The sequence below is a fragment of the Stenotrophomonas sp. genome (assembly GCF_032061965.1).
Lineage (GTDB): Bacteria > Pseudomonadota > Gammaproteobacteria > Xanthomonadales > Xanthomonadaceae > Stenotrophomonas.
Genome location: NZ_DAMBEF010000002.1, coordinates 101,609 through 159,279, shown reverse-complemented (window position 1 = coordinate 159,279; position 57,671 = coordinate 101,609). Strand labels below are relative to the sequence as shown.

General features: G+C 64.0%; 47 protein-coding genes (1 of these 47 cut by a window edge). 16 read left to right on the top strand and 31 right to left on the bottom strand.

Features of this window, described 5'->3' with window-relative positions:
* A protein-coding gene (rho, locus tag RT460_RS01910; RefSeq protein WP_313316817.1) for a transcription termination factor Rho crosses the window boundary here: on the top strand, positions 1-167 show its final stretch. It extends 1,585 nt beyond the left edge of the window; 167 of the gene's 1,752 nt are visible here — the last part of the coding sequence; its start codon lies beyond the left edge, outside the window; its stop codon occupies positions 165-167.
* Between the two features lie 105 nt (positions 168-272).
* Here rho and RT460_RS01905 read toward each other — a convergent pair whose 3' ends face one another.
* From RT460_RS01905 to RT460_RS01855, 11 genes are all read right to left on the bottom strand, one after another.
* Positions 273-1,169: an energy transducer TonB gene (locus RT460_RS01905; RefSeq protein WP_313316816.1), complete on the bottom strand. Its 897-nt coding sequence runs from the start codon at positions 1,167-1,169 to the stop codon at positions 273-275.
* Between the two features lie 60 nt (positions 1,170-1,229).
* The gene (aceK, locus tag RT460_RS01900) at positions 1,230-2,939 is read right to left on the bottom strand and encodes a bifunctional isocitrate dehydrogenase kinase/phosphatase (protein WP_313316815.1); all 1,710 of its coding nucleotides are present in this window, start codon (positions 2,937-2,939) and stop codon (positions 1,230-1,232) included.
* A gap of 138 nt (positions 2,940-3,077) precedes the next feature.
* Complete coding sequence (locus tag RT460_RS01895; protein ID WP_313316814.1) at positions 3,078-3,455, bottom strand: roadblock/LC7 domain-containing protein; 378 nt, start codon at positions 3,453-3,455, stop codon at positions 3,078-3,080.
* A 34-nt stretch (positions 3,456-3,489) separates the two neighbouring features.
* Positions 3,490-4,038, bottom strand: a complete 549-nt coding sequence (locus tag RT460_RS01890; protein WP_313316813.1) for a GTP-binding protein — start codon at positions 4,036-4,038, stop codon at positions 3,490-3,492.
* Positions 4,035-5,009: a hypothetical protein gene (locus RT460_RS01885; protein WP_313316812.1), complete on the bottom strand. Its 975-nt coding sequence runs from the start codon at positions 5,007-5,009 to the stop codon at positions 4,035-4,037. The genes RT460_RS01890 and RT460_RS01885 overlap by 4 nt, the downstream gene beginning before the upstream one ends.
* A gap of 325 nt (positions 5,010-5,334) precedes the next feature.
* A complete protein-coding gene (locus RT460_RS01880; RefSeq protein WP_313316811.1) occupies positions 5,335-7,566 on the bottom strand; it encodes an NADP-dependent isocitrate dehydrogenase in 2,232 nt (743 codons plus the stop codon).
* Positions 7,567-8,264: 698 nt separating this feature from the next.
* Entirely contained in the window at positions 8,265-8,744 is a 480-nt protein-coding gene (locus RT460_RS01875) for a hypothetical protein (RefSeq protein ID WP_313316810.1), read from the bottom strand.
* Between the two features lie 52 nt (positions 8,745-8,796).
* Positions 8,797-9,099, bottom strand: coding sequence for a LysM peptidoglycan-binding domain-containing protein (locus RT460_RS01870; protein WP_313316809.1), 303 nt, complete (start codon positions 9,097-9,099; stop codon positions 8,797-8,799).
* Positions 9,100-9,194: 95 nt separating this feature from the next.
* Positions 9,195-10,004: an NADPH-dependent 7-cyano-7-deazaguanine reductase QueF gene (gene queF / locus RT460_RS01865; protein WP_313316808.1), complete on the bottom strand. Its 810-nt coding sequence runs from the start codon at positions 10,002-10,004 to the stop codon at positions 9,195-9,197.
* Positions 10,005-10,085: 81 nt separating this feature from the next.
* Positions 10,086-10,949 (bottom strand): DUF4261 domain-containing protein, encoded by an 864-nt coding sequence (locus RT460_RS01860; RefSeq protein ID WP_313316807.1) that lies wholly within the window; start codon positions 10,947-10,949, stop codon positions 10,086-10,088.
* Between the two features lie 46 nt (positions 10,950-10,995).
* Positions 10,996-12,312, bottom strand: a complete 1,317-nt coding sequence (locus tag RT460_RS01855) for an amidohydrolase (RefSeq protein WP_313316806.1) — start codon at positions 12,310-12,312, stop codon at positions 10,996-10,998.
* A gap of 381 nt (positions 12,313-12,693) precedes the next feature.
* Between RT460_RS01855 and RT460_RS01850 the strand changes: the two genes are divergently transcribed.
* The 3 genes from RT460_RS01850 to RT460_RS01840 are packed head-to-tail and all read left to right on the top strand — an operon-like array spanning position 12,694 to position 20,330.
* Positions 12,694-13,935, top strand: coding sequence for an efflux RND transporter periplasmic adaptor subunit (locus RT460_RS01850; RefSeq protein ID WP_313316805.1), 1,242 nt, complete (start codon positions 12,694-12,696; stop codon positions 13,933-13,935).
* 44 nt (positions 13,936-13,979) lie between these two features.
* Entirely contained in the window at positions 13,980-17,204 is a 3,225-nt protein-coding gene (locus tag RT460_RS01845; RefSeq protein WP_313316804.1) for an efflux RND transporter permease subunit, read from the top strand.
* Between the two features lie 6 nt (positions 17,205-17,210).
* A complete protein-coding gene (locus tag RT460_RS01840) occupies positions 17,211-20,330 on the top strand; it encodes an efflux RND transporter permease subunit (protein WP_313316803.1) in 3,120 nt (1,039 codons plus the stop codon).
* A 491-nt stretch (positions 20,331-20,821) separates the two neighbouring features.
* On the opposite strand, the gene RT460_RS01835 is transcribed toward RT460_RS01840, so the two are convergent.
* The 10 genes from RT460_RS01835 to RT460_RS01790 form a co-directional block, all read right to left on the bottom strand.
* Positions 20,822-22,465, bottom strand: a complete 1,644-nt coding sequence (locus RT460_RS01835) for a VWA domain-containing protein (protein WP_313316802.1) — start codon at positions 22,463-22,465, stop codon at positions 20,822-20,824.
* A 69-nt stretch (positions 22,466-22,534) separates the two neighbouring features.
* On the bottom strand, positions 22,535-23,893 hold the full coding sequence (locus RT460_RS01830) for a VOC family protein (RefSeq protein ID WP_313316801.1): 1,359 nt from the start codon (positions 23,891-23,893) through the stop codon (positions 22,535-22,537).
* A gap of 92 nt (positions 23,894-23,985) precedes the next feature.
* On the bottom strand, positions 23,986-24,549 hold the full coding sequence (locus RT460_RS01825; RefSeq protein WP_313316800.1) for a hypothetical protein: 564 nt from the start codon (positions 24,547-24,549) through the stop codon (positions 23,986-23,988).
* 7 nt (positions 24,550-24,556) lie between these two features.
* On the bottom strand, positions 24,557-25,303 hold the full coding sequence (locus RT460_RS01820; protein WP_313316799.1) for an HAD family hydrolase: 747 nt from the start codon (positions 25,301-25,303) through the stop codon (positions 24,557-24,559).
* Between the two features lie 328 nt (positions 25,304-25,631).
* A complete protein-coding gene (locus RT460_RS01815; RefSeq protein WP_313316798.1) occupies positions 25,632-26,021 on the bottom strand; it encodes an EF-hand domain-containing protein in 390 nt (129 codons plus the stop codon).
* Between the two features lie 223 nt (positions 26,022-26,244).
* Positions 26,245-26,625, bottom strand: a complete 381-nt coding sequence (locus RT460_RS01810; protein WP_313316797.1) for a hypothetical protein — start codon at positions 26,623-26,625, stop codon at positions 26,245-26,247.
* A 55-nt stretch (positions 26,626-26,680) separates the two neighbouring features.
* Complete coding sequence (locus tag RT460_RS01805) at positions 26,681-27,427, bottom strand: M15 family metallopeptidase (protein WP_313316796.1); 747 nt, start codon at positions 27,425-27,427, stop codon at positions 26,681-26,683.
* Positions 27,381-28,934, bottom strand: coding sequence for a serine hydrolase domain-containing protein (locus RT460_RS01800; RefSeq protein WP_313316795.1), 1,554 nt, complete (start codon positions 28,932-28,934; stop codon positions 27,381-27,383). Before RT460_RS01800 ends, RT460_RS01805 begins: the two co-directional genes overlap by 47 nt.
* 61 nt (positions 28,935-28,995) lie before the next feature.
* A complete protein-coding gene (locus RT460_RS01795; protein WP_313316794.1) occupies positions 28,996-31,989 on the bottom strand; it encodes a TonB-dependent receptor in 2,994 nt (997 codons plus the stop codon).
* 48 nt (positions 31,990-32,037) lie between these two features.
* Positions 32,038-33,471 carry a transglutaminase domain-containing protein gene (locus RT460_RS01790; RefSeq protein ID WP_313316887.1) on the bottom strand — a complete coding sequence of 478 codons (1,434 nt, stop codon included), beginning with the start codon at positions 33,469-33,471 and terminating at the stop codon, positions 32,038-32,040.
* 193 nt (positions 33,472-33,664) lie between these two features.
* Here RT460_RS01790 and RT460_RS01785 point away from each other — a divergent pair, with 193 nt between their 5' ends.
* The 5 genes from RT460_RS01785 to RT460_RS01765 all read left to right on the top strand — a co-directional run bounded on the left by RT460_RS01785 (position 33,665) and on the right by RT460_RS01765 (position 40,334).
* Positions 33,665-35,116, top strand: coding sequence for an SH3 domain-containing protein (locus tag RT460_RS01785; RefSeq protein WP_313316793.1), 1,452 nt, complete (start codon positions 33,665-33,667; stop codon positions 35,114-35,116).
* The gene (locus tag RT460_RS01780) at positions 35,113-36,210 is read left to right on the top strand and encodes a dipeptide epimerase (RefSeq protein WP_313316791.1); all 1,098 of its coding nucleotides are present in this window, start codon (positions 35,113-35,115) and stop codon (positions 36,208-36,210) included. The genes RT460_RS01785 and RT460_RS01780 overlap by 4 nt, the downstream gene beginning before the upstream one ends.
* 1,133 nt (positions 36,211-37,343) lie before the next feature.
* A complete protein-coding gene (locus tag RT460_RS01775) occupies positions 37,344-38,192 on the top strand; it encodes a MurR/RpiR family transcriptional regulator (protein ID WP_313316790.1) in 849 nt (282 codons plus the stop codon).
* Between the two features lie 16 nt (positions 38,193-38,208).
* Positions 38,209-38,988 carry a hypothetical protein gene (locus RT460_RS01770; RefSeq protein WP_313316789.1) on the top strand — a complete coding sequence of 260 codons (780 nt, stop codon included), beginning with the start codon at positions 38,209-38,211 and terminating at the stop codon, positions 38,986-38,988.
* A 53-nt stretch (positions 38,989-39,041) separates the two neighbouring features.
* On the top strand, positions 39,042-40,334 hold the full coding sequence (locus RT460_RS01765; RefSeq protein WP_313316788.1) for a cation:dicarboxylase symporter family transporter: 1,293 nt from the start codon (positions 39,042-39,044) through the stop codon (positions 40,332-40,334).
* 42 nt (positions 40,335-40,376) lie between these two features.
* Here the strand turns inward: RT460_RS01765 and yiaA are convergent, their stop codons facing one another.
* Positions 40,377-40,811, bottom strand: a complete 435-nt coding sequence (gene yiaA, locus RT460_RS01760) for an inner membrane protein YiaA (RefSeq protein WP_313316787.1) — start codon at positions 40,809-40,811, stop codon at positions 40,377-40,379.
* Positions 40,812-40,956: 145 nt separating this feature from the next.
* On the opposite strand from yiaA, the gene RT460_RS01755 reads away from it, so the two are divergent.
* Positions 40,957-42,111, top strand: a complete 1,155-nt coding sequence (locus tag RT460_RS01755) for a PQQ-dependent sugar dehydrogenase (protein ID WP_313316786.1) — start codon at positions 40,957-40,959, stop codon at positions 42,109-42,111.
* Between the two features lie 124 nt (positions 42,112-42,235).
* Here the strand turns inward: RT460_RS01755 and RT460_RS01750 are convergent, their stop codons facing one another.
* The 5 genes from RT460_RS01750 to tsaD all read right to left on the bottom strand — a co-directional run bounded on the left by RT460_RS01750 (position 42,236) and on the right by tsaD (position 48,108).
* Positions 42,236-42,721, bottom strand: coding sequence for a hypothetical protein (locus tag RT460_RS01750; protein WP_313316785.1), 486 nt, complete (start codon positions 42,719-42,721; stop codon positions 42,236-42,238).
* A 146-nt stretch (positions 42,722-42,867) separates the two neighbouring features.
* Entirely contained in the window at positions 42,868-45,042 is a 2,175-nt protein-coding gene (locus RT460_RS01745; protein ID WP_313316784.1) for a glycoside hydrolase family 3 N-terminal domain-containing protein, read from the bottom strand.
* A 217-nt stretch (positions 45,043-45,259) separates the two neighbouring features.
* Entirely contained in the window at positions 45,260-46,513 is a 1,254-nt protein-coding gene (locus tag RT460_RS01740) for a mechanosensitive ion channel domain-containing protein (RefSeq protein ID WP_313316783.1), read from the bottom strand.
* A 121-nt stretch (positions 46,514-46,634) separates the two neighbouring features.
* Positions 46,635-46,994, bottom strand: coding sequence for a dihydroneopterin aldolase (gene folB, locus RT460_RS01735; protein ID WP_313316782.1), 360 nt, complete (start codon positions 46,992-46,994; stop codon positions 46,635-46,637).
* 82 nt (positions 46,995-47,076) lie between these two features.
* Entirely contained in the window at positions 47,077-48,108 is a 1,032-nt protein-coding gene (tsaD, locus tag RT460_RS01730; RefSeq protein ID WP_313316781.1) for a tRNA (adenosine(37)-N6)-threonylcarbamoyltransferase complex transferase subunit TsaD, read from the bottom strand.
* A 127-nt stretch (positions 48,109-48,235) separates the two neighbouring features.
* Here tsaD and rpsU point away from each other — a divergent pair, with 127 nt between their 5' ends.
* The 6 genes from rpsU to RT460_RS01700 all read left to right on the top strand — a co-directional run bounded on the left by rpsU (position 48,236) and on the right by RT460_RS01700 (position 53,792).
* Positions 48,236-48,451 carry a 30S ribosomal protein S21 gene (gene rpsU / locus RT460_RS01725; RefSeq protein ID WP_002808376.1) on the top strand — a complete coding sequence of 72 codons (216 nt, stop codon included), beginning with the start codon at positions 48,236-48,238 and terminating at the stop codon, positions 48,449-48,451.
* A 142-nt stretch (positions 48,452-48,593) separates the two neighbouring features.
* Complete coding sequence (locus tag RT460_RS01720; RefSeq protein WP_313316780.1) at positions 48,594-49,040, top strand: GatB/YqeY domain-containing protein; 447 nt, start codon at positions 48,594-48,596, stop codon at positions 49,038-49,040.
* Positions 49,041-49,430: 390 nt separating this feature from the next.
* Positions 49,431-50,333 (top strand): YihY/virulence factor BrkB family protein, encoded by a 903-nt coding sequence (locus tag RT460_RS01715; RefSeq protein WP_313316779.1) that lies wholly within the window; start codon positions 49,431-49,433, stop codon positions 50,331-50,333.
* Positions 50,334-50,537: 204 nt separating this feature from the next.
* Complete coding sequence (gene dnaG, locus RT460_RS01710; protein WP_313316778.1) at positions 50,538-52,274, top strand: DNA primase; 1,737 nt, start codon at positions 50,538-50,540, stop codon at positions 52,272-52,274.
* A 21-nt stretch (positions 52,275-52,295) separates the two neighbouring features.
* Positions 52,296-52,787: a sulfur transferase domain-containing protein gene (locus RT460_RS01705; RefSeq protein WP_313316777.1), complete on the top strand. Its 492-nt coding sequence runs from the start codon at positions 52,296-52,298 to the stop codon at positions 52,785-52,787.
* 18 nt (positions 52,788-52,805) lie between these two features.
* Positions 52,806-53,792: a bile acid:sodium symporter family protein gene (locus RT460_RS01700; RefSeq protein ID WP_313316776.1), complete on the top strand. Its 987-nt coding sequence runs from the start codon at positions 52,806-52,808 to the stop codon at positions 53,790-53,792.
* A 144-nt stretch (positions 53,793-53,936) separates the two neighbouring features.
* On the opposite strand, the gene RT460_RS01695 is transcribed toward RT460_RS01700, so the two are convergent.
* From RT460_RS01695 to RT460_RS01680, 4 genes are all read right to left on the bottom strand, one after another.
* The gene (locus RT460_RS01695; RefSeq protein ID WP_313316775.1) at positions 53,937-54,845 is read right to left on the bottom strand and encodes a calcium-binding protein; all 909 of its coding nucleotides are present in this window, start codon (positions 54,843-54,845) and stop codon (positions 53,937-53,939) included.
* Between the two features lie 114 nt (positions 54,846-54,959).
* Positions 54,960-55,853: a heme o synthase gene (cyoE, locus tag RT460_RS01690; protein WP_313316774.1), complete on the bottom strand. Its 894-nt coding sequence runs from the start codon at positions 55,851-55,853 to the stop codon at positions 54,960-54,962.
* A gap of 3 nt (positions 55,854-55,856) precedes the next feature.
* Positions 55,857-57,020 (bottom strand): COX15/CtaA family protein, encoded by a 1,164-nt coding sequence (locus RT460_RS01685; RefSeq protein ID WP_313316773.1) that lies wholly within the window; start codon positions 57,018-57,020, stop codon positions 55,857-55,859.
* Between the two features lie 10 nt (positions 57,021-57,030).
* On the bottom strand, positions 57,031-57,606 hold the full coding sequence (locus RT460_RS01680; RefSeq protein WP_313316772.1) for a hypothetical protein: 576 nt from the start codon (positions 57,604-57,606) through the stop codon (positions 57,031-57,033).
* Positions 57,607-57,671 lie beyond the last annotated feature (65 nt).

Genomic DNA, 57,671 nt, shown 5'->3' with positions numbered 1-57,671 from the left:
GCACCCGCCGCGAAGACCTGCTGATCGAGCCGGAACTGCTGCAGAAGATCTGGATCCTGCGCAAGCTGCTGCATCCGATGGATGAAATGGCCGCGATGGAATTCCTGCTCGACAAGATGAAGAACACCAAGTCCAACGACGAGTTCTTCGGTTCGATGAAGCGCTGATTCCTGCCGGAATCACCTTCACGCAAAAGCCCCGCTCACGCGGGGCTTTTGTTTTCGGGATAAGCCCGCTGCATGTTGGAGAAGCTCCTGCGGCGGCTGCCCCGATCAACCTCCCTGCAACGGCGTAAGCAGGTGCGGGCCGCGGTTGTCGACCAGATTGACACTGCCATCTACCAGCGCATCCGGCGAGAAGCCGATCTGTTCGGCATCATCACGCCAAGGCGCTCGCTCACGGGGCCCAGGGACATAACTCACCCACCGCCCTGCATCCTGGCCTTCGGCGGCGCCCCTATCCAGCGCATAGCTGACGGGAACCCGCACAACCCAAAACGGCTGCGCCGCATTGGGGCCCTGCGTGGGGACCCGGAACGTCCACCGCCTCGAAGCTGCCAATGCACTCTTGGCCAGCAGGTCGCGGGCCCACCGCTGCTCACTTTCCCTGCTCAGGACGGTCAGGTTGACCTGCTCGGCAAAGGTATCTGCAACCTTGCCATCGCGGTCCACCTTCAGCAGCAGATAGACGCTGCCACTCACCCCGGCACGGAATGCCTGTTCGGGATAGCGCGGTGGTTTCATCTCGATGCGCGCGATGTTCTCCGCGTCATCCTCATCATCGAGCCGGGCGAAGTTGATACCGCGCAGGCTGATCTCATAGCGGTCGCCGTCGATCTTGCGGGCCACGACGCGCAGACTCATTGGCGCCAGCGCGCGTACCGCAGTTCCTTCGCGCAGAATCGGTTCGAACCGCCATTTCATGGCGGCATCGCGCACCATGCTTACCACGCCAACCGGCAAGGCTTCTTCCTTGTCCAGCTGCAGGGCCGATACCGAACCATCGGTTTCGATGCTGAGATTGCCTCGGACCACCATGCTGCTCTCGACCCGCTCACGCACCGAGCGGATGCCCCCACCGCTTGCGGCACTGTCATCGGCCACGGCGAACTGGGGCATCCCCACCATCAGCGCCGTTCCGACCAGCGCGGCTGTCATCAGCTGTCGCATCTCACATCTCCCTGTGCATGGACCCCGATTAGAACGCAGGGGGGCGGCTCGCCACAAGCATTACGCCAGCCGCAGCGACCTTGGATAGGGCGGCGTGTCGCTGTAGCGCCCAGCCCTGAAACCCGCCTGCAGGTCTTGCCACCAAAGCGGATCAAACAACTCGGCATGCCGTTCCTGAACCAGCTCCAGCAGCGGCCGTGGCAGCCCCATGAACAAGGCAAAACGCTCAGGGAAAACATCGTTCGCGGCAACGTGGAACCACGGCTCACTTGCCAGCGCCTCCTCCTCGCTGCGCGGCTGCGGCCAGATGCGGAAGTTGCAGTCGGTGACCAGGCAGAGCTCGTCGTAGTCGTAGAACACCGCGCGGCCGTGGCGCGATACGCCGAAGTTCTTCAGCAGCATGTCACCGGGAAAGATGTTGTTGCACGCCATGTCGCGGATCGCCTGCGCGTAGTCCAGCGCCGCCGCGCGCGCGGCGTCGGCGCCCTGCTCGCGCAGATACAGGTTCAGCGGGCGGAAACGCCGCTGCACATAACAAAGCGAAATGACCAGATCATCACCATCGATACCCACGCTGTTGCCACACTGCTGCACCAGCTCCTCCAGCAACGCCGGCGCGAAACGCGCCACCGGAAAACGCAGGTGGCGATAAGGTTGCGCATCCAGCAGCCGGCCAATGCGGTCCAGGTTGAACACCAGCGCGTACTTGTCCTCCACGTCCTGCCGGCTCATGGTCTTGGGCCATGCAAACCGGTCGCGGATCAATTTGAACACCAAGGGATAGCTGGGCAGGGTGAATACCGCCATCACCATGCCCGGGGTGCCCTCCGCATGCACCAGCTGCTCGCTGGCGTGCTGCTGGAAGTGACTGAAGAAGGTCCGATAGCGTTCGGTCTTGCCCTGCTTGGCGCGGCCCAGCACGGTGTAGATCTCATCCACCGGCTTGCCCGGCAGGATGCTGCGCAGGAACACCACCGCATCGGCCACGGTCGGCAGATCGGCCTGGAAGTAACTGCGTGAGACGCCGAACAGATGTGCCACGTCACGGCGGCGGCTGAGCACGGCCTCGACGCGGATGCCCTGTTCGTCATTGACCAGGGCAATCACGCAGGGGGAAAAACGATGTTCCCCAAATACCCGCCCCACCAGGTAGGCACGACGTTCGCGATAGAACACCGTCTGCAGCAGTTCGATGGCGCGCACCGGATACGGCCCCCAGTGCGCCAGGTCATCCTGCAGGCGCACGGCGATCGCCGCGGCACACCGCAGCTGGTGCTGGAACGGCACATCGAAGGCGAAATCCGCCAGCAACCGCGAGAACGCGTCGGCGGGGCGCGCCTCGGACACGGCATAGACGTGGCGCGCCACCGGGTGGGTGATGGCATCGGAGGGCTCGATATCCAGCGCCATGAACTCGATGCCATCGTCGACGCCGTGGGTGGCGAACAAGCGCCGCGTCAAGGTGTTGTAGAAGGTCTTGTAGAGCTCACCATCCAGTCGCGAGGCGATCAGGTCGGCGAAATCATGCTTCACGTCCCGCCACAACGCATGTGACGGCACAACCTCGCCCAGCACCTGTTGCAGCTGTGCACGGCAATGCGCCACACACTGGTCGTACAACTCGATGCGCTGGACCGCATCATCGCGCGCTGCTGCCCAATCACGGTCCTGGAAGCGCTCACGCGCACGCTGTGAGATGCGGGCAAAAGCCTGGTGATACGCCTCGAAACCCTGCGCGATGCAGGAGGCAATGGCAACGGGCAACGGCATGCAGGCGAACCCTGGGGAGGTACGCAGACCATACCCCAGCCACGCCAGGAGCGGCGCAAGCCGCTTTGTCCGCCAGGTTTCCGCAACCGCCAGGGTGAGCGCTGGGCTCAGGCCGTACCCGCCAAGCCTGGAGGAACGCTATGCCGTCACGCTCAGGTCGGCCTGGATCTTCCGCCCGCATTCACGGGCGCTCCACAGGACATGGCCGATGACGCTGCGCTGGCCACAGGCCGCCATCAGCAACAGCGAACCACGCGACAACGGGATGGACTGCATCAGCACCTTGCCTTCACTGGCCTCCAGCATCAGCACCTCCATCGTGCCCAGCGTGAGCTCACGGCCGACCGCAGTGGCCAACGCCAGCATTGCGCTGGTCATCGCGGCCAGGCGTTCGCCACTGGATTGATCGGTGGCCGAGTGCGCCAGCGCAAATCCGTCCACGCTGGCAACCACCGCCGCACGCACCCCGTCCACCGAGCCGGTGAACTCCTGCAACCGTTGGTCTACCACGGTCACTTCCCAATCTTCGAGCACAGCGATCCCCCTTGTTTCAGGCATGGTCCTGCACCAATGCAGCGGCTTCCACTTCGCCCATCAACACATCCATCAACAGCATCACTTCCACTTCCGAGCGCGCATCGATGGGGACCAGTGGCAGCGGCCTGCCGATGCTTTGCTGGACCATGTCCATGCAGCTGTCCAGATCAAGCTCCGGCGCCAGATCCACCTTCGACACACCTACCACCGCCGCCACACCGGGAGCGTGTTCGCGCAGCGCTGTCAGGTAGCAGTCCAGCTCCTGGCTGACATCGGGGCTGGAACCATCGGCCAGGATCACCACGCCGCGCGCACCCTGCAGCAAAACCGGCCAGATGAAGGAAAAGCGCTGCTGCCCCGGAGTGCCGTAAAGACGCAGGCGATCGCCATTGGGAAGGTGGACGTCGGCATAGTCCATGGCCACCGTGGTGGCCAGCTTGGAGGAGCCGGGATCGGTGTTGAGCACGTCCGTATCCACCACCGACCCACCGGCCACGGCACGCACCAGCGTGGATTTGCCTGCGCCCATGGCGCCCAGGATCACTACCTTGTGTTCGATCATGCGTCACTGCCCTTGCGTTGGCGCACACTGCGCCACATCCGTGCCAGCAAGGTGCTGGCGTTGCTTCTGGCGGCCGCTGTCGGCCGCTCTGGCGCATGCTCGACCACCCGCACCTCGGCATAGCCGCACAAGTAGGCCGACCGCATGAAGCCTCGCGTAGCATCGATATCCAGTTCCAGCAGGCGTGTACATTCCTGCAGTGAACAGGCCTTCTTCAGCAGCAGCGAACATAACCGGAAGCCGTCATGCTGGTGGGCAAGCACGCGGAAGTCGGGCCAGCGCAAAAGGCTGACAACGGCGTGCTGCTGCAGGCGTCGATCAAAATCGGTCCAGTTGTCACCATGTTGTGCCATCTGCCACAGCAAGGGACGCAAGGGCTGCCGCGGCAGGGTTTCAGCCAGTGCCTGGAAGCGGGCAATGGACAACTCCTGCAAGGCGAGCAGTTCGAATACCTCACCCAACTGCTGGGCCAAGCCCGGTCCCTGATGCGGATGCAGATACAGCGGCACGGCCTGGTCGTGTTCGAAGTCGATCAGCATCTGCGGCTGGCCTTGCAGCGTCAGCAAGGCGCGACCCTTTTTTTCCTGCAGGCGCTGGCGCAGTAGACGGGTGACCTGCTTGGCACCACTGGCGAGGAACAATCCATCCGTCGTGAGTGCTTCGGCCGGCGCTGCCGGCGCCAACGCGCGCTGGATCTGCGCGTCATCCAGGTACAGCGGCGCAGCCGCACGCCCGTCCTGCACCACCCCTGCATCGTCGTGCATCCACAGGCGCATCCCCGGCCGCTTGCTGGCCATGTGCTGCGCAGCGCTGCGCAAGGCCGGAGTGTCCCGCACCAGCAACAGGTCACATTGATCAAGATCCACACAACGTTGCAACGCTTCCGGTGGCAAACCCGCAACTTGTCGCAGCCGCCCCAACAGAACCTGTTCTTCACGCGTGTCCGAGCCTACTACCAGCACTCTGGTCATGCCGTTTTCCCCTTTCGACGCGCTTGCGTCATGCAATTCCATGCGTGTCGAATCAGGCTATGCCAGATGCCGCATGTGAAAGGGTGATTGCTCCCACACTTCGATTTGCCGTCTTTTTTTTTAACACCCTACCTTGGTCTTACGTTTGAAAAGAACGCGGCGCAGCGCTCGTAAGAGCCAAAGGGTCAAGCGATGTAATGAGAAGTTTCATTACATCGTGCCCGGGCATGGATGCACATAAAAAAAACCTGCACCCGGAAACCGGATGCAGGTTCGCAATTGCGATGGCGGCTGCCATCCCGGCAAGCCGCCATGCGCGCCTTACTCAGCCTTTCAGGCTGGCAATGGCGGCATTGAGCGTGGCACTCGGACGCATCGCCGGGCCGGCCTTGGCCAGGTCCGGACGGTAGTAACCGCCGATGTCCACGGCCTTGCCCTGCACGGCGGCCAGCTCGTCGACAATCTTCTGCTCGTTGCTGGTCAGCGTTTCGGCCAGCGGGGCGAACCTGGCCTTCAGCCCGGCATCGTCGTTCTGCTCGGCCAGCGCCTGCGCCCAGTACATGGCCAGGTAGAAGTGGCTGCCGCGGTTGTCGATGCCGCCGAGCTTGCGCGAGGGCGACTTGTCGTTGTCCAGGAACTTGCCATTGGCGGCGTCCAGGGCATTGGCCAGCACGGCCGCGCCCTTGTTGTCGTAACGCTGGCCCAGGTGTTCCAGTGACGCGGCCAGGGCCAGGAACTCACCCAGCGAATCCCAACGCAGGTAGTCCTCTTCGACAAACTGCTGCACGTGCTTGGGCGCCGAACCACCGGCGCCGGTCTCGAACAGGCCACCACCGGCCATCAACGGCACGATCGACAGCATCTTGGCGCTGGTGCCCAGCTCCAGGATCGGGAACAGGTCGGTGAGGTAATCACGCAGCACGTTGCCGGTCACCGAGATGGTGTCCTGGCCCTTGCGGATGCGCTCCAGCGACACGGCAGTGGCTTCTTCCGGCGACAGGATGCGGATGTCCAGGCCGTTGGTGTCGTGGTCCTTCAGGTACTTTTCGACCTTGGCGATCACCTGCGCATCGTGGGCGCGCTTGGCGTCCAGCCAGAACAGCGCCGGGGTGTTGCTCAGGCGCGCACGGCTGACGGCCAACTTCACCCAATCCTGGATTGGCGCGTCCTTGGTCTGGCACATGCGCCAGATGTCACCGGCTTCCACCGCGTGCTCGAACACCACGTTGCCGGCGTCGTCAGTGACCTTGACCACGCCATCGGCGGCAATCTGGAAGGTCTTGTCATGCGAGCCGTATTCCTCGGCCTTCTGCGCCATCAGGCCGACGTTCGGCACCGAGCCCATGGTGGCCGGGTCGAACGCGCCGTGTGCCTTGCAGTCGTCGATGACGGCCTGGTACACGCCAGCGTAGCAACGGTCCGGAATGACGGCCTTGGTGTCCTGCAGCTTGCCTTCGGCGTTCCACATCTTGCCGGAGTCGCGGATCATCGCCGGCATCGAGGCGTCGACGATCACGTCCGACGGCACATGCAGGTTGGTGATGCCCTTGTCCGAGTTGACCATCGCCACGGCCGGGCGCTTGGCGTATTCGGCGGCGATGTCGGCCTTGATCGCCTCCTGCTCGGCTTCGGGCAGCTGCGGCAGGCGCGCGTACAGGTCACCGATGCCGTTGTTGGCATCAAAGCCGATCTGCTTGAGGCTGGCGGCATGCTTGGCCAGTACGTCCTTGTAGAACTCATCGACGACGACGCCGAACATGATCGGGTCGGAGACCTTCATCATGGTCGCCTTCAGGTGCAGCGAGAACAGCACGCCCTGCGCCTTGGCATCGGCAATCTGCGCGTCAACGAAGGCGGCCAGCGCCTTGCGGTTCATCACCGAGGCGTCGACGATCTCGCCAGCCTTGACCGCGGTCTTTTCCTTCAGCACGACGACGCTGCCGTCTTTCTGGACCAGCTCGATCTTCAGGCTGCCGGCATTGGCCAGCGTGGCCGACTTTTCGCTGCCATAGAAATCACCGCCGTCCATGTGCGCGACGTGCGACTTGGAGTCGGCCGACCAGGCACCCATGCGGTGCGGGTGCTGGCGTGCGTAGTTCTTCACCGACAGCGGTGCGCGGCGATCGGAATTGCCTTCGCGCAGCACCGGGTTGACCGCGCTGCCCTTGATCTTGTCGTAGCGCGCCTTGATGTCGCGCGACACGTCATCGGTCGGCGCGTCCGGGTAGTTCGGCAGCACGTAGCCCTGGTCCTGCAGTTCCTTGATCGCGGCCTTGAGCTGCGGCACCGAGGCCGAAATGTTGGGCAGCTTGATGATGTTGGCTTCCGGCTTGGTCGCCAGCTCGCCCAGCTCGGCCAGGTCATCGCTGATCTTCTGGCCGTCCTTCAGGAAGTCCGGGAACTGCGACAGGATGCGGCCGGACAGGGAGATATCGCGGGTTTCGACGGCAATGCCGGCGGTCGCGGTAAAGGCATCGACGATCGGCAGCAGCGACTGGGTGGCCAGGAACGGAGCTTCGTCGGTGAGCGTGTAGATGATCTTCGGCGTATTCGACATGGGGGCAAAAACTCTCTTGCTGACGGATGCGGGACGGATGGCAGCGGCGTTGAAGCAGGCAGTCGGCCATCCAGTGGGCCAGCGCACTCATCCCTACCCGGCTGCCGAGTGGGAAACCTCTTCATTGTCGCGTTTTCAGCCGGTACGGGCAAAAAAAACCATACGCGCGAGTAGGGTTCGCTGGGCATTCCGCCACGGCAATTGCGCGCAGGCCTTGTGCTGTCTTGGATCGCGCCTTGGCGCGGTGCGCTGGTGACAGCTGCAACGGTTGCCACTGTCACCAAACTGCATTGGACAGTGCGCAAATCCGGCGTAACGCCGACAACCGGCCGCCGCTGGGATTGATGAAATGCGTGCGGCTCATCGGCTATGGACGTAGCCCGGGTGAGCGCAGCGCACCCGGGGCAGTTGGCATGCAATCAACGACATCATCAGTTGCCTGCTTCCCGGGTGCGCTTCGCTTACCCGGGCTATGTTCAATTCCCATCCTTCGGCCTCCCGGGTGCGCTTTCGCTTACCCGGGCTACGGTGACTTTCCGATCCCCTGCTTCCGGCCCGAGCTACGGCGCGCGGTTACCGGAGATGGGAGGGGCATCGCACCCGGCGGCGGGAAGACAAGCATAAAAAAAGGCGCAGCCTTGCGGCTGCGCCCATGCGTATCACCGGCGGGAGAGAGGTGCGCCGGTGGACGCCCTACCTCACTTCACCTCGAACTGCTGGCTACCCGAGGCCTTGCCGTCCACGGTCACGTCGGCGGTGTACTTGCCGGCCGGCCAGCCCGAGGGCTTGGTGAACTCAATGTTGGTGGTTTCAGCGGCAGTGGTATTGAGGGTCGCACCCTGCTCACCGGCCACCTGGCCATCCTGATAGGTCAGCTTGGCCGACACGTTGGCATTGGTCGCAGTGCCGTCGGTCTTCACCGAAACAATGATCTTGTCCTTGGCGGCCAGGGTTGCGACCGGTGCCACCGACTTGTCGGCCGCAGCGGTGTTGCCCACGGTCACCGAGGTCACGGTCACTGCGGCGGCAGCCGGTGCCGGCTCCGGAACCGGGGCAGGCGCCGGGGTGCTGGCGGCCGGCGGCGGGGTGACAGCCTCTTCCTTCTTCTTACAGCCGACCAGGGCAACGGTACCCACCACGGCGATCATCAAGGCACTGCTGAACGAAGTCTTCTTCATGGACTGCTCCGGAATATGTTGAGAGTGAACAGCGAAACGTCGGGGGTGGGGATCAACCTTGGCGCGCAGGAATCTTCAGGCTCTGGCCCGGGAAAATCTTGTCCGGGTCGTCAAGCACATCGCGGTTGGCCTCGAAGATCTGCTTCCACGCATTGGCATCGCCCAGCGTGTTTTTGGCGATCTTCGACAGGTTGTCGCCCTTCTGCACCGTGTACTGCTGTTCGCCGACGATCTCGGCGCTGCTATCCACCTTGGCCGTGACGTCGGAAAAATCTGCCTTCGGCACAACCTCGGCGGTGGTATCCACCTTGGAGGTCACATCCGAAAAATCTGCTTTCTTGTCGGTACTGCTCATCCAGGTTGCTCCTCCGTGACTGGGAGCAACGATGACATGCCGCCTGTTAAGGTTTCATCGCGCCAACGTAAAAACCGGCGTACGCAGCTGAATGTTTATTGACGCAGATCGCGGATCGGGCCGCTGGCAGCCAGACCCGGGGTGGAACGGCGGGGATTGATGTCCAGGCCGCCGCGGCGGGTATAGCGCGCCTCGACCTCCAGCTGGACCGGCTGGCAGCGCTGCATCAGCTCGTTGAAGATCCGCTCAACGCACTGCTCGTGGAACTCGGCGTGGTCACGGTAGCTGACCAGATAGCGCAGCAGGCCTTCGCGATCGATGCGCGGGCCTTGATAGCGGATGCTGACGCTGGCCCAGTCCGGCTGGCCGGTGACCGGGCAGTTGGACTTGAGCAGGGCCGAGACCAGGGTTTCCTCCACGGGCTGCCCATGATCGGCCAGCAGGTAGCCGGCATTCGGGGGGCCGTAGCAATCGATGGCCACGTCCAGGTGGTCGATGGTCTCGCCCACCGCAGGGTTCATCAGCGGCAGCCCGAATTCCACCCGCACATCCGCACCGGCACAGGCCGACAGGTCGGTGGCGATGCGTTCACGCACGGCCTCGGCACGGTTGAACCGACTGCTGTTGAGCGAATTCAGGTACAGCTTGAGCGACTTGGACTCGACCAGGTTGGGCGAGGTCGCCGGGACCCACAGCGTGGCCGTTTCCACGCAGGGTTTGCCTTGGGCATCCAGCCAGCCCAGCTCATAGGCATGCCAACGGTCTTCTCCGACAAACGGCAACGCGCCTTCCAGGCCGATCTCGGCACGGGCGCCAGCGCGCGGGATGGGAAACAGCAGACTGGCGTCGTACTGGCGGGGATAGCTGACCTCACGGCCAAGGCTGGAATCTTCGGGGGTATTCATCGGCGCAATTGTAAAAGCGCGGACTTGAGCGGTGGATATACCGATACGCTCTTTTAGTGGAATCCGGCATCCCAAGCAGGTTCAGTTCAGCAGGCGCGACCACCACGACCTGCTCGATTTGGCCTGCGGAAGCTTTTCGGTCTGCAGGGACATCACCTGCCGTTCGGGGTCCAGCGCCGATGGGCCGTAGACGACCCGGATGCGCTCCTCGGCGGTCGCGCCAAGGGTGTCGCCATCGCTGATGACCATGCCGTTCTCGATCAGGTAGTCGACGATGCTGGTGAGCCTGCCGAATACCTCCTCGGCACTGTCCTGGGTTTCAGGGATCTCGACGTCCATCAGCCCCAGCATGTCCATGCCGCGGGTGTGGCCGGTCATCACGCCCTCGGGGTTCTGGCCGACATTGACTGCTACCCAGGCGATCGGCATGGGTTCGGGCAAGGTGGCCTGGGTCAGTTCACGGAACAGGCCGGGCAGCACCACGTGATTGGCGCTGCCGAAATACACCGCACGGATGCTGTCGGACAGGGCGATGGCCGAAGCCAGCACGCGGCTGAGCAGTGCCGCCTGGGCGATCAGGTTGGTCTCCTGCCCATCATCGCTGAAGCGCATCACGGTGACGATGGTGTGCGCGGCATAGCCGACGGGCGCCGGCTCGGCGTCGGGCCATAGCCGGCTGTGCGCACAGATCTGGTCGATGTCATCGCCGATCTGTACCGGGATGGGCATCAGCGCGATCAGGTAGTCGCCGTACTCCAGGCACAGCATCGGCGAATCATCTTCGTCGGCATCCTTGTCCTGGGCATCGTCAGCGCGCGCTTCGCTCAGGCGCAGCAGCGATTGGTCCAGGTCCGGCCAATCGCTGCGCATCTGCGCAAGCAGGGATTCGGCGTTGAGAGCAGGGTCGAGCTGCGATTGCAGCAGCATGGCCAGGCTGGCACTCATGGGGTCGTCCTTCTTCCTTGTCAGCGACCCCTGACACTACCGGCACTCAGCCTGCCTTGTCACCGTGCAGGTAATCCAACGAAACCTGCAGCAATGCGCGCAGGCCAACATCCAATGCCTGTTCATCCAGCAGGAACCTGGGCGAATGATTGCTCGGCGCCGTCGCCGGATCGATGCCGGCACCGGTGGAGCCGACGAAGAAGAACATCGACGGCACCTGCTGGGCGTACAGCGAGAAATCCTCCGAGCCCATCTGCAGCGGCGGCTCATAGACATTGTCCTTGCCCACCACCGCCTGCAGGCTGGGCAGCATGCGCGCGGTCAGGGCCGGGTCGTTGACCGTGGCCGGATTGCCATCGTTCTCGTAGATGTCGGTCTTGGCGGTGGCGCCATGCGCGGCGGCGGTGTGCTCGGCAACGTTGCGCAGGTCGGCGAAGATCTGCTTGCGCATGTCCGGGTCGAAGGTGCGGATGGTGCCCACCATTTCCACCGAGTCGGGAATGATGTTGTAACGGATGCCACCCTTGATCGCGCCGAAGGTAAGCACCGCCGGCTGCTTGGACAGGTTGGCGCGACGGCTGACGATGGTCTGCGCGGTGCCGATCAGGTCGGAGGCGGCGACGATCGGGTCAATACCGTTCCAGGGCGCCGAACCGTGGGTCTGGCGGCCATTGACGGTGATACCGAAGCGATCGGATGCCGCCATCAGCGGGCCACCACGCACCGCGATCTGGCCCGCCTGGACACTGGAGAACACATGCAGGCCAAACACCGCCTCGGGTTTGAAGTCCTTGAACAGGCGTTCCTTGAGCATCAGGTCGGCCCCGCCCTGCTCGGGCGGGGGGGCGCCTTCCTCGGCCGGCTGGAAGATCAGCATCACCTCGCCCGGCAGCTTGTCGCGCATGGCCATCAGCGCATCGGCCACGCCCAGCAGGGTGGCGGTGTGGGCGTCATGGCCGCAGGCATGCATTACCCCGACCTGCTCACCGCGGTACTCGGCGGTCGCTTTGGAAGCGAACGGCAGACCCGTCTGTTCGGTCACCGGCAGCGCATCCATGTCGGCGCGCAGGGCGATCTTCGGACCCGGCAGGCCACCCTTGATGATGGCCACCACGCCGTGCACGGCGACGCCTGTCTTCGGGCTCAGGCCCATCGCACGCAGGCGTTCGGCGACCTTGGCGGACGTTCGCTCTTCGCGGTTGGAGAGTTCCGGGTGGGCGTGGAAGTCGCGCCGCCACTCGACCACCTGCTGCTGCAGGCGACTGGCGGCCTGCGCCACCTCCGGGCGTTCGGCCTGCTGGGCCTGCGCCAGTGGCGCCAACGCGCACAGCAGCAGGGGCAACAACGACGGGGTACGGGCCATCAGCAACACTCCTTGCAGCGGGTATCGGGCCAATGTAGCCGATCGGTGGCGAGTCGGCGGGCCAACGGACCAAAGCACGGGCCCGCAGGTAGCCCGGGTAAGCGCAGCGCACCCGGGATTGGACGCACAAGGCCCCGGGGGCGCTGCGCTTACCCGGGCTACGGCAGAGCAAGGGGCCGACGATGCATTGCGGAACGTGGCTCGGCAATTACAGGGCGCAGCCCGCTCCCGGAAGGTCAACCGATGCCGCATTGGAACGTTCACCATCAATGACGGTCGAAGTGCGTGGCCCATCGGTCATGAAACAGGCCGACACACACGTTCGGTATTCTTTAGCACTTCAACGCTGCCTCCCCTTACCGGTTCATCAGGAGTTTTCGCATGTCGCGTTTCTGGAAGATTGTGCTGCTGGTCATCGCGGTGCTGCTCGTGGCTGTAATCGGCTATCGGGTGATGGGCGGTGGCAAGCAGAGCGGCGGCAATCCGACGACCGGTCAGGCGCAGGGCAAGGGGGCCGATGCCGACAAGGATCCGGTGCCCGTCACGGCGGTGGTGGCCGAGCAGAAGGACGTACCCGTCTACGTGACCGCCCAAGGCACGGTAAACGCCTTCAACACCGTCACGGTCAGCCCACAGGTGGGCGGTGAGCTACTCAGCGTCAATTTCCGGGAAGGCCAGGCGGTGAAGAAGGGCGAGCTGCTCGCGCAGATCGACCCGCGCAGCTTCCAGGCCCAGTACGACCAGGCCGTGGCCAGCAAGCGCCAGAACCAGGCGCTACTGGCAACCGCGCAGTCCAACTACGAGCGCTCCAACTCGCCGGAGTATCGCCAGTTCGTGGCGCAGACCGACCTGACCACGCTGCGCAACCAGGTCACCCAGTACCAGGCCGCTGTTGCTGCGTCGCAGGCCTCGGCCGACCAAGCCAAGGTGCAGCTGGACTACACCCGCATCACCTCGCCGATCAGCGGCACCACCGGCATCCGCGCGGTGGACCCGGGCAATGTGGTCAGCGCCGGCAGCCAGATCGTCACCATCACCCAGCTGCAGCCGGTCTATGTGCTGTTCAATCTTCCCGAGCAGCAGCTGGATGCGGTGCGCAGCGCGCAGGCCAGCGCGCCGTTGCAGACCGCCACCCTGGACCGTGCAGGCGGTAGCGTGGTCAACGATGACGGCAAGCTGCAGGTGGTGGACAACCAGATCAGCAGCAGCAGCGGCACCTTCCGCCTGCGCGCCGAATTCCCCAACAGCGATGGTGGTCTGTGGCCGGGCCAGTTCGTCAACGTGCGGATGAAGCTCAACGAGCTGCCCGGCGCAGTGGTGGTGCCAGCCGAGGCGGTACAGCGCGGCGCCGATGGTGATTTTGTCTACCTGATCAAGGCTGACAACACCGTCACCCTGCGCACAGTGGTGCAGAGCGGCCAGGTGGATGACAGCCACGTGGTGATCGGCAGCGGCCTGAAGGCCGGCGACAAGGTGGTGACCGAAGGCCAGTTCCGGCTCAAGGAAGGCAGCAAGGTCAATGCCCTGGCACCGGGCCAGGCGCCGCCGGCGCCAACCGACGAGCAACTCAAGGCGGCCAGCCAGAAGGGGCGCCGTAGTGGACAGGGCGGTCCGCCGCGCTGAGGCGCCGGCCCGCACCTTCCCTTCCCCCGCACCAGGAATCCACCGTGGGCTTCTCGACTCTTTTCATCCGCCGCCCGATCGCCACCTCGCTGTTGATGATCGGGTTGATGCTGCTGGGCATCCTTGGCTACCAGCGCCTGCCGGTAGCTGCACTGCCTGAAATCGAGGCGCCCAGCCTGGTGGTGACCACCCAGTACCCGGGTGCCAGTGCGCAGACCATGGCCTCGCTGGTGACCACGCCGCTGGAACGGCAGCTGGGCCAGATATCCGGGCTGGACATGATGACCTCCGATTCGTCGGCAGGCCTGTCCAGCATCGTGCTGCAGTTCTCGATGGAACGCGACATCGACACCGCCGCGCAGGACGTGCAGGCGGCCATCCGCCAGGCCACCCTGCCCAGCTCGCTGCCCTACCAGCCGGTCTACAACCGGGTGAACCCGGCCGATGCGCCGATCCTGACCCTCAAGCTGTCGTCCGACACCCGCGCGCTGCGCGAGGTCAACGACCTGGCCGATTCCATCCTCGCCCAGCGCCTGTCGCAGACCGACGGTGTCGGGCTGGTGTCCATTGCCGGCAACGTGCGCCCGGCCGTACGCATCCAGGTCAACCCGGCGCAGCTGTCCAACATGGGCATGACCCTGGAAGACCTGCGCAGCGCGCTGACCCAGGCCAACGTCAACGCGCCCAAGGGCTCGCTCAACGGCAAGACCCAGAGCTATACGCTGTCCACCAACGATCAGCTCAGCGATGCCGCCGACTACAACGACGTGATCATCCGCTACCAGGACGGCGCGCCGGTACGCCTGCGTGACGTCGCCAGCGTGGTCGACGGCGTTGAGAACGACCAGATTGCCGCCTGGGCCGATGGCAAGCCGGCAGTGCTGCTGGAAGTACGCCGCCAGCCCGGTGCCAACATCGTCAAGACGGTGGAGAACATCCGCCAGATCCTGCCCACCCTTCAGGGCATGCTGCCGGCCGACGTCAAGCTGGACGTGTTCTCCGACCGCACCGTTACCATCCGCGCCTCGGTGCACGACGTGCAGTTCACCCTGATCCTGACCATCTGTCTGGTGGTGGCGGTGATCTTCGTGTTCCTGCGTCGCCTGTGGGCCACGGTGATCCCATCGGTGGCAGTGCCACTTTCGCTGCTGGGCACCTTCGGTGTGATGGCCTTTGCCGGCATGTCGCTGGACAACCTCTCCCTGATGGCGCTGACCGTGGCCACTGGCTTCGTGGTCGACGATGCGATCGTGATGATCGAGAACATCGTGCGCTACATCGAACAAGGCAAGGACGGCCAGGAAGCGGCCGAGATCGGTTCGAAGGAAATCGGCTTCACCGTGTTGTCGTTGACGGTGTCCTTGATCGCGGTGTTCCTGCCGCTGATCCTGATGCCCGGCGTCACCGGCCGCCTGTTCCATGAGTTTGCCTGGGTGCTGACCATCGCAGTGTCGATCTCGATGCTGATCTCGCTGACGCTCACCCCGATGATGTGCGCCTACCTGCTCAAGCCCGACGCGCTGCCCGAAGGCGATGATGCCCATGAGCGCGCCGCCGCCGAAGGCCGCAGCAACCTGTGGACGCGCATCGTCCATCTGTACGAGCAGACCCTGGATTGGGTGCTCAAGCACCAGCCGCTGACCTTGAGCATTGCCCTGGCCTCGGTCGCACTGACCGTGCTGCTGTACATGATCATCCCCAAGGGCCTGCTGCCCGACCAGGACACCGGCATGGTCACCGGCGTGGTGATCGCAGACCAGAACGTGGCCTTCGACCAGATGCAGCAGCGCACGCAGGCGGTGGCTGCCGCACTGCAGGACGACCCGGCAGTGAGCGGCATCGCCGCCTACATCGGTGCCGGCAGCATGAACCCCACCCTCAACCAGGGCCAGCTGAGCATCGTGCTGAAGGACCGTGGCGACCGCGATGGGCTGGATGAAATCCTACCGCGGCTGCAGGCTGCCGCGGCGCACATTCCCGGCATTGCGCTGTACCTGAAGCCGGTGCAGGACGTGACCCTGGACACCCGCGTGGCCGCCACCGCCTACCAGTTCTCGCTGTCGGACATGGACAGCGCCGAGCTTGCCACCCAGACCGAACGTGTCACCGATGCACTGCGACGCCTGCCCGAACTGGCTGACGTCGACAACAACCTGGCCAACCATGGCCGCGCGCTGCACGTGGAAGTGGACCGTGACAAGGCCAGCCGCTATGGCGTGCCGATGCAGACCATCGACGACACGCTGTACGACGCCTATGGCCAGCGCCAGATCTCGACCATCTTCACCCAGCTCAACCAGTACCGCGTGGTGTTGGAAGTTGCGCCGCAGTTCCGTACCGCCGATGCATTGATGAACCAGCTGGCGATCGGCAGCAATGGCAGTGGCACGCTCAGCGGCAGCAATGCCACCACCCTGGGCCAGGTGACGTCCAGCAACTCCTCCACCGCCACCGGTATCGGCAACAGCAACACCGGCATTGCATTGGGCGGCGGCGGCAGCATTCCGCTGTCGGCGATTGCGACGGCCACGCAGGGCAGCGCGCCGCTGATCGTCAGCCACCAGCAGCAGCTGCCGTCGGCCACCATTTCCTTCAACCTGGCGCCGGGCTACTCGTTGTCCGAAGGCGTGGACGCCATCAACAAGGCCGTGGCCGAGCTGCAGATGCCCGAGCAGATGCAGGCGCAATTCATCGGTACGGCAGCGGAGTTCTCCAGCAGCCAGACCGATGTGGTGCTGTTGCTGCTGGCCGCCATCGCGGTGATCTACATCGTGCTCGGCGTGCTGTACGAAAGCTGGATCCACCCGCTGACCATCATTTCCACCCTGCCCCCGGCGGGCGTGGGTGCGCTGCTGGCGCTGTACCTGTGCGGCATGAGCCTGTCGGTGGATGGCATCGTCGGCATCGTCCTGCTGATCGGTATCGTCAAGAAGAACGCGATCATGATGATCGACTTCGCGCTGGACGCGCAGCGTGCCGGCGCCAACGCCCATGATGCGATCCGCCGCGCGTGCCTGCTGCGTTTCCGCCCGATCATGATGACCACCGCCGCCGCCATGCTCGGCGCGCTGCCGCTGGCCCTGGGCACCGGCATCGGCTCGGAGTTGCGGCGCCCGCTGGGCGTGGCCATCGTCGGCGGCCTGCTGCTGTCTCAGCTGGTCACGCTGTACACCACGCCGGTGATCTACCTGTACTTCGAGCGGTTGTCCGAGTGGGCCGCCAAGCGGCGTGAGCAACGCGCCGCCGCTCGCCTGCAGACGGCCCGGTAAGCACGGATGAATATCTCCGCGCCTTTCATCAAGCGCCCCATCGGTATCACGCTGCTGGCCCTGGGCCTGTTGTTCGCCGGCGTGGTCTGCTATCTGCGGTTGGGCGTGGCGGCATTGCCCAACCTGTCGATCCCGGTGATCTTCGTCCAGGCCTCCAACACCGGCGCCGATGCCAACACCATGGCGGCCACGGTCACCGCACCGCTGGAGCGCCATCTCGGCCAGGTACCGGGCATCGACACCATGCGTTCCAGCAGCAGTGACGGGCGCAGCATGGTGTTCCTGATGTTCAACACCAGCCGCGATATCGACGCTGCCGCGCAGGACGTGCAGGCCGCCATCAATGCAGCCATGGCCGACCTGCCGGCAGGCATCGGCACGCCCACTTACCAGAAGGCCAACCCCAACGACGATCCGGTGATCGCGTTGGCGCTGACCTCGGACACGCAGTCGGTGGCCGAGCTCTACAACACCGCTGACTCGCTGCTGGCACAGCGCCTGCGGCAGCTGCCCGGCGTATCGCAGGTCGACATCGCCGGCGCCTCCACGCCGGCAGTGCGGGTGGACCTCAACCTGCGTGCGATGACCGCGCTGGGCCTGAGCCCGGACGACCTGCGCAATGCGATGCGCGCCGCCAACGTGGCCTCGCCGCTGGGCTTCCTCAGCGATGGCAGCAGCCAGACCGCGATCGTCTTGAACGACCAGATCCGCAAGGCCTCGGACTTCGCCAACGTCGCCATCTCCACCCACGACGGGGCGGTAGTGCGGCTGAAGGATGTGGCCAGGGTCTACGACGGTCAGCAGGATGCCTACCAAGCCGCCTGGTTCAACGGCAAGCGCGGCGTGCTGATGTATGTCTACCTGCGCAGCGGTGACAACCTGGTGGCCACGGTTGACCGGGTCAAGGCGGCGATCCCGTCGCTGTCGGGCTACCTGGATGCCGGCACCACGCTGACACCCTACTTCGACCGCACCCCGACCATCCGCGCCTCGCTGGATGAAGTGCAGATCACCCTGATGATCAGCCTGGCGATGGTCATCCTGACCATGGCGCTGTTCCTGCGACGCCTGGCACCCACCCTGATTGCCGCAGTGACGGTGCCGCTGTCACTGGCCGGCGCAGCGTTGGTGATGACGGCGTTGGGGTTCACCCTCAACAACCTGACCCTGCTGGCCTTGGTCATCGCCATCGGCTTCGTCGTTGACGATGCAATCGTGGTGATCGAAAACATCATGCGGCACTTGGACGAAGGCATGCCACGGCAGCAGGCCGCCCTGGCCGGTGCGCGCGAAATCGGCTTCACCATCGTCTCGATCACCGCCTCGCTGATCGCGGTGTTCCTGCCGATCATCTTCGCCCAGGGCATGATCGGCGCATTCTTCAGGGAGTTCACCCTGACCCTGGTGGCGGCCATCGTGGTGTCCGCACTGGTCTCACTGACCCTGACCCCGGCACTGTGCGCACGCTTCCTGCACCCCCATGACGAAGGTGCGCGTGATACACGCACCAATCGCGTGTTGGACCGCCTGCACGAGGGCATGCTGAAGGTCTACACCGTCGCCCTGGACTTCTCGTTGCGGCATGCGCTGCTGCTGTCGTTGACGCCGCTGCTGTTGATCGTCGCCACGTTCTATCTGGGCGGCGCGGTCAGCAAGGGGTCGTTCCCGGAGCAGGACACCGGCCTGATCTGGGGCCGCGCAAGTTCCAGCGCGACCGTGTCATTCCAGGAAATGACCGAGCGCCAGCGCCGGCTCAGCGACATGTTCCTCGCCGACCCGGCGGTGAAGATGGTGGGCGCACGGCTGGGCTCCAGTCGCCAGGGCGCCAGCGCACAGTTCAACATCGAACTGCACACCGAGAAGGAAGGTCGGCACGAAGCCACCAATGTGGTGGTGACGCGACTCAGCGCCAAGGCGGCGCAGTTCCCGGATCTGGACGTGCGCCTGCGGGCCATCCAGGACCTGCCCTCCGACGGTGGCGGTGGCGGCTCGCAAGGCGCGCAGAACCGCGTCACCTTGCAGGGCAACGATGCCGGCCAGCTTGCCGAATGGCTGCCCAAGGTGGTTGCAGCACTGAAGCAACATCCGCAATTGCGCGACGTCGGCTCCGACGTCGACAAGGGCGGGCTGATGCAGAAGATCGTCATCGACCGCGAGAAGGCATCGCGGCTTGGCGTAACCATCGGCGCCATCGATGGCGCGCTGTACGGTGCGTTCGGCCAACGCCAGATCTCCACCATCTACGCCGACCTCAACCAGTACGGCGTGGTGGTCAATGCGCTGCCCAGCCAGACCGGCAGCCCGGCAGCGATCGAGGACTTGTATGTGCCGTCCAAGAGCGGGGAAATGATCCCCCTGACCGCACTGGCCCACCAGGAACCGGGACTGGCACCGTCGCAGGTAACCCACCAGAACCAGTACACGGTTATGGACCTGAGCTACAACCTGGCACCGGGTGTAAGCAGTGGCGAGGGCGATGCGATCGTCCAGTCGGTGATCGATGGTCTGCGCATGCCAGGTGACATCCGGCAGGCGGCACCGGGTGGCTTCCGCCAGGCGATGGATCCGACCGCGATGCTGATGCTGATCATTGCCGCCATCGCCACGGTGTACATCGTGCTGGGCATGCTCTACGAGAACCTGGTGCACCCGGTGACCATCCTGTCGACCTTGCCGGCGGCGGGCATGGGTGCGTTGCTGGCGTTGTGGATCACCAACACCGACCTGTCGGTGATATCAATGATCGCCTTGGTGCTGCTGATCGGCATCGTCAAGAAGAACGCGATCATGATGATCGACTTCGCCTTGGTGGCGCAGCGGGAACACGGCAAGTCGCCAGTAGAGGCGGTTCGTGAAGCCTGCATCGTGCGATTCCGGCCAATCATGATGACCACGATGGTGGCTATCCTGGCGGCGCTGCCGTTGGCCATTGGCCTGGGTGAGGGCTCGGAGCTGCGGCGGCCTTTGGGTATCGCGATGATCGGTGGCTTGCTGATCTCGCAGAGCCTGACCTTGCTGAGTACGCCCGCGCTGTATGTGATCTTCTCCTGCCTGCAGCAGCATTGGCGCAACTGGCGTGCGCGCAGCAAGGAGCGCAAGCGTCTGCGCAAGCTGGCGCGCGCTTGACGGCGGGCACCGGCCTGGGCAGTCGGTGCTCGCTGCACTTCTACCGATAGGTGGCTTGCATCCAGACCGCGAGCGCGGTCGCTTCCTTTGCTTATGGCGCAAAGGGAGGGGTACTGGTGGAGCGGTCTTCAAACCACACGTTTCGCCCGCTTTCTTTGGCTCTTTTCCATCTACGGAATGAGCCGCGAAATGCCTCCAGCCATGAGGTAGCTCGGGTTAGCGCAGCGTAACCGGGACTGTTGGCGCGCAATCGGCAACAGCCGGGTTACCTCGTTCCCGGGTGCGCTGCGCTTACCCGGGCTACGTTGATACTGCTTACTCAGGCATCCCATGTCGCAACACTCTCAACGACGTCGGGAGAAGAATCCTTCCTCTGCCACAGGCAGGGAATTCGACAGAGTGCGTTGCTACAACTCCTGCCCTCCCCCGTCCATCGCAATGGGGAGGAAGAGACGCTAGCAGTCAGCGCAGGCAGTACCCATCACGACACATCAATCCAGCGCTGACGCATCGCGGGCCGGGGATTCCACCAAGCCCTGCCCTGCCTTCACCATCTGAATGAACTGCGCACGCTCCCCTTCCGGGTCATCCCCGCGCGCATCGCGCGCCGTCACGATGATCTGATCCCAGCTCCAACCCGGCATCCGCTCCCCTCCACGCAACGCATCGGCGAAACCCGCCACCGCCGAGGCAAACCGCAACGACTCACTTGGCGTCGCCCGCAATGTGCTTGCCAATACAGGCTGGCTGATCAACGCGCTGCTGTCCTTGTCCGGCAACTTGTAGCGAAGCCGCACATCCGCCACCTCGTCACCATGGGCAGCACCCACAACTGCCTTGTCACCGTAACGCAGCGCCGGCAGCTGCTCCGCGCCACTGCCCACCGGCACGATTTCGTACAACGCGGTCACCTCATGGCCCGGGCCAATATCACCGGCATCCACCTTGTCGTTGGCGAAATCCTCGTTGTTCAGCACGCGGTTTTCGTAACCGATCAAGCGGTACTCGGCCACACGCGCCGGATTGAACTCCACCTGGATCTTCACGTCGCGGGCGATGGTGAACAGCGTACTGCCCATCTCACGTACCAGCACCCGTCGTGCCTCGGAAAGCGTATCGATATAGGCGTGGTTACCATCGCCCACGTCGGCCAAACGCTCCGCCATCGCATCGTTGTAATTGCCGGTGCCAAAACCCAACGTGGTCAGCGCGATGCCGCTCTTGCGGCGGTCACCCACCAGGGTTTCAAGCGCCTGGCGATTGGCAACACCGACGTTGAAATCACCGTCAGTCGCCAGGATCACCCGGTTGGCGCCGCCTTCAACAAACGACTGCCGCGCCATTGCATAGGCCAACTCGATGCCAGCACCGCCATTGGTACTGCCACCGGCCTGCAGCTTCTCCAGCGCCGCCAGTATCTTGCCGTGCTGGTCACCGGAGGTGGGCTCCAGCACCAGCCCGGCCGAGCCGGCATAGGTGACGATGGCCACCTTGTCCTGTGCGCGCAGCTGCGGCACCAGCTGGGCGAAGGCGCGCTTGAGCAGGGGCAGCTTGTCTGGCGAATACATTGACCCCGAGGTGTCGATCAGGAACACGAGGTTCATCGCCGGCAGACTGGCGCGCGATTGTTCGTAGCCCTTGATACCGATCATCAACACCTGCTTGCGTGCATCCCACGGTGCCTGGGCAAGTTCGGTATGTACGCGGAACGGCACCGACTTGTCGGCCGGAACCGCATAGCCGTAGTTGAAGTAGTTGATGAACTCTTCCGCGCGCACCGCATCAGCCGGAGGTCGATCACCAGCTTCCAGCATGCGACGCACATTGCTGTAGCTGCCGGTATCCACATCCACCGAAAAGGTTGAAACCGGCTGTTCGGTGGTGCGCTTGACCGGGTTGTCGGCGGGGCGCTCGTAAACCTCGGTATTGACCTCCGGAGCCAACACACCACCGGTGACGACAACCGCACCCGGGGCCGCACTGCGAAACCGCATGGTGGACGGCGGGGCGGGCGGGGCCGGCGGCGAAGGTGGTGTTACGTAGTAGTCGTGAGCTGGGGCCTGCGCCACCTTCTGGGAACAAGCGGCCGACAACGCCGTTACCACAACCAGCATCACACAAGCTTGCAAGCGCATGGGCCAACTCCTTGCCTCGGGATGGGCGGAGCATAACGCCCCGCCCCCACCCGGCGGCAAGCGCCGGCCTCACACGCGCAGGCCTGCCAGCGAGTCGGCCTGCAGGCGTTCGTAGATGGCGAACTCGTCACTGACGGCTGCACCCAGCGCCTGCTCGAAGGCGTCACGATTGGCGCGCGCAGCGTAGGCACGCTGCTCATCACCACCGAGGTTGGACTGGAAAATGCCTGCCGCGCTGACCGGCAGGAAATCTTCGTAGATGATCGGGTCAGCAGTAGCCAGGCCCTGTTCAATCAGTACTTCGGCAGGCACTGCGCGCTGCTCGATGCTGGCTGTACGGCCGGCGTCGGTCAGGCTGTAGCGGTAGTAGCCCAATCCTTCGCGACGCAGCACGGCATGCGTATCCGGAAACGCTGCAAAGCTCGCCTGCAGGCGCTGCGCGTAATCACCACCGGTACTGCCCGCACCGCCGCGGGCCTCGGCCAACAGCGCGTCATACAGCGCGCGGCCCTTGGGCGTAAGCGCCAGGCCGCGCTGCTCGATTTCGCCGAAGCGTGCGGTGTGGGTGCCCGCCTCGTTGTCCGCGCCCGACGGGAAATGCACCATCTCTTCCAGCGCCTTGAAGCTGGTCTGTCGCAGCAGGATGGCGCAATCGCGGCGCGGCGGGCCTTCAATCACCGCCTTGGCGGCCAGTCCGCGCTCATGCATCGCGGCCTGCGCGGCATCGATATCCAATGTGCGCGGGGTGAGGTGGTTGATGTGCGGGCCACGGAAACTGACCACGTCGGCAACCAGGCGATGCGCACCATGCAGTGCATGGTAGGTCTGCAGGGATACCGTCGCCTCGTTGTGCCAGCGGAAGGTTTCCAGCGACTCGACGACAAAGCGCCAGGCATCGTCCTCGCTCAAGCCGCCATCGCGCTCGCATTGGTCGATCAACTGCAGCGCGCCCGGGGTGAAGATGTTGCGCCGGGCCAGTATCTCGGCCGCCTGTGCACGCAGCACCTCATCCTCGATCAGTTCAAGCCGCAGCAGCGAGGTGAACACGCGGAACGGATTGCGGTTCAGGGATTCACCGGACACCGGACGGAACGCGGTGGAGTGCACCGGCACCCCGGCCACCGACAGGTCGTAGTAGCCCACCGGCTGCATGCCCATCACCGCGAACAGGCGCCGCAGGGTGAACAGTTCTTCGGCGGTACCCACGCGGATAGCGCCATGGCGCTCCACGTCCAGGCGCTCGCGCTCACCGCTGCGCTGCATCTGCTCGGCCAGCGCCGGCTGTTCGGCCAGCACCTGGTCGTTGATCGCCCCCACCAGCTCCACCAGGGTCCCGTACAACGGCACTTCGGTGCGGTACATGTGCGACATCGCCTGCGAGAACAGGCTGCGGATATGGTCAGGCGATACGAAACGGTCGGCGGTCATGACAGGGCGCGCTGGCGCGGAATCGAAGGAGCCGCCATTCTCGCCCGGAACCCGGGGTGGCGACCATCCACCCAGGGCATCCGTCCGTCGGTTCAGTTTCCGCCGGCCGCCTCACGGGCGGCCGCATCGCGCCTGGCGCGATCGCCGAGCTGGCGCTGCAGCAACGCATCCAGCTGGATGGGCCGATCCCAGTGGTCGTAGCTGGCGACGATGGCGTGGCGCAGGGCACGCCATTGCAGGTTGTCCGGCGGCGGTTGCAAGCCGTCGACGATGGCCTTCCAGCCAGCTTCAGGCTGTTGGCTGTGTGCCTGCACCAGGGCCCGATAACCCTGCTTGCTGATCTGTCCCCAGAAGCAGGCGAAATACACCTGCCCCGGGGTCCAGCCGTGGCCTTCCAGCAGCGCTTGCACGTAGCCCGGACGGGCGCCGGCGTAACGCGTCAACTCGTCGATGAACGCATCCGGGTAACGGGCGGCATAAGCGTCGATGTCCGCCAATTGCTTGTCTATCCAGACATCGCCGGTACCGGCGCTGGCCATCGATGCGGCAGCCGGAGCGGTCGCCGGTACCTGCTGCGCCGACAAGGGCAGCGCGACAGCCGCCAGCACCAGCGCCAGTAATCCGGGCACCAGTGGCAGGCGGGAAGCGGGCTGCATGGCCACGTCAGCGCCCTTGGGCAGCCTGCGCGGCGATGGCCTGCACCGCCTGTGGCCATTGGTGCGCGGTGTCGGCATGGTGCAGCCGCGGTGCATCGTCAGACACACCGTGCTCCGCTTCATGTGCCCAGGTCACCGCATAGGGTGTGTACACGCCCCAGCCGCCCAGGCCCAGCACCGGCTCGATGTCCGAGCGCAGCGAGTTGCCCACCATCACAAAGCGCTCGGCCGGCAGGTCGAACTCGGCCAGTACCCGGGCGTAGGTGTCGTTGTCCTTTTCCGAGACGATCTCGATGCGCGGGAACAGGTCACGCAGGCCGGAACGCTCGATTTTCTGCTCCTGATGGAACAGATCGCCCTTGGTGATCAGCACCACCGGGTACTCCGCGGCAATGGCGGCAACCGCATCGCGTACGCCATCAATCACCTCCACCGGATGTTGCAGCGTGCGCCGACCGATCTCGATGATCTGGCGCAGGTGGGCGGCAGAGATCTTTTCCTCGGTCAGTTCAATGGCCGCCTCCAGCATCGACAGGGTCATGCCCTTGGCACCGTAGCCGAACACGGCCAGGTTGCGCCGTTCCACCTTCAACAGGTGCTGGGCGGTGCCGGCATCGTGCAGATCGATGTAGTGGCCAAGAATGGATTCAAAATCCTGCTCGGCCTGGCGGTAGAAGTCTTCGCTCTTCCAGAGCGTGTCATCGCCGTCGAAGCCAACCAGGCCGATGGCGGAAGGGGAGGTCTGCGTTTTCATGGGGCACAGGATAGCAACCTCCCCCATCGATAGAAGGCAGCCCCGGCAATATCCGCAATGCCGGCGCTTCGGCGATGGCCGTTCCAGGAAATCGCCACCAGAGCAACGCAATGCGCAACGTCACCGTAGCCCGGGTAAGCACAGCGCCCCCGGGAACCCGACGGCCGCCCCGCCCATCGATTGCATGCCGACCGGCCCAGTCGCAGGGCGCCCACCCGGCCTACCGTGTAGCTGCCCAGCCCGGGCGGCCAGAGGCCTCCCTCACTTTGGTTGGGAAAAAAGAAGGGCCGGCAATGCCGGCCCTTCCCACCCTTGCAAAGGTGGCGTTTTACTTCTGCTGGGTTGCGGCGAACTCGCGGTATTCCTCAACGGTCAGCTTGCCATCCTTGTCGGCATCGGCCTGGTCGAAGACCTGGGCAAGACCGGCATTGGCGCTGGATTCGGTCTTGCTGATGCTGCCGTCACCGTCGGTGTCGACACTGGCCCAACTCTGGCCACCCTGACCGCTCTGGGCCGCGGCCGAAGAGGCTTCAGCAGCACTGGCCGAAGCGTCCGCTGCGGCATCCTGCGCCTGTGCGGCAGACTGCTGCGCCTGCTGGGCCTGCGCCTGCGCTGTAGCGGCCTGGTCCTGTGCGTCCTGGGCCATGACCGGCGCGGCCAGGGCAGAACCCACGATGGCAACCAGGGCGAACAGCGGAGTGCGATTACGAATGCTCATCAGGTCTTCCTCATCTGTTTTGGAAAGCGCGGTGTTTTCCGCACGGCCCCACCCTGACAAGGTCCAACTGAATGGAAGTTCCGCCGCAGATCGTCGGCAAACATCCTGTTAACCACTTCAACGAAAACTGCCGTTACCGCACTGGTTAGCGGTAGATGAAGTGATCGTAAGCAGTGGATTCAACTGTTCCGCTGATCGCGCCTATTGCTGCCGCGAACGCGCTTCAAGCTGCATCCGTGGTGTCTTCGGCGCTGCCTCTGGAACTGAACAGCCACCAACCTAGCCCTACGCCGACCAGCACCCCGACAAGTTCAAACAGTACGCGCGTGCCCAACTGGTCCGGATCATGGATGGATGCCAGCGCCAGCTTTGCGTACAGCGGTGACTCCAGGCGCACCATTCCCAACGAAAAAAGTTTCCAACTGTCCACGCCCGCGGCGATGGCCGCAGCGATCAGGCAGACAAAGCCGATCACATGGCCATGTGACAGGCCCAAACGCCGGGCCAGTTGCCATAGCAGGGCAAATATCGCAAACCCAATCGCGAACGCGATCAGGCCCGCTTCGAATGAGCCCAGCAGGCCATAGTGCAAAACCAGATTCATCGGCGCGGTGCAGTGGAGAGCGGACGGGAACGCAGTCTACCCGTCCGCACCCCAGCTAGCGCACCGGGAAGTCGTAAGACGTGGTCGGCGTGGGTTCCGGTTTGAACGTGTAATGCCACCATTCCATCGGATAGTTGGCAAACCCTTGTGCCTGCATGGCATCGAGTAGCAGCTGGCGATTCTGCTTCTGTGCGGCAGTGATCTGCGGGTTGGCGGTATGCGCCAGCGGATCGAAGCGGTCAAAACCCGTGCCCATGTCGACCGCGGTGCAGTCGCCCTTGCGGCAATCCAGCACGCCAAGATCCACCGTTGCGGCCCGGCTATGCCCGGAGGTCTCGGCGATATAGCCGTCCAGCAGTTGGCTCTTGTCGACGTTGGGGTAGTAACGCGGCTTGGCTATCTGGTCACCGGCATCGTGCACCCATGCCACGAAGGCTTTCACCGAGTGCACCGGGCGATAGCAATCGAACACCTGCAAGCGGTAGCCCTGCGCACGCAAGCCCCGCTGCACGCGCGCCAAGGCCTGTGCCACCGGCTGCAGCAGATAGCAGCGGGGTGCTTCGTAGCCTGGCACCACGCGCCCGGTGAAGTTGTCGCTGCCGGCATAACGGATATCCAAGGCGATATCCGGCGCCAACGTCGTGACATCGACAATATTGGCCTGCCCTGGTGTGCTGGCTGGCGAGACCTGCACGGCTACCGGCGTTTGCGCCGACAGCGACAGCGGCACGAGGACCAGCAGGACGAACAATGGCCTAGCGGCAATCGCCAAGGCGTTGGAATTCCAGATCGGGGTAGTCATAGCTGAAGTCGATATCCGGGTCGATGGCACGTAGCTGCAGCAACGGATGGGCGGCGTCGCGTTTGAGGTCCAACCAGGCATCGGCATCTTCACCCAGGCCCTGCCAGGCCACGTAGAGGCGGTTGCCCGTTCGCATCACCTGACCGGTCATCCGCGGCGATTTGGCCGACGCAAACTGCAGCTTGCCATCGCGCGGGCACAACGTCACCTCGCCAAACCACGGGTCCTTCCATACACCGACCATAGCGCCAAGATCGCCAACGCTGGCCGGACGCGCTGCAGGCAAGGCCGGCCGCACATGCCCGGCAGAGCGACGTTGTGCCTTTGTCGCGTCGATCAATGCGGCGTAATGCAGCACATCCTCGTTTGCGGTCGGTGCGGTGTAGTGCTTGAGCGCGGCCTGCATCAGCGCGGTGCGCGCGTCCTCGCCTTCGCCATTGATCAACAGCACCACGCCAGTTTTGTGATCCGGCAGCAGTGCCAGCGAGGAATACATGCCGGACAACGTTCCGGTGTGCGCGACTTTCCATTGCCCGTCCATGTCGGACAGGCGCCAGCCGTAGCCATAGGCGTAGAAGTGCGTGTTGTCCCAGTCGCGCAAACGCTGGCTGATCGGCATCGGCATATGCGCTGTCCACAGCGCCTGGCGTTGCGCGGCATCCAGCCAACCCGGCGCCTGTGCCGGGTCCAGCAATACCTGCATCCAGCGCAGCATGTCGTTGAGACTGCAGCGCACGCCACCGGCCGCCATCGATGGAAAGTCGTCCACCTGCGCCGAATCACGCTCGGCCGGGACATTGCGGTTGCCTTCACGCTGGTGTGGCTGAGCAATGTTGTCCACTGCCTCTGGCGACCAGGCACCCACCTGGCAACGCTGCATGCCCAGCGGCTGGAAGATTTCCTCGCGCACCAACTGCGCGTACGGCTTGCCACCGGCGACAGCGGCCACTTCACCGGCCACTACGTACAGTAGGTTGTCGTAGGCATAGTCACTACGGAAGCTGCCGGTTGGCTTCAGATGCGCCAAGCCGGCAATGATGTCGCTGCGGTCGAAGTTGTTGGGCTCGGGCCACAGCATCAGGTCACCGGCCCCGAGGCCTAGACCACTGTTGTGGATCAGCAGGTCACGCACCTGCATATTGCGCGTTACCCAGGGGTCCTGCATGCGGAACTGCGGTAGATGCCGGGTGACAGGATCGTCCCAGCGCAGCTTGCCGGCCTGCACCAGGCGCGCCAGCACCGCCGCTGTCATCGCCTTGGTATTGGAAGCGATCTTGAACAAGGTCTCGTCGTTGATCGATGCAGCCTCGCCGGCGACCAGCTCACCGCGCGTGCCGCGGTAGATAACCTTGCCATCCTCGATCACACCCATGGCAATACCGGGCAAGTGATAGCGCTGCGTCGCCTGGTCGAGCAGGGCGTCAAAGCGCGCTTGATCGCCCTCCGCCGCGGTGGCCGAGCCAGTCAGCAGCAAGCCCGCTACAACCCACACGCTTCGCAGTTTCATGCCGTTTCCTCTTTCCCAAACGCGGACGGCCCGCCGAAGCGGGCCGTCCCTACAAGCTACATCAGAAGTTCCAGGTCACAACCAGGTTGGTGTAACGCGGCGCCTGCCAATTGGTGCCCTCACCGAAGTAAGACATCTTCGTACCCGGCGTGCTCTCGTAGCGGGAGTGCACATTGACCACCGTCTGCCGATTGAGCAGGTTATAGACTGACAGGCGTGCCGTCAGATCGACACCGTCCACCGGCAACGTCCACATCACACTGGCACCGAGGTCGATCACCCAAGGCATACGGCCAAATGCACCCCGCCCGGAATACTCCAGCTCACGGTTGGCCCAATCCGAACAATTGGCTTTGCACAGCCAACCGGAGCCACCACCACTGTATTCACCCGGGCCACCGGCATTGCGGTTGTCGTTGGGCCACACCACGCCGAACGCGGTGATCGGGCCACCCGAGCGGGCCGTCAGCGTGCTGCCGAAGGACCACTGCTCGTTCAACTTGTACGCACCGCGCAGCTTGAACTGGTGGCGGGCGTCATTGAACGTCACGCCGAAGCGCTCGTTGACCGCCGGGTGATCGTAGTACTGCACCAGGTTGGTGTCGTTGTAGCCGGTATCGGAATTGACCGGCCCTTCGATGTTGCCTTCGCTCTTGGACAGCAGGTAGCTGGCATTGAATGACCACTTGTCATTCCAGGCGCGGTCGATCTGGAACTCAAGCGCCTTGTAGGTACGCTTGGGTCGCTTGTACCCCATGATGGTGCCGCTGCCCAAGGCCTTGTAGCCGTCCTTGGACGAATCCAGCGTCACCCAGCTATTGGTATCCGGACACCACAGCTGATTGGTTTCACCCGGGTTGATGATCGGCCAGTCTCCCGAATACCAGTCACAGCCTTCCACATGGTTGATGCGAGCATCTTCCACGGCACGCGTCATACGACGGTAGGTTGCGTTGACACCGTACGACCATTCCTCGTTGATTGCCTGCTGGAAGCCCAGGATGTACTCGTCCTGGAACACCTGCTTCAAATCGCGTGCCACCGCGGTGCGTACATCCGTGGGGGCTGGGGCATTACCTTCGGTGTTAACCGGCCCGATCTGCTGGCCGAGCACCGGTACCTTGTAGGTATTGCCGTTGGAGTCCTGCCTCTGCTCCCAGCCATCGAGCGCGTAGTAGGTGTGTTCATCGGTGGTACCGCCACCGAAATAGTCGGTAAGCTTATTGGTCAGCGGCGTGTAGTAGCGACCCGCATTACCGAACACCTTCATCGAACCATCACCCTTGACGTCCCAGCTGAAGCCCAGGCGCGGCGAGATCATGTCGTTGAACTTGGACTTGGCGAAGGTGGCGCCCGAGGCCAGCTTGTTGTGGAACTGGTCGAAACGCACACCAAGGTTCAACAACAGGTTCGGGGTGACGTTCCAGTTGTCTTCCAGGTAGAACGCCTGCGCCTTGGTGCTGACCGGAGCACCGGTGACCTTGTAGCGCGCGTCGATGATGTCGGTGACCCCCGGCGGCAGTACCGTGCCATTGACCGAAGAGCCCGCCTCGACCGAGAGCACCTGATACATGACGCCATCGCCTGGATAGAGCGTCGAGCTGTTCGAATCCATCACCTCCTGGTCCAGGCCGAAGCGGACCAGGTGATCGCCCAGCGTCCATTCAAAGTCCAAGCGCGCTGCTTCACGCTTGTCTTCACGGTTGCTGATGGCGGTATTGGTCGGATGGCACCCCACGCCTTCCTGTTCGCCATATATCTCGGTGTAGCTGGACGCCACCGTGAAGATGCTGCATTCGCCATCCGAAGGGCTGTCACTCACCGCGCTGCGCTTGTTGACGCCGTACATCGCCTTGGCAACGAAGTTGTCGCTCAGATGCCCGGTGTAGGTCAACGACCAGTTATCGCCACCGGAGGATCCACTGCTCTGGCCGCTGGATTCACCAAAAATGTTGGTGCTCCAATCGTAGTCGTCGTAGCTGGTGGTCACTGAATCCGTCTTGTCGGAGAAAGCGAGCAGCTCCAGCTGGTGGTTGTCGTTGATGCGCCAATCGAGCTTGGTACCCCAGAAATCATTGTTGCTCTTTGTCTTCCATGCTTCGGAGTTATCGAGATCCTGCGACTTGCTGTCGCGGTTCTCGTACATCGCAAAGAAGAACAACTTGTCCTGCATGATCGGACCGGACGCCCACACATTGGTCTTGGTCAACGGGGCGCGATCGCGGCTGGTACGGTTACGCTCGTCAATGGTGCCATCGCTATGGAAATGATCCTTGCGGTCCGAAGCCCATGCCGACGGCTCCATGGTGACCTGCACGCCGCCCTTGAATTCATTGCCCCCCGAACGGGTGATGGCATTGATGACGCCACCGGTACTGCGACCGAACTCGGCCGAGTAACCACCGGTCTTGATCTGGAACTCTTCATAGAAATTGAAGGGAACCGTCGAAAAGCCCTGGCGGCGATAGGGATCGGTGACGTTCAGGCCGTTGATATAGGCCACGTTCTCGGCCACGGAGGAACCACCAAAGCTCAAACCACCAAAGCTGGAGCCAGAGTCCACTACGCCGGGTGCCAGCAGCGCGACCGCGGCGACACTCTGGTCCACCGGCATGCGCGCCAGCTCTTCACGCTTGATGTTGAACGACGATTCTGTCGAATAGACGTCGACCCGGTTCACGATCTTGGAGCCGGTGACCTGCACCGAATCCAGAGTCACCGCACCGCTGTCGCTACCACCGAGATTGACCGTCGTGGTACCGCCCAACGAAACACTGACGGCGACCGGTTCCTTGTCGGAAGCGCCGCCTCGGCTGACCTGCAAGCTGTAGTCACCGACGGGCAACTGGCTCAAACGATAGGAACCGTCAGCCCCCACCGTGATGCTGCGGGTCAGGCCCGTAGACTTGTTGACGATGGTGATCTGGTCACCGGAACTGGCACGGCCGGCGATGGCGCCGGTTGCGCTCTGTGCCAGCACGCTTGGCGCAACGGCCACCAGGCACGCGCCCAATGCGACGGACAATGCCGCCTTCTTCAACATCTTGGTATTCATCCCCTGCTCTCTCCTGCAGATAATGGAAGTACAACTGGAAACAGCTGTTTACTTGCTCGCTGGCAGAACCTGCCATTGGAAGTCGTATTGCCACTGGTTGAAGTAAAGGTTCCCCCCTTCCCACTCAACCTCACCTCGTTGCAGATCAACGGTCTCCGAACGGAAGTGCTGCTTGGCAGGCACGAACGCGCGCGAGTAGTCATCGTTGAATGCGATGCGGTAGGCATCCAGCCCGCCGAAATAGAAATCACGTTGCGCCGGGTTGTCGCTGTCCAGCGCACCGGTGCTTACATCCATCGGCACCCAGCCATAAGGCGCCAGGTAGACCGCACCCCAATCGTGCAGGTTGCTGTAGCCAACCTCGTTGTCCGAATAGACCATGCCCGACTGCCAACGCGCTGGAATGCCGTTCATGCGCAGCAGCGAGATCAGCAGCAGCGTCTGCTGCCCGCAATCGGCGTGTCCGGCGTGCAGGGCGTAGTCGGAGATATTGCTGATCGTCGAGTATTCGCGTGCGCCTCCCCACGGGATCGCGTCCACCGCGTCGAACAACTTCTTGGCCACGCGGTAAGGATTGGTTTCCGTTCCCACCACGCGGCGCGAGAATTCGCGCATGGCCGGCGTGAACACCACATGCGGCGCACGCTCACGCAGATACGCCGCGAGCGCCGGATCACTTGGCGTGGGCTGCACCTTGTCCGGGTCGATGATGAAACGCCGCGCTGAAATCGTCAGCTCGTAGCTGACCGAAAACTCGGTCGGGCTCCCCGCCACCGCCTTGCGCTCAAGGTAGGCGGTGCGTTGCAGCGTATCTTCCGGCGCAACCTGGGCGCCGTCGGGGACACTGCCCAGCCACTGAATGTTGTCCTGTTGCCCCGGGATAGCGCGCGGATAGGGAATCCACGCCCGCACGGTCTGCCCGGCGGGCACCGCGTCAGCATCCACCTTGATGGATTGGGTCACGCGGATGCGACGCGGGGTAACGCTGGACTGCTGGCTCTGCTCGGAAGCCTGGATGACTTCGCCATGATGCGGACCCAGCCGCTCGTACGGCCCGGGCCGGGAGATGCGCTTGTCTGCCGGCCTGCGATTGGATGCCTCGGTACTGAGCAGGAACAGATTGCTGGGCGCGCGCTTGAACCAACGACGCTGGCCATCGATGTCCAGGTGTTCAATCAGCCCGGCGGCATCCCAGGCAGCGAATTCCTCATCGCGCAGGTCCGGGATGGACTTGCGCACGACAGCTTTGGCCTGCGCTTCGTCCAGGGTGAAGTCCAGCCGTATCCGACGCATGCGCTCCTGCTGGAACAGGTAGGCAGCGCGGCTGTCTGCGTCCAGGCTGGCGCTGGCCAAGGCCTTGTCGATCTGCGCCTGGGCACCGGCAAAATCGCCGCGATCCACCCGAGCCACCAGGTCCGGCAGCGGTGTAGAGGGCACCTCGCCCGCCTGGACGGCCCACGCAATCCCGGCGCAGAGCGCCATGGAAATGACTGTGCGAGCGAACGGGATACGGGCAAAGCAGGCAGAATCGGCGTTTGATGCCACGGCAACACTTCCACGTGCAGGGTGGTTACAGCTGTGTAACACGCACCCGATACCCGGTCAATAATTTATTCTTGCTTTCGTGGAAGAAAGGAATAAATATTCCAGAGCATCACCGAGGGGAGCTCTCCACATGTCTGCCATGCCGTCGCCATTCCAGCGCCTGCGCCACGCCCCGCTTTCACGGGCGCTGCTACTTGCCGCCGCGCTGTGCGCGGGCCCGGCATTTGCGCTGTCCCCATCCGAGACGCCCGTCCCGGCCACCTATGCCGGCATCATTGGCCTGGAAGATGGCCTGCTGGCGCCGGAAGCATGGATCGCCAAGCTGCCCCAAGCCGACGCGGTTATCCTGGACCGCGCCGCCATCGATGCGCAGAACGCCCGCATGCGCCAGCTCGATGCCTCGATCATCGACCTGCATGCACTGCCCGCGCCACTGCCACAAGTATGGGTCCGCGAGCAGATCGGCAAGATTTCCCGCGCCCCCACCCGTACGCTCTACGACGCGCAGGGCCGTGAAGTCAGCGCTGCCCAGCTGCAGGCAGTCACCGCCAACGTGGGGCTGGATGCGGTTCCGGCCACGCGTCCGATCCAATACGGCCTGGTCGTGCATCGCGCTGCACTGCGCGCCTTCCCTACCGAGCTGCGCGTGTTCAGCAGCCAGGGCGACACCGATATCGACCGCTTCCAGGAGTCGGCACTATTCCCCGGCGATGCCGTCGCGGTGCTGCATGAAAGCGCCGATGGCAAGTGGGTATTCGTTGCCAGCGAACGCTATGCAGCGTGGATGGAAAAGCGCTTTGTCGGCATCGGCAGTGCCGAGCAGGTATTTGGCTACGGCGCCAAGGGCCCGTACCGTGTGATCACCGCCGGCAAGGCCTTCACCGCACATACGCCGGAAGAGCCGCGGGTCTCCGACCTGCAGCTGGAGATGGGCGTGCGCGTGCCGGTACTGGCCGATTGGCCGGTGATGGATCCGGTCAATGGCCAGCAGGCCCATGCCGGCCATGTGATCCAGCTGCCGGTGCGTAACGATGATGGCAGCCTGGCGCTGGTGCCGGCGCTGCTGCCGCGCTCGCAGGAATCGGCCAGCGACTACCTGCCGCTGACCCAGGCCAACCTGATCCGCCAGGCCTTCAAGTTCCTCGGCGAGCGCTATGGCTGGGGGCACTCCTACGACACCCGCGATTGCAGCGGCTTCGTCTCGGAGATCTATCGCAGCTTCGGCGTGCTGCTGCCGCGCAATACCAGCGCGCAGGCAATCAGCCCGGCCTTGAACCGCGTGCCGTTCACCGACAAGGACAGCAAGGCCAAGCGCAATGACGCCATCGCCAAGCTGCAGGTCGGCGACCTGATCTATATCCCCGGCCACGTGATGATGATGCTCGGTCAAGCCAATGGCATGACCTGGGTGATCCACGATACTTCCGGTGGCAGCTGGTTCGATGCCAGCGGCAAGCGCGTGCATGCCAGCCTCAACGGTGTATCGGTGACCCCGCTGCAGCCGATGATGGCCAGTGATACCGCCAGTTACATCGACCGCATGACCAACATCCAGCGCATCCGCCTGCAAGACACCAAATGAAGATCACCGATATCGAACTGGGCATGCTTCGCGTGCCGCTGAAAACCCCGTTCAAGACCGCGTTGCGCACCGTGGAAACGGTGGAAGACATCGTGGTGATGGTACGTACCGACAGCGGCAACACCGGTTACGGCGAGGCCCCGGCCACGGCGGTGATCACCGGTGACACGCACGGTTCGATCATCGAAGCGATCAACACCTTCATCAAGCCCCGCCTGATCGGTGAGGACATCAGCAACCTCAACCGCATCTGCGGGCTGATCCAGACCTCGATGGAGCGCAACACCAGCGCCAAGGCGGCGGTGGAAATCGCCATCTACGATCTATGGGCGCAGCTGCACGGCGCACCGCTGTACCAGATGCTGGGCGGCGGCGACCCGGTGATCACCACCGACATCACCATCAGCGTGGATTACATCGACAAGATGGTGGCCGATTCGCTGTCCGCATTGGACCGCGGCTTCGAGTCGCTGAAGATCAAGGTAGGCAAGGACATCGGCCTGGACATCGAGCGGGTCAAGGCGATCCATGCCGCCGTCGAAGGCCGCGCCCTGCTGCGCCTGGACGCGAACCAGGGTTGGACCGCCAAGCAGGCGGTGTATGCGATGAACGTGCTGGAGAACGCCGGCGTGGTGCTGGAGCTGCTGGAGCAGCCGGTGAAGGCGGCCGATATCGCCGGCATGAAATACGTCACCGAGCGCGTCAACACCCCGGTGATGGCCGACGAAAGCGTGTTCAGCCCGCACCAGGTGTTTGATCTCATCCAACAGGGGGCAGCCGACATCATCAACATCAAGTTGATGAAGACCGGCGGTATTTCCAATGCGATCAAGATTGCCGACATCGCCTCGTTGTACGGCGTGCCGTGCATGATCGGCTGCATGCTGGAATCCAGCATCAGCGTGGCCGCGGCGGTGCACCTGGGCGTGGCCAAGTCAGGTGCCATCAGCAAGGTGGATCTGGACGGCCCGTCGTTGAGCCAGTTCAATCCCGTGGTCGGCGGGGTGATCTTCAACGAATCGGAGATCAGCATCACCGACGCGCCGGGCCTGGGCATCATCGAGGTACGCGGGCTGGAGATGATCAAGCCGTGATCACGCAGGCGGCAACCGACCTCTCCCCGGTTGCCGCCGCCGTGGTTGCGCATGCGGAAGGAACTGAAACAGCGCCGGCAATGCCCGGCGCTGTTTTGTTTTGGGGAGTTTCCCAGCCTTCGGCATCTGCATCTGCTTCTGCTCCAGCCCCCTCCCTTGTGCGCAGCACAGGGGAGGGTTGGGGAGGGGTAGTTTTTGCTCCTGCTGTTGCTGTTGCTGTTGCTGTTGCTGCTGCCGTTGCTCCAGCTTTTGCCCTACCGGGTCCCCTTCCGCAGCGACGGAGCCGACGGACAAGACCCCGCAGGGGCGACGTGCAAGGATGCACGTCGTTTTTCGACGAGACAGGGACGTCTCGTCGAAAAATCCCGGCGGCGGAGTGGACCCGCGGCGCGCAGCGGCGTGGGCGCGGAGGCAGGGTGTGCTTTCTTTGGGCCACCTTTCTTTGCACAAGCAAAGAAAGGTGTGCTCGCGCCCCGAAGGGGAGCGAAAGCTCTTGCCTTGGCCTTGGCCTTGGCCTTGGCTTCAGCTTTCGCTCCGACTTGCAGAAAACAGCAAAAGCCAGAGCAAAGGCTTTCTCTCCCCTTCGGGGAGCGAGTTGCTTTTCTTTGCTTGTGCAAAGAAAAGATAACCAAAAGAAGCGCTTGTTCAACAGCCGAATGGCTGGTCAAGCACACCCTGCCTACGCGCCCTCCGCGCTACGCGCTCCAGGTCCACTCCGCTGGCAGGATTTTTCGACGATACATCCCTGTATCGTCGAAAAACGACGTGCATCCTTGCACGTCGCCCCACTCGGGGTCTTGTCTGCCAGCTCCGTCGCTGCGGAAGGGGACCCGGTAGAGCAACATCTGGAGCAACAGCGGAAGCAGGAGCAACTGCAGGAGCTCCCCCTCCCCAACCCGCCCGGCCCTCAGGCGCAGCCTTCAGGGCGTTCATCAGGCCACACGCCGGTGGCGTGTACACGGCCTTCTTCACCCCCTGCACTTCGTGCAAGGGAGGGCGCTGGAACAGAAGCAAAACCAAGGCTGCACCTTCCCAACGCTTCCTGCTGCTTCCGGCAAGTTCGGAGGCGAAATGCTGCTCCGCTCGCCAGTGCAATCCCTTAAAGTCCTCAGCAGACAAATACCAACACGCCCATGCCACCTCTGGTAAAAATCCGCGCCGAACGCGAACAGATGTCGGCCATCGAACGGCGCATTGCCGACTTCATCCTCGACAACGCCCACCTGCTGCGCGACTACTCCTCGCAACAGCTGGCCAATGCCCTGGATATCAGCCAGTCCAGCGTGGTCAAGTTCAGCCAGAAACTGGGCTTCAAAGGCTATCCCGACCTCAAGTTCTCCGTCGGCGCCGCCGTCGCGGCTGCAGGCAACGGCGAAAGCACACGCTGGCCGCCGGAAGACCAACCCGGCGGCTACCTGCTGGTCGCCGAAACCCTGCGCCGCGCCAAGGCCGCCGCCGAGGAAGAAACCCTTGCCGCCAATCCACAACAGGATGTGGAAGCAGCAATCGCACTGATCGACAATGCCCCAAAGGTATTCGTCTATGGCCTGGGTGATGACGGCCTGTACGCACGCGAATTCGCCATGCGCCTGTCGTTGCTGGGCATCCTCACCGTGCAGCACGCCGACCCCATCCTGATGACCGCCAACCTGTCTGCCGCACGACCCGGCGATGTGCTGCTGGTGTTCTCCGAGTTCGGCAAGCTGCCGCAGCTGTGGCAGCTCTCGCGCCAGTTCCAGGAAGTCGGCGGCAAGGTCGTCTCGATCACCCGCCACACCGCCAACCCGCTGCGTGCCCATGCCGATGCCGCCTTGGCCATCTGTGCCCACGATCCGCAGCCGCCCGTCGCCCAGCTGCTGTACCGTAGCTCGCTGCAGTACCTGCTGGATTTCGTGTTCGTGCTGCTGTGCCAGACCAACCCGGACCGGCAGCGGCAACTGGCGATGAACCAGGAACGCATCCAGCACCTGATCGACAACTGACCCGGAAACCATCGCCATGCACGCCTTTCTGCAACGCCATTGTCGACACCTGCTGGGGAGCCTGCTGATCGCCATGGCCCCGGCCGCTATCGCCGCTCCTGCAACTCCCCTGGACGATGCGCAGCAGCTGATCGTGGTTACCGCCAACGGTTGGGATGCAACCAGCGGGCACCTGCAGGCGTTTGAACGCACCGATGGTGGCTGGAAAGCCCACGATGCCGGCTTCGACGTCGCTCTCGGCCGCAACGGCAGTGCCTGGGGCATCGGCCTGCATCCGGCCCAGGACGCCGGCCCGCACAAGCAGGAAGGGGATGGCCGCAGCCCGGCCGGCATCTTCGCCATCGGCCCCGCCTTTGGCTACGCCGACCATATCCGCAGCAAGATGCCTTACCAGGCGATGCAAGCCAGCAGCTACTGCATGGATGTGCCGGCGTCGCCGCTGTACAACCAGATCGTCGATGCAAGGCAGGTGGGCGAAGCGGCGGTGCAAGGTTCCACCGAAACCATGCGCCTGGACCTGCACAACAACGGTGACCGCCGCTATCGCGAAGGCTTCGTCATCGAACATAACCCGGCAGCAGTTCCGGGCCAGGGCAGTTGCATCTTCGCCCATTTGTGGCGCGCGCCCGGTGAGGCCACCGCGGGCTGCACGGCAATGGAACCCGAACGCATGACAGCACTGCTGGCCTGGCTGTCACCCCAGGCCAAGCCGCGGTTCGTGCTGCTGCCCCAGGCCGAATACACCCGCCTGCAGCACGGCTGGGGACTGCCGGTGCTTCCAGAAGCCGCCCGTTGAGCATTTCCGCTGCAGCAGGCATCTTTCCTTTTCTTTGAGCAACGTCCCTCTCCATGACCAGCCGCGCCACCGCCAAACCTTCCAGGATCTCCGCACCGGTCAAGGTATTGATCGCGCTCGCCCTGGCTGCCCTCGTCGGTCTGGCGCTGTCCGCCCATGACCAGGCCCTCGCCCTGCGTATCGCCGATGTCCTGCGCCCGATCGGCCGGCTCTGGCTCAACGCCCTGCAGATGACGGTGGTGCCACTGGTCACCGCGCTGGTCATCGTTGGCGTCAACACCGCCAGCAATGCCGCAGCGTCCGGGCGTACGGCGCGCAATGCCATCATCGTGTTCCTGGTCCTGCTGGTGGGCTCGGCAGCGTTCTCTGCCGTCATCACCCCGCTGCTGCTGGATCTGGTGCCGCGCGATGCCGACAACATCCAGGCCTTCCGCGATGCGCTGCGCTCCCCCGCGACCGCTGCCACCCCGCTCAGCGCCGCGCAATGGATCAGCTCCTTGATCCCCAGCAATGCCCTGGCGGCAGCCGCATCCAGCGCAATGTTGCCGCTGGTGGCCTTTGCGATGTTCTTCGGCTTCGCGCTGAGCCGGCAGGAGCCCGAGCGCCGCGACCGTATCCTCGACATCATCCGCATCATCGCCGACACCATGATCACCATCGTGCGCTGGGTATTGTGGGCGGCACCGGTCGGCGTTTTCGCGCTGGTGTTCGTGGTCTGCGCCGAAGTGGGCATGAGCATCCTCGGCGTGCTGGGCTATTACATCGTGCTGATGTGCGTGATCTACATCCTGATCACCCTGCTGCTGTATGTGGTGGCGCGCTTTGCCGCGGGCGAGCGCTTCGGTCGTTTTGCCGCTGCGTTGGTACCGGTGCAGGTGATTGCCGGCAGCACGCAGTCGTCGCTGGCGTCATTGCCGGCCATGATCGACAGCGCGCGCAACCGCCTGGGCTACCCGGCGGCACTGACCTCGCTGGTACTGCCGATGGCGGTGTCGTTGTTCCGCATCACCAGCCCGGCGCAGTACATCGCCGTGGCCAGCTTCATTGCCTGGCTGTACGGCATCGACGTGCATGCCTCGCAGTACGCGGTGGCGGTATTGCTGGCAGCGGCAATCAGCATGGGTTCGACCGGCCTGCCCGGCCAGGCCAACTTCATGACCAACAACATGCCGATCACCCAGAGCCTGGGGTTGCCAGTGGAGCCGCTGGGCGTGCTGCTGGCGGTGGACACCATCCCCGATGTGTTCTGCACCATCGGCAACGCCACCGGCGGTGTTACTGCCACCGGCATCGTGGCCCGGCATACGCAGTTGCAGGCAGACCCCGAGGCAGGCAGCGACAGCTGATTGCCTGCCGCCACTGCTGCGCGCAGCAGTGGCGGGCTGGATTCATTCCTGCGGCGGCAGCGGCGGCGTGCCGTAAGCGGCGTCGGCAGCCATCACGTCGCGGGTATTCTTCTGCACGGCCACGGCGCCAAACAGCGACAGCGCGAAGGACATGCCATAGAAGCCCTTCTCGCTGAGCAGCAGGGTGGCGTTCCACAACCCAACCAACAGCAGCATCAACGCGCACAGCAGTGCGAACCAGCACAGGCTGTAATAGAGGTTGCTGACTGCGATGCCTTCCACCCTGTCGCGGACGCTCTTCTGCAGCGATACCGCCGCAAACAGGCCGAACAGCAGCAAGGTCAGGTAATAGCCCTTCTCGTTGAGCAGCATTTCCGCATTGAACAGCCCCACCAGATAGGCCACTGCCCCCAGCAGCAGCGCCGTCCATGAGGCCGCGATGAAGGCGGCCGAAGGCCGTTGCACCTGTTGTTTCATCCCCAAACTCCCTTTTTTCGACGACAGGACCCAGCAACCGTGGGCGCGAGCCACTACGTTAGGCCATTCCGGCACTGGCTCCCATCCCCCGGCGCGATGGTGTACAACCCAAACCACATATCGCTTTCCCGTATTGGAGACCCCCATGCCCCGCACCCTCCTGCTCAGCATGACCCTCGCCCTGGCCCCGGTGCTGTTCACCAGCGCCTGCGCAGCCGACCCTGACCCGGCTGCCGAAGCAGCCATCAAGCAGGCGCAATGGCCGTTCGATGCCGCCGAGGTGGGCCGCTTCAATGAACCGTGGGCGATGACCTTTCTGCCCGACGGCAGCCTGCTGATCACCGAAAAGGCCGGCAAGCTGCTGCATTTCGACCCTGCAACCGGCAAGCGCGCGACGATCACCGGCGTACCGGCGGTGGCTTATGGCGGCCAGGGCGGCTTTGGCGATGTGCTGGCCCACCCGCAGTACGCCAGCAATGGGCTGGTCTATTACAGCTATGCAGAGGAAGGCGAGGACGACACCCGCGGCGCGGCCGTAGCCCGCGCCAAGCTGGTCCTGGATGCCGACGGCAGTGGCCAGCTGACCGACGCGCAGGTCATCTGGCGGCAGGTGCCCAAGGTCAGTGGCGGCGGCCACTTCGGCCACCGCTTGGCATTTGGTAGCGACGGAAAGTTGTGGATCAGTTCCAGCGAGCGGCAGAAGTTCGACCCGGCGCAGGACATGAAGAGCAACCTGGGCAAACTGATCCGCCTCAATGACGACGGCAGCGTGCCGGCGGATAACCCGTTCGTGGCGCAGGGCGCGCCCGCCGATCAGGTGTGGTCGCTGGGCCATCGCAATATTCTGGGCATCGCCTTCGACGGCAACGGCAAGTTGTGGGAACACGAGATGGGCCCGAAGGGCGGTGATGAGTTGAACCTGATCCAGCGTGGCGCCAACTACGGCTACCCCATCGTCTCCAACGGCAACCACTACGACGGTCGCGATATCCCCGACCACGACACCCGCCCTGAATTCAACGCGCCGGTGGTGACCTGGCGTCAGGTAATCTCGCCAGCCGGCTTCATCATCTACAACGGCGCGCAGTTCCCGCAGTGGCAGGGCAGCGGCTTCATTGGCGGGCTCTCGTCCAAGTCCTTGGTGCGTGTCGCCTTTGACGGTGACAAGGCCCGCGAAGCCGAACGCTTCGACATGGGCAACCGCATCCGCGAAGTCGAACAAGGGCCCGATGGCGCGATTTGGCTGCTCGAAGATGGCAGCAACGGCCGCTTGTTGAAGCTGACGCCCAAGGCAGGCTGATCGGCACAAGCCTCGGTAGTGCCGAGCCATGCTCGGCAAGGGGCTTTCCCGGCAAGGCCACTGCCGAGCATGGCTCGGCACTACCACCCCCTCCCTTTGCCACGCCAAAGGGAGGCTTGGCGGGCTAGCGCAACCGCAGCGCCAAACCTACGGCCTGCACCAGGCCATAGCTGACCAAGGCCGCCGCCAATGCCAGGGTCAACGGGCTGGCATTGGCGGCCCCATGCCCCATGCCCTGACTGAAGGCCCCCGCGTACCAGCGCCATGCCAGCCGGCCAACCAGCAGCAGGGCCAGACCGCCGCCTATCCACGGGTTGGGGATATAGCCGGGCTGCCCGTCGCGTGGCGATATCTGTGTGTGCTTCAAGGCGAACACGCCCAGACCGACACCGGACACCGCACCACCCGCCACACCCCACGCCACATGCGGCAGATAGAGCGCAGCCACCACCAGCATCACGCTGACCAAGGCCAGGATGCAGATACGGACCGTATTGCGCACGGGACGCCACGGCTGCCAGCCGAAATGCCGGCGGATCCGGCGGTAATACAGCCAGCCGAAACCGGCCGTCATCAACCAAGGTATGTAGACAGGCAGTACTGCAGGCATGAGACGTTCCCAAGTTAGGAGCGGCGTAAGCCGCGAAGCAGACCATGCAACCAACATCTGTAGTGCCGCACCATGCCCGGCAGAGGCCCTATTGGCAAAGCCCCTTGCCGAGCATGGCTCGGCACTACCTTCCTGCCGCTACAGGATCAGGGACCCAGCAGCTCGAAACTGACCGCTTCGCCACTGACCGATGAGGCAGATACCCATAGATCGAACAACCCCGGCTCGGCGATATGGTCGCCGTCCACACCGGTGAACGCCAACTGCTGCCGATCCAGACGGAACTCCACCTGTACCGAGCCACCCGCTGCCACGGCCACCTTGCGGAAGGCCTTCAGCTCCCGCACCGGCCGCACCCGGCTGGCGACCCGGTCATGCACATACAGCTGCACCACTTCCTCACCGGCCACCGTGCTGGTGTTGCGCACCGTCGTGCGGATGACAAGCTCACCATTCCAATCCAGCTGCGGTGCGCTCAACTGCGGCAGGTCGTACTCGAAGCGTGCATAGCCGATGCCGTGGCCGAATGCATACAGGGCCGCATTGGGAATTTCGCGCCAACGCGATTTGAACTCCGACATGGTCGGCAGTTCCGGCCGGCCACTGCGTGGGTGATTGTAGAAGTAAGGCTGCTGGCCCGATGCCTGGGGGAAACTCACCGGCAGGCGCCCCGACGGGCTGTAGTCACCAAACAGGATGTCGGCCAGCGCATGTCCGTTTTGCGTTCCCAGATACCAGCTGACCGCAATCGCCTGTGCGTCGCGCACCGCGCCCTGCAGGGCCAGCGCGCGTCCGTTACGCAACAACACCACCAGCGGCGTGCCGGTGGCGGCCACGGCCTCGGCCAGCGCCTGCTGTGCCGGCGGCAGGAGGATCTCCACGCGCGATTGCGCTTCGCCGCTGTAACGCTGGGGTTCGCCAACCGCCAGCACCACCACGTCGGCGCGTTGCGCAGCGGCCACCGCGGCCTCGATGCCACCTTCCAGCGGCGCTTCCAGGCCACAGCCGGGAACGACTTCCAAGCCAACGTGCTCTGCCACTGCAGCGCGCACGCCGCTTTCCAGCGTGACGTAACGCGACTTGTCGCCGAACAGCGTCCAGCAGCCTTCGATATTGTCGCGGTCCTGCACGAACGGGCCGATCAGCGCGATCTTCTGCCCGCGCTTTTTCAACGGCAACAACTCGCCTTCGTTCTTCAGCAGCACCACCGAGCGCCGTGCGGCATCACGTGCCAATGCATCGTGCTCGGCAAGATGTGACTGGTCGGCTTCGCGCGCCGGGTCGAGCGAACGGTAGGGGTTGTCGAACAGGCCGATGGCTTCCTTCAAGCGCAGGATCCGGCGCACCGATGCATCCAGCACCGCCATCGGCACTTCGCCGGCACGCACCAACCCCGCCAGATGCTGGTCGTAGAAACCACTCTGCATGCTCAGGTCGAGGCCGGCGAGGAAGGCCTTGCGGGTGGCGTCCACTTCATCAGCGGCATAGCCATGGGCAATCAGCTCCATGTCGGCGGTGTAGTCGGACACCACCACGCCTTCGAACTTCCATTCGGTGCGCAGCAGATCCGTCAGCAGCGCGCGGTTGGCGCTGGCCGGCACGCCATTGATGTCGTTGAAGGCGCTCATCAAGGACAGCGCACCGGCATCCAGTGCGGCCTTGAAGGGCGGCAGGTGCACGTCGCGCAGGGTCTGCGGCGAGATATCCACCTGTGCGTATTCCATGCCGGCAGCGACCGCGCCATAGGCGGCGAAATGCTTGGGCGTGGCCAGCAGCGAATCCGCTGCGGTCAGGTCATCGCCCTGGAAACCGCGCACCCGCGCCGCGGCGAACGCGCAGCCCAGCACCACGTCCTCACCGGCCCCTTCGGCACCGCGGCCCCAGCGCTGGTCGCGGGCGATATCCACCGCGGGTGCGTAGGTCCAATGGATGCCGGCAGCAGTCGCCTCGATAGCGGTGGCACGGGCGGTGCGCCGGGCCAGGTCAGGCTCGAAGCTGGCGGCTTCACCGAGCGGGATCGGGAACACCGTGCGCATGCCATGGATGACATCAGACGCCAGGATCACCGGGATACCCAGTCGGCTCTCTTCCAGCGCCACCTGTTGGATGCGTCGCCCCAGCTCGGCGCCAACGCCATTGAACAGCGAGCCCACGCGACCGCTGCGCACCTGCTCCAGCACCTGCTCGGCGTTGCGGACATTGGCCTCGGGGTTAACGTCGGGCGCAAACGGCCGGACCATGTCGGCAAATACGCTGAGCTGGCCGACTTTCTCGTCCACGGTCATACGTGCGATCAGGGATTCAATGCGGTCGGGGGCCACCGGCTGTCCTTCGTGTAAACGCTTTCAAGCGGGCAATTCTAGCGCCCCAAGCGTGAAGTGGTGGCCGCATTGGCCCGGTAGTGCCGAGCCATGCTCGGCAGTGGCCTTACCCGAGAACCCGCAGGTCGCCCCGGATGAACGCGGCGTGCCTGGAGTGACGGACCAAGGGTCACGCCCCTGCCGAGCAGGGCTCGGCACTACCCGGGCGGGTGCGGCGTTACGCGAAGCGCTGGTCGCGGGCGCTCATCAGCATGGCGTCACTGGACTCCTGGAATACCCGCAGACCGAACTCGGGCAGGATCGCCAGCAGGTGGTCGAACACGTCGGACTGGGTACGTTCGTACTGTGCCCACGCGGTCGGGGCGAAGCAGTAGATCTCCAGTGGCAAGCCCTGCGGGGTCGGCGCCATCTGCCGCACCAACAGTGTCATGTTCTGCTTGATGTCCGGGTGACTGCGCAGGTAGCGCTCCACATAAGCGCGGAACGTGCCCAGGTTGGTCATGCGGCGCGCATTGACCGGCTCCGGGTGCTGTTCGGCGACCTTGGCATTCCACTGCCCCAGCTCCTGCTGCTTGGCCTGCAGATAGTCATCAAGCAGGCCGAAATGGCCCAGCTGTTCCAACGCTGCAGCATCAAGAAAGCGGACGCTGTGCTGGTCCAGGTAGATCGAACGCTTGATACGGCGTCCACCGGACTCCTGCATGCCACGCCAGTTGCGGAAGGACTCGGTAACCAGCTTCTTGGTCGGGATGGTGGTGATGGTGTTGTCGAAATTACGCACTGTCACCGTATGCAGCGCAATGTCGGTGACATCGCCATCGGCGTTCTGGCTGGGCATCTCGATCCAGTCGCCGATGCGCACGCGGCCATCGCCGCTGATCTGCACGCTGGCTACCAGCGACAGGATGGTGTCCTGGAAGATCAGCATCAGCACCGCGGTCGCTGCGCCCAGCCCCGTCACCAGCGGCCCGATCTCGACCCCCAGCAAGAAGGCCACAATGGACAGCGTCGCGATGACGAAAACTACAATCTTCGCGACCTGCAGGTAGCCCTTGATGGGCTTGTTGCGTGCGTCAGGGCGACGCTCGTAGAAAGCATTGAGCGCATCCAGCGCATGCGATACAGCCAGGGCGATGGTAATCACCGTCCACGCATGGCAAAGCGCTTTGAGTGTCTGTACCAGTGCGGGGGGCAGTTCCGGTACAACCGAAAGACCTTCGGCAATCACCACCGATGGCACTACGTTCGCCAGACGTGCAATCACCCGCAAAGGCTGGCGAGCGCCGTGGTCAGTGCTGGAAATACGCTCGATAACCGAGCGCAGGCTGCGCAGCAGGATGCGCTTGGTTACGAAATTGGCCAGCCACGCCACCAGCAGCAATGCGGCCAGCACCACCGCCGGGTATGCCATCGGATACGGTGCCAATACGTTTTCGAGCTGATCCAGCCAGCGGATTCCCATCACTGCCATTTTTAAACCACCCTCACGTTTACTGCACAAACACGCTGCCCGGCCCACCGCAGCGGGCAATCCTCAAGGCAGCACTACGAAAGCCGCGCGCCTGTGCGGGCGCGGCAAGGTCACGGCCGGCTCAGGCGGCGTCGCGACTACGTTCGATGATCACCCCGACCGCGCGCGCACCGCGCACCGCGCCGGGCTTGCTCAGCTTCAGCCGCAGCCATTGCACGTTGAACTCGTCCAGCACGATCTGCGCGCAGCGTTCGGCCAGTGTCTCCACCAGACCGAAGTCGGAGCCGCGCACGAACTCCATCAAGCGCTTGCTGACGGCCTTGTAATTGAGCGTGTCGACAATGTCGTCGCTGGCCGCGGGCTTGCGGTTGTCGAAGCCCATTTCCAGATCGAACACCAGGGTCTGGCGGATGCGGCGTTCCCAGTCGTAGATGCCGATCAGGGCGTCGATTTCGAGCCCTTCGATGAATACCTTGTCCATTGCATCTGTCGTCTTGAATGAATACGACATGGTAACGGCCCAAGCCTGAGCCTGCCGTGGATGGCCCACGACAGGCGGGGCATCAGCCCTGCAGCGGTGGCAGCGTGGCCATATCCCAACGCGGGGTGACCTTGACCTCGGCCGGGCTGTGCTGGCCAGCCTGCAGGCGCAGGGCGCCAGCGAAGGCGATCATCGCCCCGTTGTCGGTGCACAAGGCCGGGCGCGGGAAGCAGACCCGGCCACCACGACGCTGGGCCGCATCGTGCAGCTTGGCCCGCAGGCGCTTGTTGGCACCGACGCCACCGGCCACCACCAGCACATCACAGCCGGCCGCATCCAGCGCGCGTTCGCATTTGATTGCCAACGTATCGACCACGGCATCTTCAAAGCCACGGGCGATGTCGGCACGGGTCTGCTCGCTCTGGTCGCTGTCGCGCCAGGCCAGCAACACCTGGGTTTTCAAGCCGGAGAAGCTGAAGTCCAGGCCCGGCCGGTCGGTCATCGGGCGGGCGAACTTGTAACGGCCCGGCGTGCCCACCTCGGCCAGGCGTGCCAGCTGCGGGCCACCCGGGTACGGCAGACCCATCATCTTGGCAGTCTTGTCGAAGGCCTCACCGGCAGCATCGTCGAGTGTCTCGCCAAGCAGGCGGTATTTGCCGATGGCATCGACCGCGATCAGCTGGGTATGCCCGCCGGACACCAGCAGCGCCACGAACGGCGGCTCCGGCGGGTCGTCTTCCATCAACGGCGCCAGCAGATGGCCTTCCATGTGGTGAACGGCGATGGCTGGCACATCCAGGCCCCAGGCCAGGGAACGGGCCACCCCGGCGCCCACCAGCAGCGCGCCGACCAAGCCTGGGCCGGCGGTATAGGCCACACCCTCGATCTCGGAGATGGCGATGCCGGCCTCGTCCAAGGTCTGGCGGATCAGCGGCAGGGTCTTGCGCACATGGTCGCGGCTGGCCAGCTCCGGCACTACGCCACCGTATTCAGCATGCAGCGCGATCTGGCTGTAGACGGCATGCGCACGCAGCGCGGCCGCCCCGGAAAGTGAGGTGTCGTAGACGGCTACGCCGGTCTCATCGCAGGATGATTCAATGCCGAGAACTTTCATGGAGCGTATTGTGGACCTGTCTGACGCGCCCGCCAAATCCGAGGGGGTTGCGCCTGTCTGCAAAGGGACTATAATGCGCGGCTCACCGGGTGTGACCCGGTTTTACTACTGAGTCCCCGGAGATTCCATGCCCAGCGTTAAAGTCCGCGAGAACGAGCCCTTTGAGTTTGCTCTTCGCCGCTTCAAGCGCACTTGCGAAAAGGCCGGCGTGCTGGCCGAAACCCGCAAGCGCGAGTTCTACGAAAAGCCGACCCAGGAACGCAAGCGCAAGGCCGCTGCTGCCGTGAAGCGCCAGCTGCGTCGTTCCTCGCGCGACGTCACCAAGCGTCAGCGCCTGTACTGATCGTACGCAGCTCCTGAACGGAAGGCCCCGGCCTTCCGTACTGGGGTGAAAGCCGGCACGCGCAAGCGTAGCCGGCTTTTTGCGTTCCAGACGTCAGCAATGATGATTGTTACCCCCTATTCCCGACCCAAAGAGGTGCTCCATGAGCCTGAAGCAACAGCTGACCGATGACATGAAGGCCGCCATGAAGGGCGGCGACAAGCACTCGCTGGGCGTTATCCGCCTGATCAACGCCGCCATCAAGCAGCGCGAAGTGGACGAGCGCATCGAGCTGGATGACGCCGCCGTGATCGCCGTGCTGGACAAGATGGTCAAGCAGCGCAAGGACTCCGTCACCCAGTACGAAGCCGCCAACCGCGAAGACCTGGCCGTGATCGAGCGCGACGAAATCGTGGTGATCGAGCGCTATGTGCCGGCCAAGATGGGCGAAGCCGAGATCCAGGCCGCGATCAACGCCGCGGTGGCTGAGACCGGCGCCGCCAGCGCTGCCGACATCGGCAAGCTGATGGGTGTGCTCAAGCCCAAGCTGGCTGGCCAGGCCGACATGGGGCTGGTGTCCAAGCTGGTCAAGCAGGCCCTGGCCGGCTGATCTGGCTGCCAAGTGGCATGCAACAAGGCCCGCGTTGAGCGGGCCTTGTTGTTTCCTCCCCCCTGACGTTCTCGCCCCTCCGCAGGAGCGCTGCAGGTCGCAAAACGCGCAGCAACCAAACGACTGCGGCGCTGGTTCGCTCGACCAGTCCAACAGAGAGCAAAGGCTCCCCCCATCCGCCCGCCGGGCACCTTCCCCCGCAAGCGGGAGAAGGGAATAGCCAAAGCCAAAACCAAAGCCAAAACCGGAGCAGGAGCAGGAGCCACAGCTGGGGCCGGGGCCGGTGCCAAAACCGCCAAGCCAGACCCAAAGCAGGGACGCTCCCCCCATTCACCCGGGCCGAAGCCCGGCTTTGCTAGAAAAGAGCCCTGCCTTCACCCGATATCGCTGATGCCCGTACCACGCCCCCATCTGGACAAGCTCAAATCCCGCCTGGAACTGCTCCAGCAAAGCCTGCCGGCCGCCCTGGTCCGCCGCTTCGTCGAAACCGACGTCATGACCCAGGCGGCCTCGTTGGCCTTCTATACCCTGCTCTCACTGGCGCCACTGCTGGTCCTGCTGCTGTGGTTGACCGCCTCTCTGTACCCGCCAGCGCAGCAGACACTTATCGACCAGATTGGCTCGTTGGCCGGCCCCAGCGTGGCCGAGGTGGCGCGTACGGTCATCACCAATGCCACCTCCCAACCCGACCTGGGCTCCTTCGCCGGCATCTGGAGCCTGATCCTATTGTTCGTCGGTGCCACCGTGGTGTTCGCGCAGTTGCAGGCGGCACTGAACCTGATCTTCCGCAGCGATTCCAAGCGCTTCGAGGGGGTGCTGGGCTGGCTGAAGAAGCGGGTGTTCTCCGCTGGCGTCGTGTTGGCACTGGGCTTCCTGTTGATCGTGTCGATGGTCGCCACCACCGCCCTGCAGGTGGTGTTCTCGCACCTGCCCTCGGCCTTGCCGGCGGTGGGCTACCTCACCACCCTGCTGCTGTATGCGCTCGGCTTCGCCTTTCTCTACCACTACCTGCCGGACCGGCCGGTGGACTGGCGCCAGGCCTTTCTCGGCGGCGTCATCACCGCAGTGCTGTTCGCGCTGGGCCGCTATGCGATCGGCCTGTACATCGCCAACGCCGCCCCGGGCAGCGCCTACGGCTCGATGGGCACCCTGGTGATCATGCTGATCTGGATCTACTACGCCAGCGTGGTGTTTTTTGGCGGTGCATTGATCACCGCCGTGATCGATGAGCGCGCATATGCGCGGCGCAAGCTGAAAGCAGCGGCGGAAGTTGATGCCGGGGCTGTGGAGTGAGGTAGAAGCAAGGGCAACAGCTGCTCTACCCCTCCCCAGCCCTCCCCTTGTCTGCGGCAAAGGGAGGGTTGGGGAGGGGTAGCTCTGCGCCTTTGACTGAAAACCATCAAGCCCAACCCGCAACCAGCAGCACCCCAGCCTAGTACACTGCCCGTTCCCCTTTTCATCGCGCCCCCGCCCACCGGCGGCGCTGTTCAATGCCGCATGGCCCGACTTCCCGACGCATTCATCGACGACCTGCTGGCCCGCACCGACATCGTCGAGGTGGTGGGCACGCGTGTGCCGCTCAAGCGCCAGGGCAAGGAATACGCTTCGCGCTGCCCGTTCCACGACGAACGCTCGGCCTCGTTCACGGTCTCGCCGACCAAGCAGTTCTATCACTGCTTCGGCTGCGGCGCGCACGGCACCGCGATCAGCTTCCTGATGAATTACGACCGCCTCGAGTTCCTCGATGCGGTGGAGGAACTGGCCAAGCGCGTGGGCATGGAGATCCCGCGCGAAACCAATACCCGCACGCCCCAGCAGCAGGACGACAGCCGCGACCAGTACTCGGCGCTGGATGCCGCCACCCGCTTCTTCCAGAAGCAACTGGAAGCCAGCGACAAGGCCCGCGCCTACCTGGACGGCCGTGATGTTGATGCTGATACCCGTGCGCGCTTCTCGATCGGCTACGCGCCGGACGGCTACAGCGCGCTGAAGGATGCACTGGGCAAGGACGAGCGGCGCATGAAGCTGCTCGAACGGGTCGGCCTGTTCTCCAAAAACGATCGCGGCCATGTCTACGACAAGTTCCGCGACCGGGTGATGTTCCCGATCTTCGACCGCCGTGGCCGGGTCATCGCCTTCGGCGGCCGGGTCATGGAAAAGGACGACGGCCCCAAGTACCTCAACTCACCGGAAACCGCGCTGTTCCACAAGGGCCGTGAACTCTACGGCCTGTGGCAGGTGCGCCAGGCCAACCAGAAGATCGAGCGTTTGATCGTGGTGGAAGGCTATATGGACGTGGTCAGCCTGTTCCAGTTCGGCGTCACCCAGGCGGTGGCGACGCTGGGCACGGCCACCACCCCCGACCATGCCGAGCTGCTGTTCCGCAATGCGCCGGATGTGTACTTCTGCTTCGACGGTGACGCCGCCGGTCGCCGCGCCGGTTGGCGTGCGCTGGAGTCGGTGCTGCCGCGCATGAAGGATGGCCGCCAGGCCTTCTTCCTGTTCCTGCCCGATGGCGAGGATCCGGACACCATCGTGCGCAAGGAAGGTGCCGAGGCTTTCGATGCGCGGCTCAAGCAGGGCACGCCGCTGTCGCAGTTCTTCTTCGATGAGCTCAGCCGCGAGATCAACCTGGGCACGCTCGACGGCAAGGCACGCCTGGCCGAACGCGCCAAACCGATGCTGGCGCAGATCCCCGATGGCGCCTTCGGTGACCTGATGAAGCAGGAGCTGGCGCGCCTGACCGGTATTGGCAGCGCCAGCAATACAGCTGCGCCGGCGCCACGCCCGCCGATGCGCAACAACGCGGTACCGATACAGAAGCGCAGCCTGGTGCGCGCAGCCATCGCCATCCTGCTGCAGCAGCCCTCGCTGGCCATGAACCTGGAAGGCCACCACGCGATAGCCGGCCTGCGCCTGCCAGGCATCGAACTGCTGGTGGAGTTGCTGGACCTGGTGCAGCAACGCCCGGACATCAGCACCGGCGCCCTGCTGGAACACTTCAACGAGCGCGAGGAACAGGCTGCGCTGCACAAGCTGGCCGCACAGGAATTGCCGGGTGATGAGGCGATGTGGGCGCAGGAACTGCAGGACGCCGTGCTGCAGCTGGAAAAGCAGCTATTGCAGCAGCGCCTGGACGAGCTGCAGGCCAAGCAACGCCAGCAAGGCCTCGATGACACCGACAAGTACGAACTGCGTGAACTGCTGAAAACCCGCGCTACCCTGCGCCTGTAATCCTCACCCCGGAGCTTACGCATGAACATCCATCGCCTGCCGCTGCTGTCATGCCTGCTGTTCTCTGCCGCCGCCTTTGCCGGCGATGCCACCCTTTACCAACCGCGTCCGGGCCTGACCACCGCCGGCCAACCCAGCGCGCGGCAGCTGCGTGATGCCGCCGCCAACGGCGTGACCACGGTGATCGACCTGCGTCGCCCCGATGAAGATCGCGGCTATGACGAGGCTGCCTTGGCCGAACAACTCGGGCTGCGCTATGTGCGCCTGCCCATCGCGGGTGCCGGCGACATCACCGAAGCCAACGCGCGCACGTTGGACCGCATCCTCAAACAAGGTGACGGCAAGACCTTGCTGCACTGCGCCTCGTCCAACCGCGCTGGCGCACTGCTGTCGGTGATCGATGCGCGCATCAACGGTGCGTCGGTCGATGACGCCCTCAAGCGCGGCCGCGATGCCGGGATGACCTCGTTGGAGCCGGCTGCACGCGCTGCTTTGGAAGCACCCACACCCTGATCAGGAGGCCTTGCCGACATGACCCGCTGGTGGTCGCGACTGCGACCGGACAACTTCACCCTCGCCCTGCTTGCCACCGTCGCCCTGGCCACCGTGCTGCCGCTCAGCGGTGCCGCCGCCAAGGGTTTCGACCGCTTCACCGATGTCGCCATCGCCGCGCTGTTCTTCCTGCACGGTGCGCGCCTGCCGCGCGAATCCATCATTGCCGGCCTGCTGCATTGGCGTCTGCATATCACCATCCTGGCCTGCACCTTCGTGCTGTTCCCGCTGCTCGGACTGGCAATGAAGCCGCTGTCCGGCTGGGTGCTGACGCCGGAGCTGTATATCGGTGTGCTGTTCCTGTGCGCGCTGCCATCCACCGTGCAATCCTCGATCGCTTTCACTTCCATCGCGGGTGGCAATGTGCCGGCGGCGGTCTGTGCGGCCTCCCTGTCCAGCATCCTTGGCGTGTTCCTGACGCCGCTGCTGATGACCGTGCTGGCCGGTTCGCAGGGCGGCATGGCCAACCCGCTGCATGCGGTGGGCGCGATCATGCTGCAGCTGCTGGTGCCCTTCGTGCTTGGTCATCTGCTGCGGCCGTGGATCGGCCGCTGGGTCGATCGGCAGCGTCCGCTGCTGCGTTATACCGACCAGGGCACCGTGCTGCTGGTGGTGTACGCGGCCTTTGGTGAATCGGTCAGCGAAGGCCTGTGGAGCAAGACGCCCCCGCTTTCGCTGCTGGCTGCCGCCTTGGTGGCGGTGGTGCTGCTGGCTATCGCCATGCCCGGCATCACCTGGCTGGCACGGCGCCTGGGCTTCAACCGCGCCGATCAGATCACCATCATGTTCTGTGGCTCCAAAAAAAGCCTGGCCACCGGCGTACCGATCGCCAAGGTATTGTTCGCCGGTGGCAGCCTGGGCGCGATCGTGCTGCCGATCATGATCTATCACCAGATCCAGCTGATCGTGTGCTCGGTGGTGGCACAGCGGTATGCGAAGCAGAACGCTGGAACAACGCAACAATAAGCGGCACCCGCTTTGCAGGAGCGGCGTAAGCCGCGAGGCCACAGCGTCCCCCGAATGCAGCACCGCACGCTGCGATCAGATACTTCCCGGCTGCATATCCGTCAGCCGCCGGAGAGACCGCCCGCTTCGCGGCTTATGCCACGCCTACCGCGTCTGCTGCGCGGCTTCCTCTGCGTTCAACATGCGAGCAACGGTGAAGCGCGGCAACCACACCCGAAGATCGTAGTCGCGATCATCGGCGCCATCCTGCCGGGGTGAAGGACCGTCGTAAGGAATCAGCGGTATCCGGCCGCATCCCAGCCCCGGCCGGCAACCCCAGATGTTCCCTTCGCGCGCACCAATGCGCACGTTGTAGGGGGCCAGATTCTGCAACAACGCCGTCATTGGCGGGTACGCCAGATAGCGTGGCTGCCTGCGCATGCCATGCACGTTTCCGGTCAGCACCAGCATTCGGCCATCGGCAGGCAGCGCACTGAAGCGCTCGCGAAGTTCCTCCGCCATCGCCGCATCTCGTGCACCCGGCTTGGGCGGTCCCGCGCCAGCTGCCCGATCGAAACCGAATACCTGGATATCGTTGCCTTGTTGGCTCAGCTTTCGTACTGCATCGATCAGCGCCAGCATTTCTTCACTTCGCCGCCCGTCGTGAAACCGGGGTGTGATGTTCCAATACGGGGATGCGCGCAGTGCCCCAAATGCCAGGGGGCCACCATCGGACTGCAGGTAAGCAGCCAACGCTGCGTTCTCGGACGTGGGCAATTCCAACGCCAACTGCAGCGGCCTGTGATCTGCGATGTAGGACGCTACAAGCTCCTGTACAAAACCAGGTGTTTCGTGGGTTCCATGCTGCTCGCCCAGCACCACCAGACGGTGGTCTGCCAAATAACTCCGGATCTGCGAAACCGTCTCAGCCGCGCGCACGGCACCCGTGACCGCCAGCAACATCAGCAGAACTGCAATCCTCAAAAAAATGGCATGCATCCTTGCAGCGTCTCGCTTGAGCTTGCCAGAACACTGACAGCAGCAGGCAAAGGAATCAATCCACCGCCGAGCCATGGCACGGTCCGTTCGCCGCTGCCTCCTGAAAAAGCGACCTGGCGACTTACGCCACTCCTGAGGTGCGGCAGTGGTAATGAAAAGGCCGGCATTCGCCGGCCTTTCATTACTGGATCACAACCAGGGCAACAGCCAATGGTCGACCATCAGGAAGGCGAACAACGCCATCAGGTAGACGATGGAATAGCCGAACATCTTCATGTTGAACATTTCGTCCGGTGGGTTCTGCATCTTCCACGCATACCAGAGGAACACGATATTCAACACCGTGGCGCCGCCCAGGTAGAACATGCCGCTCATGCCGATTGCCACCGGCAGCAGGCTCACCACCGCCAGTACCACCGTATAGGCCAGGATCTGCTTGCGGGTGTGTGGCACGCCGTGGGTTACCGGCAGCATCGGGATGTCGGCCTTGGCGTAATCGGCACGGCGGAAGATCGCCAGCGCCCAGAAGTGCGGCGGGGTCCAGATGAAGATGATCAGCACCAGCAACGAGGCATACGCCCAGTCCGAGCTGCCCTGCATGCCGGTGATCGCCGCCCAGCCCAGCAACGGCGGGGTGGCGCCGGCCAGGCCACCGATAACGATGTTCTGCGAGGTCGCGCGCTTCAGGTAGACCGTGTAGATGACCGCATAACCGATCAGCGAGGCAAAGGTCAGCACCGCGGTGATCACGTTCACCCACAGCACCAGGATCGTCATCGACAACGCGGTCAGCGCAGCGGCGAATACCAGCACCTGCCGCGGCGAAACCTTGCCGACCACCAACGGACGCCAGGACGTTCGCGCCATCTGTGCGTCGATGCGTGCATCCAGCAACTGATTGATGGCCGCCGCAGCCGAGGCTGACAGCCAGATGCCGATGAAGCCCAAGACGCCGGTCACCACCTGCGCGGTGGTCGGCAGGCCCGGGATGGCCAGGCACATGCCCACCAGGGCGGTGAACACAATCAGTGCCACCACCTTCGGCTTGGTCAGGTCCCAGTAGTCACGCCATGTTGTCTGCATCATTCACTCCGGGGCGCGCAGCCGCGCCAGCAGCGTGACCAATACAAACAGCAGCGCAACCGCACCACCGCTGTGCATCACTGCCACTGCCAGCGGCAGCGCCAGCTTGACGTTCAGCACGCCCAGGGTGACCTGCAGCAGCAACAGCACGATGACCGTCGTGGCCCAGCCACGCATCCCCGGCAATCGGAACATCCGCACTGACAGCACCAACAGGTACAACGCAACCAGCACCGCCATCATCCGGTGCGCCATCTGGATGGCGATACGCGAGGCACCGTCCAGCACCCCCCCTTCGTAATCGACCCCGATGCCGCGCCACAGGGTGAAACCTTCGCTGTAGTTCTGCTGCGGCCACCACTGGCTGACGCAACGCGGGAAGTTGTCCAGCGAAGCGCTGCCGCCGCCACAGGCCAGCGCTGCGTAATTGGCACTGACCCAGCCACCGAGCGCAATCTGCAATACCACCAGCGCCACCGCGGCACGCAGCCACCAGCGCAGGCGCGGCGCCTCGGCCAGGGTGATCGGCAGATGCGTGGCCTTCCAGGCCATCCACACCAGCAGTGAGAACATCGCCATGCCGCCCAGCAGATGTCCCATCACCACGATCGGCTTGAGCAGCCAGGTCACCGTCCACATGCCCAGCAGGGCCTGGAAGATCACCACCGCCAGGGTCAGCACCGCCGCACGCGCCAGATCGATGTTGGACCAGCGCAGCGCCGCCAGCAGCAGGATCGCCTCGCCGCCGATAGCCAACACGCTGGACGCCACATGTTCGCCGCGCATGTACAGCGGTATGGCGATGGCCACCAGCACCGAGGCGGTGACGATCTGGGCGATGCCGTGCTTGCGCCGGCGTGCGGCCAGCAAGGCCAGCGTCAGTACCTCGACACCCAGCAGGCCGGCCAGAAAGCGGTGGACCTGCTCGCGCCAGGCCTTGTGGGTTTCCAGCGGGCGGATCTCGCTGGCCACATGCTGGGCCGCCTCCATCTGCGTCTGCGGCCAGGTCACGCGGCCATAGCAGGTGGGCCAATCCGGGCAGCTCAGGCCGGCATCGGACAGGCGTACGAACGAGCCGAACATGATCGTGCTCGCCGTCATGATCAGTGCGAACCACGCCAGTCGGTGGAAATTACGGTACAGCGCCGGACGCGCGGAGGCATTCATCGAACGGAACTCACATCAGTTTCAACAGCTTGGATAGATCGGCCCGCAACCCACCCGGCTCAAAGCCCGGCGCATAACGGAGTACCACAAAGCCATTGGGATCAATCACATACACCGGGATGCCGGCCGGGTCATCAATACCCGGCAGCTTGGCCCGGAACGCAGGCTGGGGCTGCAGCACCTTCAGTGCCGGCGTGGCGGCCACCTGTTCAGGCGGCGTGCCCAGCCACAATATCTCGACATTATCCGCGTTATGCCCGAACAACTGCCACACCTTGTCCAATTGCTGCGACAAAGTGACGCAGGCCGGTGCGCAGTTCGCCTGCGGTGCCAGCAGGATGCGCCAGTGGCGCTCGCCGGGGTTCCAGTCGTAGGCCTGGCCATTGGCCAGATGCAGCTGCTCGCTGCGCAGGTCGACCGCCGGCTGCAGCAGCTCGCCATGGTGGCGGTTGATCTGCGGTGTCCAACCGGAGAAGCGCAGGATGCCGGCCAGCGCCATCGAACCGAAGAACATGGCGAAGATCAGCAGCAGCACCCGACGGCCGCGGTTGCGGGTGGCGAGCTGGTCGGGGGTGAGTGCGTTCATGGTTGGGGCCGGGATTGGGGATTGGGGATTGGGGATTGGGGATTGGGGATTGGGGATTGGGGATT

What these genes read in the sequence shown, in the direction of transcription:
- RT460_RS01905 (WP_313316816.1), bottom strand. Translation starts at nt 1,169, where the DNA reads ATGCGACAGCTGATGACAGCCGCGCTGGTCGGAACGGCGCTGATGGTG.
- aceK (WP_313316815.1), bottom strand. Translation starts at nt 2,939, where the DNA reads ATGCCGTTGCCCGTTGCCATTGCCTCCTGCATCGCGCAGGGTTTCGAG.
- RT460_RS01890 (WP_313316813.1), bottom strand. Translation starts at nt 4,038, where the DNA reads ATGATCGAACACAAGGTAGTGATCCTGGGCGCCATGGGCGCAGGCAAA.
- RT460_RS01885 (WP_313316812.1), bottom strand. Translation starts at nt 5,009, where the DNA reads ATGACCAGAGTGCTGGTAGTAGGCTCGGACACGCGTGAAGAACAGGTT.
- RT460_RS01880 (WP_313316811.1), bottom strand. Translation starts at nt 7,566, where the DNA reads ATGTCGAATACGCCGAAGATCATCTACACGCTCACCGACGAAGCTCCG.
- RT460_RS01875 (WP_313316810.1), bottom strand. Translation starts at nt 8,744, where the DNA reads ATGAAGAAGACTTCGTTCAGCAGTGCCTTGATGATCGCCGTGGTGGGT.
- RT460_RS01870 (WP_313316809.1), bottom strand. Translation starts at nt 9,099, where the DNA reads ATGAGCAGTACCGACAAGAAAGCAGATTTTTCGGATGTGACCTCCAAG.
- queF (WP_313316808.1), bottom strand. Translation starts at nt 10,004, where the DNA reads ATGAATACCCCCGAAGATTCCAGCCTTGGCCGTGAGGTCAGCTATCCC.
- RT460_RS01860 (WP_313316807.1), bottom strand. Translation starts at nt 10,949, where the DNA reads ATGAGTGCCAGCCTGGCCATGCTGCTGCAATCGCAGCTCGACCCTGCT.
- RT460_RS01855 (WP_313316806.1), bottom strand. Translation starts at nt 12,312, where the DNA reads ATGGCCCGTACCCCGTCGTTGTTGCCCCTGCTGCTGTGCGCGTTGGCG.
- RT460_RS01850 (WP_313316805.1), top strand. Translation starts at nt 12,694, where the DNA reads ATGTCGCGTTTCTGGAAGATTGTGCTGCTGGTCATCGCGGTGCTGCTC.
- RT460_RS01840 (WP_313316803.1), top strand. Translation starts at nt 17,211, where the DNA reads ATGAATATCTCCGCGCCTTTCATCAAGCGCCCCATCGGTATCACGCTG.
- RT460_RS01835 (WP_313316802.1), bottom strand. Translation starts at nt 22,465, where the DNA reads ATGCGCTTGCAAGCTTGTGTGATGCTGGTTGTGGTAACGGCGTTGTCG.
- RT460_RS01830 (WP_313316801.1), bottom strand. Translation starts at nt 23,893, where the DNA reads ATGACCGCCGACCGTTTCGTATCGCCTGACCATATCCGCAGCCTGTTC.
- RT460_RS01825 (WP_313316800.1), bottom strand. Translation starts at nt 24,549, where the DNA reads ATGCAGCCCGCTTCCCGCCTGCCACTGGTGCCCGGATTACTGGCGCTG.
- RT460_RS01820 (WP_313316799.1), bottom strand. Translation starts at nt 25,303, where the DNA reads ATGAAAACGCAGACCTCCCCTTCCGCCATCGGCCTGGTTGGCTTCGAC.
- RT460_RS01815 (WP_313316798.1), bottom strand. Translation starts at nt 26,021, where the DNA reads ATGAGCATTCGTAATCGCACTCCGCTGTTCGCCCTGGTTGCCATCGTG.
- RT460_RS01810 (WP_313316797.1), bottom strand. Translation starts at nt 26,625, where the DNA reads ATGAATCTGGTTTTGCACTATGGCCTGCTGGGCTCATTCGAAGCGGGC.
- RT460_RS01805 (WP_313316796.1), bottom strand. Translation starts at nt 27,427, where the DNA reads ATGACTACCCCGATCTGGAATTCCAACGCCTTGGCGATTGCCGCTAGG.
- RT460_RS01800 (WP_313316795.1), bottom strand. Translation starts at nt 28,934, where the DNA reads ATGAAACTGCGAAGCGTGTGGGTTGTAGCGGGCTTGCTGCTGACTGGC.
- RT460_RS01795 (WP_313316794.1), bottom strand. Translation starts at nt 31,989, where the DNA reads ATGAATACCAAGATGTTGAAGAAGGCGGCATTGTCCGTCGCATTGGGC.
- RT460_RS01790 (WP_313316887.1), bottom strand. Translation starts at nt 33,471, where the DNA reads ATGGCGCTCTGCGCCGGGATTGCGTGGGCCGTCCAGGCGGGCGAGGTG.
- RT460_RS01785 (WP_313316793.1), top strand. Translation starts at nt 33,665, where the DNA reads ATGTCTGCCATGCCGTCGCCATTCCAGCGCCTGCGCCACGCCCCGCTT.
- RT460_RS01780 (WP_313316791.1), top strand. Translation starts at nt 35,113, where the DNA reads ATGAAGATCACCGATATCGAACTGGGCATGCTTCGCGTGCCGCTGAAA.
- RT460_RS01775 (WP_313316790.1), top strand. Translation starts at nt 37,344, where the DNA reads ATGCCACCTCTGGTAAAAATCCGCGCCGAACGCGAACAGATGTCGGCC.
- RT460_RS01770 (WP_313316789.1), top strand. Translation starts at nt 38,209, where the DNA reads ATGCACGCCTTTCTGCAACGCCATTGTCGACACCTGCTGGGGAGCCTG.
- RT460_RS01765 (WP_313316788.1), top strand. Translation starts at nt 39,042, where the DNA reads ATGACCAGCCGCGCCACCGCCAAACCTTCCAGGATCTCCGCACCGGTC.
- yiaA (WP_313316787.1), bottom strand. Translation starts at nt 40,811, where the DNA reads ATGAAACAACAGGTGCAACGGCCTTCGGCCGCCTTCATCGCGGCCTCA.
- RT460_RS01755 (WP_313316786.1), top strand. Translation starts at nt 40,957, where the DNA reads ATGCCCCGCACCCTCCTGCTCAGCATGACCCTCGCCCTGGCCCCGGTG.
- RT460_RS01750 (WP_313316785.1), bottom strand. Translation starts at nt 42,721, where the DNA reads ATGCCTGCAGTACTGCCTGTCTACATACCTTGGTTGATGACGGCCGGT.
- RT460_RS01740 (WP_313316783.1), bottom strand. Translation starts at nt 46,513, where the DNA reads ATGGCAGTGATGGGAATCCGCTGGCTGGATCAGCTCGAAAACGTATTG.
- folB (WP_313316782.1), bottom strand. Translation starts at nt 46,994, where the DNA reads ATGGACAAGGTATTCATCGAAGGGCTCGAAATCGACGCCCTGATCGGC.
- tsaD (WP_313316781.1), bottom strand. Translation starts at nt 48,108, where the DNA reads ATGAAAGTTCTCGGCATTGAATCATCCTGCGATGAGACCGGCGTAGCC.
- rpsU (WP_002808376.1), top strand. Translation starts at nt 48,236, where the DNA reads ATGCCCAGCGTTAAAGTCCGCGAGAACGAGCCCTTTGAGTTTGCTCTT.
- RT460_RS01720 (WP_313316780.1), top strand. Translation starts at nt 48,594, where the DNA reads ATGAGCCTGAAGCAACAGCTGACCGATGACATGAAGGCCGCCATGAAG.
- RT460_RS01715 (WP_313316779.1), top strand. Translation starts at nt 49,431, where the DNA reads ATGCCCGTACCACGCCCCCATCTGGACAAGCTCAAATCCCGCCTGGAA.
- dnaG (WP_313316778.1), top strand. Translation starts at nt 50,538, where the DNA reads ATGGCCCGACTTCCCGACGCATTCATCGACGACCTGCTGGCCCGCACC.
- RT460_RS01705 (WP_313316777.1), top strand. Translation starts at nt 52,296, where the DNA reads ATGAACATCCATCGCCTGCCGCTGCTGTCATGCCTGCTGTTCTCTGCC.
- RT460_RS01700 (WP_313316776.1), top strand. Translation starts at nt 52,806, where the DNA reads ATGACCCGCTGGTGGTCGCGACTGCGACCGGACAACTTCACCCTCGCC.
- RT460_RS01695 (WP_313316775.1), bottom strand. Translation starts at nt 54,845, where the DNA reads ATGGCTCGGCGGTGGATTGATTCCTTTGCCTGCTGCTGTCAGTGTTCT.
- cyoE (WP_313316774.1), bottom strand. Translation starts at nt 55,853, where the DNA reads ATGCAGACAACATGGCGTGACTACTGGGACCTGACCAAGCCGAAGGTG.
- RT460_RS01685 (WP_313316773.1), bottom strand. Translation starts at nt 57,020, where the DNA reads ATGAATGCCTCCGCGCGTCCGGCGCTGTACCGTAATTTCCACCGACTG.
- RT460_RS01680 (WP_313316772.1), bottom strand. Translation starts at nt 57,606, where the DNA reads ATGAACGCACTCACCCCCGACCAGCTCGCCACCCGCAACCGCGGCCGT.